Source organism: Pseudomonas sp. P867 (assembly GCF_019891455.1).
In the GTDB taxonomy this organism is placed as follows: Bacteria; Pseudomonadota; Gammaproteobacteria; order Pseudomonadales; family Pseudomonadaceae; genus Aquipseudomonas; species Aquipseudomonas synxantha_A.
Genome location: NZ_JAFLXB010000004.1, coordinates 173,015 through 230,685, shown reverse-complemented (window position 1 = coordinate 230,685; position 57,671 = coordinate 173,015). Strand labels below are relative to the sequence as shown.

At 60.0% G+C, this 57,671-nt stretch carries 50 protein-coding genes (2 of these 50 running past the window's edge); 37 read left to right on the top strand and 13 right to left on the bottom strand.

What is annotated here, in order from left to right:
- Positions 1–1,784: the 5' portion of an AsmA family protein gene (locus J1G33_RS09695; protein ID WP_223017986.1), read on the bottom strand. The gene continues 433 nt to the left of window position 1, outside the view; the window shows 1,784 of its 2,217 coding nt (coding positions 1–1,784); it begins with the start codon at positions 1,782–1,784; the stop codon falls past the left edge of the window.
- 325 nt (positions 1,785–2,109) lie between these two features.
- On the opposite strand from J1G33_RS09695, the gene J1G33_RS09690 reads away from it, so the two are divergent.
- The 7 genes from J1G33_RS09690 (at position 2,110) to J1G33_RS09660 (ending at position 7,875) form a co-directional block, all read left to right on the top strand.
- Positions 2,110–3,771, top strand: a complete 1,662-nt coding sequence (locus J1G33_RS09690; protein WP_014716512.1) for an OFA family MFS transporter — start codon at positions 2,110–2,112, stop codon at positions 3,769–3,771.
- A gap of 232 nt (positions 3,772–4,003) precedes the next feature.
- Positions 4,004–4,600: an imidazoleglycerol-phosphate dehydratase HisB gene (gene hisB, locus J1G33_RS09685; protein WP_003187781.1), complete on the top strand. Its 597-nt coding sequence runs from the start codon at positions 4,004–4,006 to the stop codon at positions 4,598–4,600.
- The gene (hisH, locus tag J1G33_RS09680) at positions 4,600–5,238 is read left to right on the top strand and encodes an imidazole glycerol phosphate synthase subunit HisH (RefSeq protein WP_005783914.1); all 639 of its coding nucleotides are present in this window, start codon (positions 4,600–4,602) and stop codon (positions 5,236–5,238) included. The genes hisB and hisH overlap by 1 nt, the downstream gene beginning before the upstream one ends.
- Positions 5,239–5,496: a DUF2164 domain-containing protein gene (locus J1G33_RS09675; RefSeq protein WP_032878360.1), complete on the top strand. Its 258-nt coding sequence runs from the start codon at positions 5,239–5,241 to the stop codon at positions 5,494–5,496. It abuts the gene before it with no gap.
- Between the two features lie 39 nt (positions 5,497–5,535).
- On the top strand, positions 5,536–6,273 hold the full coding sequence (hisA, locus tag J1G33_RS09670; RefSeq protein ID WP_003171106.1) for a 1-(5-phosphoribosyl)-5-[(5-phosphoribosylamino)methylideneamino]imidazole-4-carboxamide isomerase: 738 nt from the start codon (positions 5,536–5,538) through the stop codon (positions 6,271–6,273).
- A 9-nt stretch (positions 6,274–6,282) separates the two neighbouring features.
- Entirely contained in the window at positions 6,283–7,053 is a 771-nt protein-coding gene (gene hisF, locus J1G33_RS09665; RefSeq protein WP_003171107.1) for an imidazole glycerol phosphate synthase subunit HisF, read from the top strand.
- 66 nt (positions 7,054–7,119) lie between these two features.
- On the top strand, positions 7,120–7,875 hold the full coding sequence (locus J1G33_RS09660; RefSeq protein WP_223017985.1) for an ABC transporter substrate-binding protein: 756 nt from the start codon (positions 7,120–7,122) through the stop codon (positions 7,873–7,875).
- A 144-nt stretch (positions 7,876–8,019) separates the two neighbouring features.
- On the opposite strand, the gene J1G33_RS09655 is transcribed toward J1G33_RS09660, so the two are convergent.
- From J1G33_RS09655 to gpmI, 4 genes are all read right to left on the bottom strand, one after another.
- Positions 8,020–8,793, bottom strand: coding sequence for a divergent polysaccharide deacetylase family protein (locus tag J1G33_RS09655; protein ID WP_223017984.1), 774 nt, complete (start codon positions 8,791–8,793; stop codon positions 8,020–8,022).
- A 2-nt stretch (positions 8,794–8,795) separates the two neighbouring features.
- Entirely contained in the window at positions 8,796–10,103 is a 1,308-nt protein-coding gene (locus tag J1G33_RS09650; RefSeq protein WP_005783925.1) for a S41 family peptidase, read from the bottom strand.
- 30 nt (positions 10,104–10,133) lie between these two features.
- A complete protein-coding gene (locus tag J1G33_RS09645) occupies positions 10,134–11,429 on the bottom strand; it encodes a murein hydrolase activator EnvC (protein WP_005783927.1) in 1,296 nt (431 codons plus the stop codon).
- A gap of 258 nt (positions 11,430–11,687) precedes the next feature.
- A complete protein-coding gene (gene gpmI, locus J1G33_RS09640) occupies positions 11,688–13,214 on the bottom strand; it encodes a 2,3-bisphosphoglycerate-independent phosphoglycerate mutase (RefSeq protein ID WP_032878356.1) in 1,527 nt (508 codons plus the stop codon).
- Between the two features lie 151 nt (positions 13,215–13,365).
- Between gpmI and J1G33_RS09635 the strand changes: the two genes are divergently transcribed.
- From J1G33_RS09635 to secB, 3 genes are read left to right on the top strand one after another with little or no spacing between them, the layout of a single operon-like run.
- Positions 13,366–13,779: a rhodanese-like domain-containing protein gene (locus tag J1G33_RS09635; RefSeq protein ID WP_003187796.1), complete on the top strand. Its 414-nt coding sequence runs from the start codon at positions 13,366–13,368 to the stop codon at positions 13,777–13,779.
- Between the two features lies 1 nt (position 13,780).
- Positions 13,781–14,035 carry a glutaredoxin 3 gene (grxC, locus tag J1G33_RS09630; RefSeq protein WP_032878355.1) on the top strand — a complete coding sequence of 85 codons (255 nt, stop codon included), beginning with the start codon at positions 13,781–13,783 and terminating at the stop codon, positions 14,033–14,035.
- A gap of 42 nt (positions 14,036–14,077) precedes the next feature.
- On the top strand, positions 14,078–14,557 hold the full coding sequence (secB, locus tag J1G33_RS09625; RefSeq protein WP_005783933.1) for a protein-export chaperone SecB: 480 nt from the start codon (positions 14,078–14,080) through the stop codon (positions 14,555–14,557).
- Positions 14,558–14,681: 124 nt separating this feature from the next.
- On the opposite strand, the gene J1G33_RS09620 is transcribed toward secB, so the two are convergent.
- On the bottom strand, positions 14,682–15,137 hold the full coding sequence (locus J1G33_RS09620) for a tRNA (cytidine(34)-2'-O)-methyltransferase (protein WP_003171120.1): 456 nt from the start codon (positions 15,135–15,137) through the stop codon (positions 14,682–14,684).
- Between J1G33_RS09620 and J1G33_RS09615 the strand changes: the two genes are divergently transcribed.
- Positions 15,136–15,576 carry a hypothetical protein gene (locus J1G33_RS09615; RefSeq protein ID WP_032878354.1) on the top strand — a complete coding sequence of 147 codons (441 nt, stop codon included), beginning with the start codon at positions 15,136–15,138 and terminating at the stop codon, positions 15,574–15,576. The two genes, J1G33_RS09620 and J1G33_RS09615, sit on opposite strands and share 2 nt — an antisense overlap.
- A gap of 449 nt (positions 15,577–16,025) precedes the next feature.
- Here J1G33_RS09615 and ntrC read toward each other — a convergent pair whose 3' ends face one another.
- The 4 genes from ntrC to glnA form a co-directional block, all read right to left on the bottom strand.
- On the bottom strand, positions 16,026–17,462 hold the full coding sequence (gene ntrC, locus J1G33_RS09610) for a nitrogen regulation protein NR(I) (RefSeq protein WP_003187806.1): 1,437 nt from the start codon (positions 17,460–17,462) through the stop codon (positions 16,026–16,028).
- Positions 17,459–18,544 carry a nitrogen regulation protein NR(II) gene (gene glnL, locus J1G33_RS09605; protein ID WP_005783937.1) on the bottom strand — a complete coding sequence of 362 codons (1,086 nt, stop codon included), beginning with the start codon at positions 18,542–18,544 and terminating at the stop codon, positions 17,459–17,461. The genes ntrC and glnL overlap by 4 nt, the downstream gene beginning before the upstream one ends.
- Before the next feature lie 320 nt (positions 18,545–18,864).
- Complete coding sequence (locus J1G33_RS09600) at positions 18,865–19,401, bottom strand: chorismate mutase (RefSeq protein ID WP_032878353.1); 537 nt, start codon at positions 19,399–19,401, stop codon at positions 18,865–18,867.
- Positions 19,402–19,606: 205 nt separating this feature from the next.
- Positions 19,607–21,013 carry a type I glutamate--ammonia ligase gene (glnA, locus tag J1G33_RS09595; RefSeq protein ID WP_005783941.1) on the bottom strand — a complete coding sequence of 469 codons (1,407 nt, stop codon included), beginning with the start codon at positions 21,011–21,013 and terminating at the stop codon, positions 19,607–19,609.
- Positions 21,014–21,347: 334 nt separating this feature from the next.
- On the opposite strand from glnA, the gene thiI reads away from it, so the two are divergent.
- Complete coding sequence (thiI, locus tag J1G33_RS09590; RefSeq protein ID WP_005783943.1) at positions 21,348–22,802, top strand: tRNA uracil 4-sulfurtransferase ThiI; 1,455 nt, start codon at positions 21,348–21,350, stop codon at positions 22,800–22,802.
- Between the two features lie 139 nt (positions 22,803–22,941).
- A complete protein-coding gene (typA, locus tag J1G33_RS09585; protein ID WP_005783945.1) occupies positions 22,942–24,762 on the top strand; it encodes a translational GTPase TypA in 1,821 nt (606 codons plus the stop codon).
- A gap of 193 nt (positions 24,763–24,955) precedes the next feature.
- Here typA and J1G33_RS09580 read toward each other — a convergent pair whose 3' ends face one another.
- Positions 24,956–25,390, bottom strand: coding sequence for a YkgJ family cysteine cluster protein (locus J1G33_RS09580; RefSeq protein ID WP_003187815.1), 435 nt, complete (start codon positions 25,388–25,390; stop codon positions 24,956–24,958).
- A gap of 237 nt (positions 25,391–25,627) precedes the next feature.
- On the opposite strand from J1G33_RS09580, the gene J1G33_RS09575 reads away from it, so the two are divergent.
- The 4 genes from J1G33_RS09575 to J1G33_RS09560 all read left to right on the top strand — a co-directional run bounded on the left by J1G33_RS09575 (position 25,628) and on the right by J1G33_RS09560 (position 30,303).
- A complete protein-coding gene (locus J1G33_RS09575) occupies positions 25,628–28,078 on the top strand; it encodes a glycogen/starch/alpha-glucan phosphorylase (protein ID WP_032878352.1) in 2,451 nt (816 codons plus the stop codon).
- A gap of 183 nt (positions 28,079–28,261) precedes the next feature.
- Positions 28,262–29,272 carry a class 1 fructose-bisphosphatase gene (locus J1G33_RS09570; RefSeq protein ID WP_032878350.1) on the top strand — a complete coding sequence of 337 codons (1,011 nt, stop codon included), beginning with the start codon at positions 28,262–28,264 and terminating at the stop codon, positions 29,270–29,272.
- 176 nt (positions 29,273–29,448) lie between these two features.
- Entirely contained in the window at positions 29,449–29,703 is a 255-nt protein-coding gene (locus J1G33_RS09565; RefSeq protein WP_005783949.1) for a hypothetical protein, read from the top strand.
- Between the two features lie 30 nt (positions 29,704–29,733).
- Positions 29,734–30,303 (top strand): lipocalin family protein, encoded by a 570-nt coding sequence (locus J1G33_RS09560; protein WP_032878349.1) that lies wholly within the window; start codon positions 29,734–29,736, stop codon positions 30,301–30,303.
- 111 nt (positions 30,304–30,414) lie between these two features.
- On the opposite strand, the gene J1G33_RS09555 is transcribed toward J1G33_RS09560, so the two are convergent.
- A complete protein-coding gene (locus J1G33_RS09555) occupies positions 30,415–31,779 on the bottom strand; it encodes a formimidoylglutamate deiminase (protein ID WP_078820071.1) in 1,365 nt (454 codons plus the stop codon).
- A gap of 147 nt (positions 31,780–31,926) precedes the next feature.
- On the opposite strand from J1G33_RS09555, the gene hutC reads away from it, so the two are divergent.
- The 12 genes from hutC to hutG all read left to right on the top strand — a co-directional run bounded on the left by hutC (position 31,927) and on the right by hutG (position 46,370).
- Complete coding sequence (hutC, locus tag J1G33_RS09550; RefSeq protein WP_171905445.1) at positions 31,927–32,637, top strand: histidine utilization repressor; 711 nt, start codon at positions 31,927–31,929, stop codon at positions 32,635–32,637.
- Positions 32,634–33,194, top strand: a complete 561-nt coding sequence (locus J1G33_RS09545) for a HutD family protein (protein WP_148853049.1) — start codon at positions 32,634–32,636, stop codon at positions 33,192–33,194. The genes hutC and J1G33_RS09545 overlap by 4 nt, the downstream gene beginning before the upstream one ends.
- A 406-nt stretch (positions 33,195–33,600) precedes the next feature.
- Positions 33,601–35,271, top strand: a complete 1,671-nt coding sequence (hutU, locus tag J1G33_RS09540) for a urocanate hydratase (protein WP_032878345.1) — start codon at positions 33,601–33,603, stop codon at positions 35,269–35,271.
- 78 nt (positions 35,272–35,349) lie between these two features.
- Positions 35,350–36,795, top strand: coding sequence for a cytosine permease (locus J1G33_RS09535; RefSeq protein ID WP_103733952.1), 1,446 nt, complete (start codon positions 35,350–35,352; stop codon positions 36,793–36,795).
- A 69-nt stretch (positions 36,796–36,864) separates the two neighbouring features.
- Positions 36,865–37,830 (top strand): ABC transporter substrate-binding protein, encoded by a 966-nt coding sequence (locus J1G33_RS09530; protein WP_148853046.1) that lies wholly within the window; start codon positions 36,865–36,867, stop codon positions 37,828–37,830.
- A gap of 71 nt (positions 37,831–37,901) precedes the next feature.
- Positions 37,902–38,753 (top strand): proline/glycine betaine ABC transporter permease, encoded by an 852-nt coding sequence (locus J1G33_RS09525; protein WP_032878340.1) that lies wholly within the window; start codon positions 37,902–37,904, stop codon positions 38,751–38,753.
- Complete coding sequence (locus tag J1G33_RS09520; RefSeq protein ID WP_050549364.1) at positions 38,750–39,574, top strand: glycine betaine/L-proline ABC transporter ATP-binding protein; 825 nt, start codon at positions 38,750–38,752, stop codon at positions 39,572–39,574. Before J1G33_RS09525 ends, J1G33_RS09520 begins: the two co-directional genes overlap by 4 nt.
- 121 nt (positions 39,575–39,695) lie before the next feature.
- Positions 39,696–41,204: a histidine ammonia-lyase gene (gene hutH, locus J1G33_RS09515; RefSeq protein ID WP_032878339.1), complete on the top strand. Its 1,509-nt coding sequence runs from the start codon at positions 39,696–39,698 to the stop codon at positions 41,202–41,204.
- A 32-nt stretch (positions 41,205–41,236) separates the two neighbouring features.
- On the top strand, positions 41,237–42,769 hold the full coding sequence (gene hutH, locus J1G33_RS09510; RefSeq protein ID WP_223017983.1) for a histidine ammonia-lyase: 1,533 nt from the start codon (positions 41,237–41,239) through the stop codon (positions 42,767–42,769).
- A gap of 158 nt (positions 42,770–42,927) precedes the next feature.
- Positions 42,928–44,337, top strand: a complete 1,410-nt coding sequence (locus tag J1G33_RS09505) for an amino acid permease (protein ID WP_223017982.1) — start codon at positions 42,928–42,930, stop codon at positions 44,335–44,337.
- 15 nt (positions 44,338–44,352) lie between these two features.
- Complete coding sequence (gene hutI, locus J1G33_RS09500) at positions 44,353–45,558, top strand: imidazolonepropionase (RefSeq protein WP_223017981.1); 1,206 nt, start codon at positions 44,353–44,355, stop codon at positions 45,556–45,558.
- Positions 45,559–45,569: 11 nt separating this feature from the next.
- Positions 45,570–46,370 (top strand): N-formylglutamate deformylase, encoded by an 801-nt coding sequence (gene hutG, locus J1G33_RS09495; protein WP_032878333.1) that lies wholly within the window; start codon positions 45,570–45,572, stop codon positions 46,368–46,370.
- A gap of 140 nt (positions 46,371–46,510) precedes the next feature.
- On the opposite strand, the gene J1G33_RS09490 is transcribed toward hutG, so the two are convergent.
- Positions 46,511–47,896 (bottom strand): M10 family metallopeptidase C-terminal domain-containing protein, encoded by a 1,386-nt coding sequence (locus J1G33_RS09490; RefSeq protein ID WP_223017980.1) that lies wholly within the window; start codon positions 47,894–47,896, stop codon positions 46,511–46,513.
- A 290-nt stretch (positions 47,897–48,186) separates the two neighbouring features.
- Here J1G33_RS09490 and pip point away from each other — a divergent pair, with 290 nt between their 5' ends.
- From pip to J1G33_RS09450, 8 genes are all read left to right on the top strand, one after another.
- The gene (pip, locus tag J1G33_RS09485) at positions 48,187–49,158 is read left to right on the top strand and encodes a prolyl aminopeptidase (RefSeq protein WP_005783969.1); all 972 of its coding nucleotides are present in this window, start codon (positions 48,187–48,189) and stop codon (positions 49,156–49,158) included.
- Positions 49,155–49,592 (top strand): D-aminoacyl-tRNA deacylase, encoded by a 438-nt coding sequence (gene dtd / locus J1G33_RS09480; RefSeq protein ID WP_005783971.1) that lies wholly within the window; start codon positions 49,155–49,157, stop codon positions 49,590–49,592. Before pip ends, dtd begins: the two co-directional genes overlap by 4 nt.
- Positions 49,593–49,858: 266 nt before the next feature.
- On the top strand, positions 49,859–51,595 hold the full coding sequence (locus J1G33_RS09475; RefSeq protein WP_032881138.1) for a glucan biosynthesis protein G: 1,737 nt from the start codon (positions 49,859–49,861) through the stop codon (positions 51,593–51,595).
- Positions 51,588–54,158 (top strand): glucans biosynthesis glucosyltransferase MdoH, encoded by a 2,571-nt coding sequence (gene mdoH / locus J1G33_RS09470; protein WP_005783974.1) that lies wholly within the window; start codon positions 51,588–51,590, stop codon positions 54,156–54,158. Before J1G33_RS09475 ends, mdoH begins: the two co-directional genes overlap by 8 nt.
- Positions 54,159–54,345: 187 nt before the next feature.
- On the top strand, positions 54,346–55,146 hold the full coding sequence (locus tag J1G33_RS09465; RefSeq protein WP_032878330.1) for a transporter substrate-binding domain-containing protein: 801 nt from the start codon (positions 54,346–54,348) through the stop codon (positions 55,144–55,146).
- A 219-nt stretch (positions 55,147–55,365) separates the two neighbouring features.
- Positions 55,366–56,163, top strand: a complete 798-nt coding sequence (locus J1G33_RS09460) for a transporter substrate-binding domain-containing protein (protein ID WP_005783978.1) — start codon at positions 55,366–55,368, stop codon at positions 56,161–56,163.
- A gap of 129 nt (positions 56,164–56,292) precedes the next feature.
- Positions 56,293–57,252, top strand: coding sequence for an amino acid ABC transporter permease (locus J1G33_RS09455; RefSeq protein ID WP_005783980.1), 960 nt, complete (start codon positions 56,293–56,295; stop codon positions 57,250–57,252).
- On the top strand, positions 57,245–57,671 hold the 5' portion of the coding sequence (locus tag J1G33_RS09450) for an amino acid ABC transporter ATP-binding protein (protein ID WP_032878328.1). It continues 308 nt past the right edge of the window; the window shows 427 of its 735 coding nt (coding positions 1–427); its start codon is at positions 57,245–57,247; its stop codon lies beyond the right edge, outside the window. The genes J1G33_RS09455 and J1G33_RS09450 overlap by 8 nt, the downstream gene beginning before the upstream one ends.

Here is a 57,671-nt window from a genome sequence, read left to right as displayed (position 1 = left end):
GTCTTGCGGTTGAGCAGGGCGATACCGGTGCAGACCTGTTGCTCGATGTTGGCGTTGAGCAACACACCGTTATTGATCACAAAGCTGGCGGTGCCGTTGAGGCTGTCGATCAGTGCCTTCTGGCTGTTGCCACGCCCGGTCAGGTTGCTGTCCAGGGTGACCTGGCCTTTGACCGGCGGGTTTTTCCCTTGGGCCTGCAGGATTTTCTCAACCGGTACTTGCTTGATATGGGTTTGCATGGCCAGAAGCGGGAGATCCTGGCGCACATCGAGCGTGCCATTGGCCTGGAAGGTACCGTTGTAGAGACCACCGCTCAGGGTGTCGAGCTTGAGCTGGCCGTCGATGCCGGAGGCTTTCAGCGCCGCGTTCTGGATCGGCAGCTGGCTCAGGGTCAATTGTCCGAACGCAAGGTCGGCGTCGATATCCAGGCTGCGCAGGCGGGTCAGCGGCAGCAGCTTGTCGGTGCTCCAGGCGCCTTTGGTCGGGGCGTCCGGCAGTGGCGTGTTGCCGCCGGCTGCCATCGCACCGGCCTCGCTGTTCTGCACTTCGGCCTGGCGAGCGGCGGTTGCGCCTTTGGCGGCTTCTGATTTGGCCGGCAAGTAGTTGTCGGCATTGAAGGTATCGGCCTTGAGCTGTACGCGCAGGGACTGCTTGGCGAAATCATCGACAGCGACACGGCCGCTGAAGGTGCTTTCGTCGAGTTTCAGGTTCAGGTTTTCCAGGGCGACGCTGGTGGGCGTGCCCTTGAGGCGACTCACCAGCTCGACCTTGCTCAGGCTGCCAGGGGCCATGGCCGGCAGCGGGTGGCCGACGCTCTCAAGGAACTTGGCCAGATCGAACTGGGCCACAGACAACGCACCACTGACCTGCGGGGTCTTGTCCAGGTCGTTGACCTTCAGTTCGCCCAAGGCGCGCAACTGGTTGGCCGACAGTTTCAGGTTGGTCCATTCGGCGACGTTGGCCGCCAGATCCACCAACAATTGGCCCTGGGTGGAGAAACTCACGGTCTTGCCTTGCAGCGGCTCGCCGGTGGCTTCGCCGCTCAGGCGCATGTCTTCGAACTGGTAGCGCTTGAGGGCACGCTGGATGCGCAAGTTGCCGTTCAGCTCGGTCTTGACGCGCATCAGTGGCTGGTTGCTGCCCAGGAACGCGGTGAGTTTGAGCGGAATGCTGGCGCCCTCGTGGATGGCCCCGGCGCTCAACTGGATGCTCTCGGCACTCAATTGCTTGCCGGTCTGTTCATCGGTGTATTCAACGCGAGCGTTGTTGATGGTCAGGCTGTCGATGTCCAGGCGGATCGGCTGCGGGGGTTTTTCCGGTTTGGTTTCAGCCACCGGTTCGACGGGGGCCGGCGCAGGGGTATCCGTGGTTTCGTCGGGCAGGTTCTTGCCGATGTCTTCCCAGTTGCCATGGCCTTGCTTGTCGCGGTTCAGGCGCAGGTTCAGGCCCTCGACACGCACATCGCTCATCTGCACTTCGCGGCGCAGCAGTGGAAGTACGCGTACCGACAGGCCGAGCATCTGCAAATCGGCGAAAGGTTGAGTCGGTGCGGTCAGGGTCGCGACGCTGGCCTCGTGCAACTCCAGGCCCAGCCAGGGGAAAAGGCTCCAGCCGATATCGCCATTGAGCGTCAGCTCGATGTGGGCCTTGTCGCGGGCTATCTGGCGAATTTCTTCTTTGTAGTCGTTGGGATCGAAGAGGTGGGTCAGGGCAAAGCCGAGCGCCACAATGATCAGCAACAGCCCGAGAAGTACCAGACCCAGGATTTTGCCGAACGCTTTCATGGGCGAGTCCTTGTATGTCGATTTCAAAATTTAGCCGAAGAGTATAACGCCCGACGGCCTGCGTCAGTTCACGGATCGTTACATTGTATCCACGGGTGGCGAAATGAGATTTTGACGTCAAAAAAGTACAGATAATCCTAAAAAGGTAGTGGCAGTTTGATTTTTCTGTCATCCACTGGTGCTAATCTCTGCACGTTCGTCCGCCTTCTGCGACTTAACGTCGCGCCTAAATGGAGCTTCACTCAAAAAAACGGCCACGCTTTGCGTGCAAGGCCGAGGAGGAGAGCGCCTGACGGACGCATACCAATAACTGGGGGAAACACCAATGAGCACTAGCACTGTGGCCGGCACCGCCGCCGCACAGCCTGCGTTCCTGTCCAAGGAGCGCATTATCGCCAAGCCCGGGTTCAACCGCTGGCTGGTTCCACCGGCCGCCCTGGCCATCCATCTGTGCATCGGCATGGCCTACGGCTTCTCGGTGTTTTGGCTGCCGTTGTCCAAAGCGCTGGGTATCACCGCACCGGTCGCCTGCGCGCCAGACATGAGCTTTATCGCCCAGGTCTTCTCCTCCCAATGCGACTGGCCCATCTCCATGCTGGGCTGGATCTACACCCTGTTCTTCATCTTCCTGGGCTGTTCGGCCGCGATCTGGGGCGGCTGGCTGGAACATGCAGGGCCACGCAAGGCCGGTGTCGTCTCGGCGTTGTGCTGGTGCGGTGGCCTGCTGATCTCGGCGCTGGGCATCTATACCCACCAGATCTGGCTGATGTGGATCGGCTCCGGGGTCATTGGCGGTATCGGCCTGGGCCTGGGCTATATCTCGCCCGTTTCGACCTTGATCAAGTGGTTCCCGGACAAGCGCGGCATGGCGACCGGCATGGCGATCATGGGCTTTGGCGGCGGCGCGATGGTGGGTGCGCCCCTGGCTGCGGCACTGATGGGCCATTTCTCTTCGCCGACCAGCGTGGGTGTATGGCAGAGCTTTGTGGTCATGGCGGCGATTTACTTCGTGTTCATGATCGGTGGCGCACTGCTGTATCGCGTGCCGCCGACCGGCTGGAAGCCTGAGGGCTGGACCGCACCGGCGAAAAAAGCCAGCAATGCGATGATCACTCACCGTCACGTGCATGTGAATGTCGCGTGGAAAACCCCGCAATTCCGCCTGGTATGGCTGGTGTTGTGCCTGAACGTATCGGCCGGTATCGGCATCCTTGGCATGGCTTCGCCACTGCTGCAGGAAGTGTTTGGCGGCAAGTTGCTGGGTGTTGATGTGCCATTTGGCCAGTTGGATGCGGGTCAGCTTGCCTCCATTGCAGCCATTGCCGCTGGTTTTACCGGGTTGTTGAGCCTGTTCAACATTGGTGGCCGGTTCTTCTGGGCGTCGTTCTCCGACTACCTGGGGCGTAAGAATACCTACTTCGTGTTCTTCGCCCTGGGCTTTGCCCTGTACGCGCTGATCCCGAACCTGGGGCATCTGGGCAACGTGGCGCTGTTCGTGGCGGCGTTTTGCATCATCCTGTCGATGTACGGCGGTGGTTTTGCGACGGTCCCGGCTTACCTGGCCGACTTGTTCGGTACCCAAATGGTCGGTGCTATTCACGGTCGCCTGTTGACCGCCTGGGCTGCTGCGGGCGTGTTGGGGCCGGTACTGGTGAACTACCTGCGTGAATATCAGCTGAGCATCGGCGTTGAACGCGCCGCGGCGTATGACATCACCTTGTACATCCTTGCCGGTCTGCTGGTGCTGGGTTTCATCTGCAACCTGCTGGTACGTCCGGTCGCCGACAAGTACTTCATGACCGATGCCGAACTTGCTGCCGAGCAGGCGCTGGGGCATGACAAAGGTGCCGATGCGACCACCGTTCTGGAGTGGAAAGCATCCGCCGCCAGCAAGCCGTTGGCGATCGCCGCCTGGCTGGTGGTGGGTATTCCGTTGGCGTGGGGTGTGTGGGTGACCCTGCAGAAGACCGCAGTACTGTTCCACTAACACTGCAAAACCCTTGTGGCAGGGGGCTTGCTCCCGATGGCGGCGCATCAGTCAGTGCATTGTTGACTGATCTACCGCTATCGGGAGCAAGCCCCCTCCCACATTGGTTATGCATGTATGCACATGTCTAACCCCGACACGCCGTCAGTCTTATCCCCTTCGATGTTTCTGTTTGGCGCCCGCGCCCCTATAATGGCTGCCTTTTTCGCCCAATGATTTTGCGGAGCTGGTGATGGCCGAACGTAAGGCGTCTGTCGAGCGCGACACTCTGGAAACCCAGATCAAAGCCTCGATCAACCTGGATGGCACCGGAAAGGCCCGATTTGATATCGGTGTCCCTTTTCTTGAGCACATGCTGGACCAGATCGCCCGTCATGGGCTGATCGACCTGGATATCGTCGGCAAGGGCGACCTGCACATCGACGACCACCACATGGTGGAAGACGTGGGCATCACCCTCGGCCAGGCATTTGCCAAGGCCATCGGCGACAAGAAAGGCATCCGTCGCTACGGTCATGCCTATGTTCCGCTGGATGAAGCGCTGTCGCGTGTGGTGATCGACTTCTCCGGCCGCCCAGGCCTGCAGATGCACGTGCCCTACACCCGCGCCAACGTGGGCCGTGGCTTTGATGTGGACCTGTTCCAGGAATTCTTCCAGGGCTTCGTCAACCACGCACTGGTCAGCCTGCATATCGACAACCTGCGCGGCACCAACACCCACCACCAGATCGAAACCGTGTTCAAGGCTTTCGGCCGCGCGTTGCGCATGGCTGTGGAAGTCGATGAGCGCATGGGCGGGCAAATGCCGTCGACCAAGGGCGTCCTGTAATGCAGACGGTCGCGGTTATCGACTACGGCATGGGCAACCTGCACTCGGTGGCCAAGGCCCTCGAGCACGTAGGCGCCGGCAAGGTGCTGATCACCAGCGATGCCAACGTGATTCGCGAAGCCGACAGAGTGGTGTTCCCAGGCGTCGGTGCGATTCGTGATTGCATGGCCGAAATCCGCCGCCTGGGCTTTGACAGCCTGGTGCGCGAGGTCAGCCAGGATCGTCCATTCCTCGGTATCTGCGTCGGCATGCAAGCCTTGCTCGACAGCAGTGAGGAGAACGGCGGCGTCGATTGCATCGGTATGTTTCCCGGCCAGGTGAAGTTCTTCGGCAAAGACTTGCATGAAGACGGTGAGCATTTGAAGGTCCCGCACATGGGCTGGAACGAGGTGCGCCGCACCGTCGACCACCCGCTGTGGCACGAAATCCCGGACATGGCGCGTTTCTACTTCGTGCACAGCTACTACATCGCTGCCGGTAACCCGCGCCAGGTGGTGGGTGGCGGGCACTATGGTGTCGACTTCGCCGCAGCGCTGGCCGAAGGTTCGCGTTTTGCCGTGCAATTCCACCCGGAAAAGAGCCATACCCATGGCCTGCAATTGCTGCAGAACTTCGCCGCGTGGGATGGTCGCTGGTAAATGGCCAGGAAACCGAAGCCGCCGATCTTGAACCTCACGCCCGAGCAAGAGCGTGAGGCAACCGACAAGATCAAGCGTTTCATGGAAGACCGCTTCGAGCTCAAGCTGGGCTCGTTCGAGGTCGCTGAGATTCTTGAGCTGTTCACCACCGAAGTGGCACCGCACTATTACAACAGGGCGATTTTCGACACGCAGACGCTCCTTAAGGAAAGGTTCGAAAGCATCGAAAGCGACTTGTGGTCGCTTGAGAAGCCCTGATTTCCCAAGCATTGCTGAATATCGAATAAGGTTTGCCAGATGCTGATTATCCCCGCTATCGATCTCAAGGACGGCGCTTGTGTACGCCTGCGCCAGGGCCGCATGGAAGATTCCACGGTGTTCTCCGACGACCCGGTGAGCATGGCCGCCAAATGGGTGGAAGGTGGCTGCCGTCGTTTGCATCTGGTGGACTTGAACGGTGCCTTCGAAGGCCAGCCGGTCAATGGTGAGGTGGTCACCGCGATTGCCAAGCGCTACCCGAACCTGCCGATCCAGATCGGCGGCGGCATTCGCTCCCTGGAAACCATCGAGCATTACGTCAAAGCTGGCGTGAGCTACGTGATCATCGGCACCAAGGCCGTGAAAGACCCGGCCTTCGTCGCCGAAGCCTGCCGTGCGTTTCCTGGCAAGGTCATCGTTGGCCTGGATGCCAAAGACGGCTTCGTTGCTACCGACGGCTGGGCTGAGATCAGCACCGTGCAGGTGATCGACCTGGCCAGGCAGTTCGAAGCCGACGGCGTGTCCGCCATTGTTTATACCGATATCGCCAAAGACGGCATGATGCAGGGCTGCAATGTGCCGTTCACCGCAGCCTTGGCAGCGGCCACGAAGATTCCGGTGATCGCTTCCGGCGGCATTCACAACCTGGGTGACATCAAGTCGCTGCTGGACGCCAAGGCGCCTGGCATCATCGGCGCCATCACTGGCCGTGCGATTTACGAAGGCACCCTGGACGTTGCGCAAGCCCAGGCTTACTGCGATGCCTACAACGGCTGAGGACTGACCATGGCGCTGGCCAAACGCATCATCCCTTGCCTGGACGTCGACAACGGTCGCGTGGTCAAGGGCGTCAAGTTCGAGAATATCCGCGATGCCGGCGACCCGGTGGAAATCGCCCGTCGCTACGATGAGCAAGGTGCCGACGAGATTACCTTTCTCGACATTACCGCCAGCGTCGATGGCCGCGACACTACATTGCATACCGTCGAGCGCATGGCCAGCCAGGTGTTCATTCCGTTGACCGTGGGCGGTGGCGTGCGCACTGTGCAAGACATCCGCAACCTGCTCAATGCCGGCGCGGACAAGGTCTCGATCAATACTGCCGCGGTATTCAACCCCGAGTTCGTCGGTGAAGCCGCGCAACACTTTGGCTCGCAGTGCATCGTGGTCGCCATCGACGCCAAGAAGGTCTCCGGTCCGGGCGAAACCCCGCGCTGGGAGATCTTCACTCACGGCGGGCGCAAACCTACCGGGCTGGACGCGGTGGAGTGGGCGATGAAGATGGAAGGCTTGGGCGCCGGTGAAATCCTGCTGACCAGCATGGACCAGGACGGCATGAAAAACGGCTTCGACCTGGGCGTGACCCGCGCTATCAGCGATGCACTGGGTATCCCGGTGATCGCCTCCGGTGGCGTCGGTAACCTGCAGCATTTGGCCGACGGTGTTATCGAAGGCCATGCCAGCGCAGTGCTGGCGGCGAGTATTTTCCACTTTGGTGAATACACCGTACCCGAGGCCAAGGCCTACATGGCAGCGCGCGGTATCGTCGTTCGCTAAACGCTGCTGGACACCATGGCAGGCTCGCGGCACTCTCTGCGCTTGCCATGGATTCCGGTAGCCTTCATGTTCAAACACCTGCTGCTCGCCCTTGCCAGTACCTCGCTGCTCATGGCTGGTACGGCCCAAGCCGAAGAGCCGTCTGACGCCTCCCTGGTGCTGCTGACGGAAAATTTCCCGCCCTACAACATGGCGAAAAACGGCAAGAACTTCGCCAAGGACGAGAACATCGAAGGCATCGCCGTGGACATTGTGCGCGAAACCTTCCAGCGCGCCGGCATTTCCTACAACCTTACGTTGCGTTTTCCTTGGGAGCGAATCTACAAACTCGCCCTGGAAAAGCCTGGTTACGGTGTATTTGTGATGGCGCGGCTGCCGGACCGTGAAGCCTTGTTCAAATGGGTCGGCCCCATCGGGCCGGACGATTGGGTATTACTGGCCAAGGCCGACAGCACAATCCAGCTCAACGAGCTGGAGCAAGCCCGCCGCTACAAGATCGGCGCTTACAAGGGCGATGCGATTGCGGAAACCTTGGGGAAACAGGGGCTTAATCCGATTGTCGCTCTGCGCGATCAGGACAATGCGCAAAAGCTCATGGAAGGCCAGATCGACCTGTGGGCCACCGGCGATCCCGCCGGGCGTTACCTGGCGCGCCAGGTTGGTGTGAACGGGCTCAAGACGGTGTTGCGGTTCAACAGTGCGCAGCTTTATTTGGCGTTGAACAGGGAAGTGCCTGATGAGGTGGTCGCCAAGCTCCAGGCTGCGCTGGATGAGTTACGCAAGAGCGGTCGTGTAGACGAAATCATGGCGCGTTACCTCTGAAGTTGGCAGTTGCGCAGAATAAACGCGGTCAAAATGTGGGAGGGGGCTTGCCCTCGATAGCAGTAGATCAGCCAATACATTTTCAGCTGACACACCGCCATCGGGGGCAAGCCCCCTCCCACATTGGATCTTCGCTGCCTTCATTTAGCGGTAAATGCCGTTTTTGCCGTGGGCACTCATGGCCCGATTACTGCGCACGCTGATCATCAGCTTGATATCGATCCAGTCGATACCCTGGGCCTTGAGCTTGGGCAGCTCGCGCTCCAGCACCGCCAGGGTCTGTGGGTAAGGGTGCCCGATCATCACCGCCGAACCCTGCTTATGCGCCAGCTTGATTGCGGTTTGCAGTTGGGTGGTAATTGCTGCCTCGGTGCGTTCGTCATCGAGGAACACATCCCGCGAAACATGCGCCAAGCCGATCTTCTGAGCCTCGGCGGCTGCGACGGTCTGCGCGCTGGTGCGGCTGTCCACGAAGAACTTGTGGCGTCGTTGCAGCTCGGCCATCAACCACGCCATCGCCTGCGGCTGCGCGGTCATGCGGCTGCCCATGTGGTTGTTGATGCCGGCGGTATAGGGCACAGCCTGGAACGCGGCGTCCAGGCGCTTGCCGAGTTCTTCCACCGGTAGCTCGGGGTGCCAGGCGAAGGGGCCGGTGGCCGGGTCCATGGGCATGTGCAGGATCACGATCTTGCCGGCCTTGTGCGCCTCGCGGGCGAATTCGGCGGCATGGGGCGTGTCGGGCATGATCGCGGCGGTCACCGGGCCGGGCAGCGCAAGTACACGGCGATCGCGCGGCAGGTTTTGCCCCAGGTCGTCGATGATGAGGGTCAGGTAGGCTTTGTGGGGTTCGCCGGCAGGGGCCGCGTGAGCGAACCCTGCCAGGCTGCACAGCACAGCGATGATCAGGGCAAAACGCATGATCAACGGCTGCGCGTGATGCTCAGGCCCTTGAGCAGGCTCAGTGCCTGGGCCAGTTGGTAGTCATCGTCCTGCGGCATCGGCTTGGCCTTGGCGCCACTGCCGGTAGGCTGGTCGGCGCCGCCGTTGCCATTGCCCAGGTGACCCTGCAGGTCGGCCTCCTTGTAGTACTCGCCGTCGATCTCGTTGGTGATCTTGGCCCTGCGCACTTCGATGTCCGGCACGATGCCTTGGGCCTGGATCGAGCGGCCGTTCGGTGTGTAATACAGCGCTGTGGTGATTTTCAATGCGCGTTCGTTGTTCAACGGCAACACCGTCTGCACCGAACCTTTGCCAAAACTGGTGGTGCCCATCAGCACGCCGCGCTTGAGGTCTTGCAGCGCGCCGGCGACGATTTCCGACGCCGAGGCACTGCCGCCGTTGATCAGCACCGCCAGTGGCACGTTTTCGCTCAGGTCGTTGCCGGTGGCCGAGAAGCGCAGTTCGGAATTGGCGATACGGCCTTTGGTATAAACGATCAGGCCCTTGGTGACAAAGTGGTCGACCACCTCAACTGCCGACTGCAATACGCCGCCGGGGTTGTTGCGCAGGTCGAGCACGATGCCGTTGAGTTTCTTGCCATTGTCTTTGCGCAGCTTGGCCAGGGCCTTGGCCACTTCGTCGCCGGTCTTGACCTGGAACTGGGTGATACGGATGTAGCCGTAGCCCGACTCCAGCAACTGGCTCTTCACGCTCTTGACCGTGATGGTCGCGCGGGCCAGGGTCACGTCAAACGGGTTGCCGCCGTCGCGTACCAGGGTCAGGGTGATTTTCTGGCCGAGCTTGCCGCGCATCTTGTCGACGGCCTCGGTCATGCTCTGGCCACGGGTCGGCTGGCCGTTGATCTTCACGATCAGGTCGCCGGCCTGGATACCGGCCTTGGACGCAGGGGTGTCGTCGATGGGCGAGACCACTTTGATCTGGCCGTCTTCGGAGCCCACTTCGATGCCCAGGCCACCGAACTCGCCGCTGGTGCTTTCCTGCAGCTCGGCGAAATCTTCAGGGCCCAGATAGGCGGAGTGCGGGTCGAGGTTGCTGAGCATGCCCTTGATGGCATTTTCCAGCAGGGCCTTGTCGTCTACGGGTTCGACATACGCTGCCTTGATCCGGTCCATGACCTCGGCAAAGGTGCGCAGCTCATCCAGCGGCAACGGCGCCTTGGTGGTCGCGGCCATTGCAGCGGGTGCAGCCTGGTCGGCAAAAGCCAGAGGCGCGCCGATCACCAGGGCGATCGTCAGGGCCAGCGAAGTGAGGCGGGACAAATGCAGCATGTCGAACGAACTCCTAATGTAGATGCGGCCCTATCCTTGGGAACGGCACCATTGTGCGGGATCGCTCGGGCGACCCTGCTGACGAATAGCGAAGTACAGCGCCGGGGTGTCCTGGCCGCCACTGTTACCGACAGTGGAGATGGATTCACCGGCTTTTACAACATCACCTGCCGACTTGAGTAATGTCTGATTGTGGCCGTAAAGGCTCAAATAGCCATTTCCATGGTCGAGAATCACCAGTAAACCGGCGCCCCGCAGCCAATCGGCAAACACCACGCGCCCACCGTGAACGGCATGGACCTGGCTGCCGGCTGAGGCGCTGATCATCACCCCATCCCACTTGGCGCGGGTGTCATCGCCACGGGTTTCCCCAAAGCGTGCCAATAGTCGACCATCAACCGGCCATGGAAGTTTGCCCCGCGCTGAAGCAAAAGGGCCGCCGAATGACTCGCCGCTGCTGGAAACCAGCGGGCCGGGGCTGGCGCGCGCGGGTTTGCGCGGTGCTGGCGCGTCGCTGGTGGCAGCCAGTTCGGCCTCACGCTGGCGCTTTTTTTCCGCTTCCTGCTGGGCGATCAGCGCTTTTTGCCGCGCCTCTTCGGCCTCGCGTGCCTGGCGGGCCAGGGTTTCTTCGATGGTCTTGAGCACTTTGGCCAGGTCGGCCTGGTCCTGCTCGCGGGCCTGGAGCTTGGCGTCGCGGGCTTTTACATCGCTGTTGAGCTTGGCCAGGGCCTGCTGGCGCTCCTTGCGCACCTTGTCCAACTGGTCGCGCTGAACGTCGAGGGCGCTTTTCTGGTCGAGCAGTTGCGATTGCTGGTCGGCAATTTCCTGCTCGACATTGGCCAATTGGCGCAGGGTTTCATTGAAACCCTTCAATTGCGCCAGGCGCGCCTGGCTCAGGTAATCGTAATAGGTGAGGGTGCGGGCGAATTTTTCCGGGTTCTGCTGGTTGAGCAGCAGCTTGAGGTATTCCTGGCGGCCGCTCTGGTAGGCGGCACGGGCCTGGATCGCGATCAGGCGTTGCTGTTCAACGCGTGCGCTCTGGAGTTTTTTTTTCTCAGCGTCGAGTCGCTCCAGTTCCGACTCGCTCTTCTTTAGTTCTTTTTGCAGCTCCTGGACCTGCTTCTCAAGCTTGCCCATTTCGGTTTCCGTGCCGCGCAGGTCTTTTTGCACCCCGGATTTTTCTTCCTGGAGCTTGCCGAGCAGCTTTTTCAGCTCGGTAATGTCCTGACGCGTAGCGTCCAACTGTTGTTGGGTTTGTGCGCGCTCATCGGCAAACGCCGGTTGGAGCAGGCAGACAAGAGCAAGGGTTATCAAGGCGCGAAGCATAGAGGCGGGCGACACCAGGGGAAAAGGACGGCCTAGTATGCCCGCCAAGCGCTGCAAAAAAAACGCCCAATTGGGGCTTGCGGGCAAGATAGGTGCCGAGTGGCGGTGGTATGGCAAAAAGACATCTATCAAACACCACAAAACCAATGTGGGAGCGGGCTTGCCCGCGATTGCGGTGGGTCAGCGACATAGATGTCGACTGATTAGCCGCTATCGCGGGCAAGCCCGCTCCCACACTGTTTTGTGGCGTACTTTGGATCAGACCAGGATCGAGGTCCCAGTCATCTCTTCAGGCTTCTCCAGCCCCATCAGCATCAGCATGGTCGGCGCCACATCCGCCAGCACGCCACCTTCACGCACTTTCAGGTCACGTTTGCCGACATAGATGAACGGCACCGGCTCGGTGGTGTGGGCGGTGTGTGCCTGGCCGGTGGATTCGTCGGACATCTGCTCGCAGTTGCCATGGTCTGCGGTGATCAGCGCTTCGCCGCCGACTTTTTCCAAGGCGTCGACAATGCGGCCAACGCACAGGTCCAGGCATTCAACAGCCTTTACCGCCGCTTCCAGGTTGCCACTATGGCCGACCATGTCGCCGTTGGCGTAGTTGACGACGATCACGTCATAACGCTGATGCTCAATGGCATCGACGATCTTGTCGGTCACTTCCGGCGCGCTCATTTCCGGCTGCAGGTCGTAGGTGGCGACTTTTGGTGACGGGATCAGGATGCGCTCTTCGCCCGGGAACGGTTCTTCACGGCCACCGGAGAAGAAGAACGTCACGTGGGCGTACTTCTCGGTCTCGGCGATGCGCAGCTGGGTCTTGCCGTTTTTCGCCAGGTAATCACCCAGCACGTTTTCCAGGCTGCCCGGGGCGAACGCCGACGGGGCTGGGATGTTGGCGGCGTACTGGGTGAGCATGACGAACTCGACTTTCGGCTGGCGTGCGCGCTCGAAGTCCTTGAAACCTTCATCGACGAACACATGGCTCAGCTCGCGGGCACGGTCGGCGCGGAAGTTCATGAATACTACGGCGTCGCCGTCTTCGACCTTCACCGGCTCGCCGATGGTGGTGGCCTTGACGAACTCATCGCTCTCGCCACGGGCGTAGGCCGCTTCCAGGCCTTCCTGGGCCGTGGCGGCATTGAATTCGGCCTGGCCGTCGACGATCAGGTTGTAGGCCTGGGACACGCGGTCCCAGCGGTTGTCGCGGTCCATGGCGAAGTAACGGCCCACCAGGCTGGCGATGCGGCCCTTGCCGAGGGCGGCGAAGGTGGTGTCGAGCAGTTCGATGGACGATTGCGCGCTTTTCGGCGGGGTGTCGCGACCGTCGAGGAAGGCGTGCAGGTAGATCTTGTCGGCGCCGCGCTTGAAGGCCAGTTCGGCCATTGCCACCAGATGGTCCTGATGGCTGTGTACGCCGCCGTCCGACAGCAGGCCCATGAAATGCACGGCCTTGCCGGCGGCCACGGCTTTATCGACTGCGGCGCAGATGGTCGGGTTCTCGAAAAACTCGCCATCGCGGATCGCTTTGGTGACGCGGGTGAAGTCCTGGTATACCACTCGTCCGGCGCCGAGGTTCATGTGGCCGACTTCCGAGTTGCCCATCTGGCCGTCCGGCAGGCCCACGTCCATGCCGGAACCGGAGATCAATCCGTTGGGGACGGTAGCGCTCAGGCGGTCCAGCACGGGCTTGTTGGCCGAGTACACGGCGTTGTCGTGGTGGCTTTCACTGTGTCCGAAGCCATCGAGAATTATCAGGACCAAAGGTTTAGGCGTGGTAGTCATAGATCCTCTCGCGGCGGTAATAAAGGAAGACAATGGAAAAGGGAGTGGCAGTTTAAAGCGAAGTTCCGAGCGCGTCACCGCTTTACGGGGGTTGGCCCTCCTTGGCGGCTGTGTATACTTACCGCCATTTTAACGCCCTGGAACCTCCTTGATGGTTGATCACCTGATTGCATTTGCCACTGCCCACTACCTGCTCGTGGGTGCCTTCGTCATCCTGCTGGCGTTGCTGATCGCACATGAACTGAGCCGCGGTGGTCGCAGCCTGAGCACGTCGGAGCTGACCGCGCTGGTCAACAAGGATGAGGCCGTTGTCGTCGATATTCGCCCGGCCAAGGATTATGCCGCCGGCCATATCGTTGGCGCCCTGAACATTCCCCAGGACAAGCTGATCGCACGCTTGGCCGAGCTGGAAAAATACAAGGCCAAGACCATCATTCTGGTCGACGCCCAAGGCCAGCACTCCGGCACCCACGCCCGCGAGATGCTCAAGACCGGCTTCACCGCCGCCAAGCTGTCAGGTGGTATCAGCAGCTGGCGTGGCGATAACCTGCCGTTGGTGAAGTGATATGAGCCAGGTTGTCGTGTATTCCAGCGATTATTGCCCTTATTGCATCCGAGCCAAGCAGTTGCTCCAAAGCAAGAAGGTGGCCTTCGAAGAGATCAAGGTCGATGGCAAGCCCCAGGTGCGCGCCGAAATGGCCCAGAAGGCCGGCCGCACGTCGGTCCCGCAGATCTGGATCGGCACCCGGCATATCGGTGGTTGCGATGACCTGTTCGCTCTGGAGCGCGCCGGTAAACTTGATGCGCTGCTGTCCGTCTGACTGCTAACCCCTTAAGAACCCCAAGATAAAGAAGGATCTGCGATGACTGATCAACAGAACACCGAAGCAGCGCAAGACCAAGGCCCACAGTTTTCGCTGCAGCGCATCTACGTGCGTGACCTGTCGTTCGAAGCGCCGAAAAGCCCGGCGATCTTCCGTCAGGAATGGACCCCAAGCGTTGCCTTGGACTTGAACACCCGTCAGAAAGCCCTGGAAGGCGACTTCCACGAAGTGGTGCTGACTCTGTCGGTCACCGTCAAGAACGGCGAAGAAGTGGCCTTCATCGCTGAAGTGCAACAGGCCGGTATCTTCCTGATCCAGGGCCTGGACGAAGCGTCCATGAGCCACACCCTGGGCGCGTTCTGCCCGAACATCCTGTTCCCGTACGCCCGTGAGACCCTGGACAGCCTGGTCACCCGTGGCTCGTTCCCGGCACTGATGCTGGCTCCGGTGAACTTCGATGCCCTGTACGCCCAAGAGCTGCAGCGCATGCAACAGGAAGGCGCGCCGACAGTTCAGTAATCTCGAACCCGACGCAGCACTCAATGTGGGAGGGGGCTTGCTCCCGATAGCGGTGGAACAGTCACTTAGATGTCGACTGACACTCCGCCATCGGGAGCAAGCCCCCTCCCACATTTTTTGTGTACTACTTGAAACCGAGTTGACGCCAGCCTTCATAGACGGCCACTGCGACGGTGTTGGACAGGTTCAGGCTGCGGCAGCCCTCACGCATCGGCAAGCGCAGGCGATGGCCATCGGGCAGGGCGTCGAGCACCTCTGCCGGCAGGCCACGGCTTTCCGGGCCGAACAGGAAGGCATCGCCCTCGGCAAAGCTGGCATCGTGAAATGGTCGCGAACCCTTGGTGGTGAACGCGAACAGGCGCGGATGGCCCAGGCTTTCCAGGCAACTGGCCAGGTCGGCGTGACGCTTGAGGGTGGCGTATTCGTGGTAGTCCAGCCCGGCGCGGCGCAGGCGCTTGTCGTCCATGTCGAAGCCCAGCGGCTCGATCAAATGCAGGTGGCAGCCACTGTTGGCGCACAGCCTGATAACGTTGCCGGTATTCGGCGGAATTTCTGGTTGAAAAAGGATGACGTGAAACATGCACGGCTCCGAAGGCAAAGATGCGCTGCATTCTACCCCTGAAGAAGACCCGAGGCCGAAGCTATTGCCGAGGGTTTTGGGCTCGTTGGCGATTGTCGGCTTGATGGTGGGTTTGATGATCGGTCGCCTGACCACGCCAGACCCAGTCCAGTTACTGGAGGTGGTGCCTGCTGTCGACGGTGTAGCGGTGTGGTTCAACCGTGAGCCCAAGCTGCACGTTGAGCATATCGACGGCACCGTGGCGCTGCTGTTTGACGCCCAGGGCAAGGCGGCCAGCGGGCAGCTCAAGGTCAATGACAAGGACGTGAACTGGCGTGTGCGCAAGACCGATGGCGGTTTGCTGCTGAACCTGGTGGCGGCGCGACCGTTGCGTGGGGAGTGGAAAGGCGAGCAGGTCGATGACCGCTGGCGGCTGGAGGTCCATCTCCAGGAGCAATAAAAGAGGGAGTTCCCGGCCTGCCTGTACCAGGGCTCCCAAAACGGGGTGAAGCCTAAGGCTTCGGTGTTAAAGAGGGGATTCTCGGCCTGCCTGTACCAAGGTCCCCGAAACTGGGTTGTACGAGGGTTATTGCAGGGCGCGTGCCAGAGTTTGCAATTTCACCCATAAAATTTTTCCAAAAAGCGCAAAGCCCCGTAATCCGGGGCTTTGGTGGTTTCAGCTTGCGAGGGTTGTTCTGCGATAACGGTCTTCCACGTATCCAGCCCGTGCCCGATGCCGGTTCATGGTGCATTGAAGCGGTGCACAGTCGTGGAATTGCAGAGATCCAAATGTGGGAGGGGGCTTGCTCCCGATAGCGGTGTGTCAGACACAGATGTGGTGACTGAACTACTGCTATCGGGAGCAAGCCCCCTCCCACATTAGACTTTCAGTGGAACTGGGAGGTGTGATCAGGCCTCATCACCCTCATCATCATCCCCACCATCTACCTTCATCCCCAATTCCTTGATCTTGCGCGTCAGGGTATTGCGCCCCCAACCCAGTAGCACGGCCGCATCGCGACGACGGCCGGCAGTGTGCTTCAACGCGGTCTCAATCATGATCCGCTCGAATGCCGGCACGGCGCTGTCCAGCAGGTTCGACTGGCCGCGCGCCAACGCCTGGTCGGCCCATTGGCGCAGCGCTTGTTCCCAGTTGGTTACCGGTGCCGAATCCTGCGGCAGGCTCAGCAGCTCAGGCGGCAGGTCGCTGATATGCACTTCACGCCCGGAGGCCATTACGGTGATCCAGCGGCACGTGTTCTCCAGCTGGCGCACGTTGCCGGGCCACGGCAGGTTCTTGAGGTATTCCTCGGTCTCGCTTTTCAGCAGCTTCGGCTCTACGGCCAGCTCCAGGGCGGCGCGGCTGAGGAAGTGGCGGGCGAGGGTGGGGATGTCTTCGCGGCGGTCCGACATGCGCGGGATATGGATACGGATCACATTGAGGCGGTGGAACAAGTCCTCACGGAACTTGCCCGCGTGTACCAGGGTTTCGAGGTTCTGGTGGGTGGCCGCAATGATGCGCACATCAACCTTGACCGGTGTGTGCCCGCCGACACGATAGAACTCACCGTCCGCCAACACCCGTAGCAAGCGGGTCTGGGTATCGGCCGGCATGTCGCCGATCTCATCGAGAAACAGCGTGCCGCCGTCGGCCTGTTCAAAGCGCCCGCGACGCAGGTTGGCCGCACCGGTGAACGCGCCTTTCTCATGGCCGAACAGCTCGGACTCCATCAGGTCCTTGGGGATCGCCGCCATGTTCAGCGCGATAAACGGAGAGGCCGCACGCGGGCTGTGGCGGTGCAGGGCATGGGCCACCAGCTCTTTACCGGTGCCCGACTCGCCATTGATCAGCACAGTGATGTTGGAGTGGCTCAAGCGCCCGATGGCGCGAAACACTTCCTGCATCGCTGGCGCTTCACCGATGATTTCCGGGGTGCGGGTCAGGGTTGGCGGGGCTTCCTGGTTCTGTTGTTCCTGGGCGTGCTGGTTGGCGCGCTTGACCAGCGCCACCGCCTCATCCACGTCGAATGGCTTGGGCAGGTATTCAAAGGCGCCGCCCTGGTAGGACGCGACAGCGCTGTCCAGGTCCGAGTGCGCAGTCATGATGATCACCGGCAAGCGCGGGTGCTGCTCGCGGATGCGCGCCAGCAAGTCCAGGCCGCTTGCGCCGGGCATACGAATGTCGGAGATGATCACGTCCGGCTGCTGGCGTGCCAGGCGGCTCATCACTCCGTCGGCGCTGTCGAAGCTCTGGGTGGTCATGCCTTCCTGTTGCAAGGCTTTTTCCAGGACCCAACGGATAGAACGGTCGTCATCGACGATCCAGACAGTTTCACTACGGCTCATGTCGTGGGGGCTCCTTGTTCCAATGGCAGGAAGATCGAGAACGTGGTGTGGCCGGGATGGCTCTCACATTCGATCAGGCCCTGGTGCTGGCTGATGATGTTCTGGGTAATGGCCAGGCCCAGCCCGGTACCGTCCGGGCGGCCACTGACCATGGGGAAGAAGATGGTTTCCTGCAGTTCGGCGGGAATGCCGGGGCCGTTGTCGATGATCTCGACCTTGGTCACCAGGCGATGGCGCACATGGCCGATGGTGAACTGGCGCAGGGCGCGGGTGCGCAAACTGATGCGGCCCAGGCGCAGCTCGTTTTGGCTGCTGATGGCCTGCATGGCGTTGCGCACGATATTGAGCACCGCCTGGATCATCTGCTCGCGGTCGATCAATACATCGGGAATGCTTGGGTCATAGTCGCGTACCAGGGTGATACAGCCCTGGCTTTCGGCCTCGACCAGTTGGCAGACGCGCTCCAGCACCTCATGCACGTTGGTCATCGCCAATGACGGCAACTTGTTGGAGCCGAGCATCCGGTCCACCAGGTTACGCAGGCGGTCGGCTTCTTCGATGATGACGTTGGTGTAGTCCTTGAGATGCTCCTCGGGCAGCTCGCGGGCCAGCAGCTGCGCGGCGCCGCGAATCCCGCCGAGCGGGTTCTTGATCTCGTGAGCCAGGCCGCGCACCAGCATCTTGCTGGTTTCCTGCTTGGACAGCTGCGCCTCTTCCTTGGTGATGCGCAGCAGGCGGTCGCGGGGGTGTACTTCGAGCAATAGCAGCGTGGCGCCATTGCTCAGAATGGGGGTTACGGCGTAATCGACCGTCAGGGTCTGGCCGGTGAGGGCGGTGAGCATCGCTTCGCGCTTGGTGAACGGATGTGCCTGCTCCACGGCCTGGCGCAACGAGCTCAAGGCTTCGGCCGACTCGGTGAACAGCTCGCTGATGAACTGCCCATGGCTGCGCTGGCCGCTGATGGCCAGGAGCATCTCCGCCGCCGGGTTCATGTACTCAAGGCGCAGGTCGGCATTGAGCAGGATGGTCGCGGTGGTCAGGTTGTCGAGTAACAAACGGTGCAGTGCATCGCTGATGGTCATCGGGACCTCTTTTGGAGCAAGGCGCAGGCTTGAGGCACACGCTGATACAAGGAAAATGCAAAAACCAAACCAAGGCTCCGAAAAGAAGCGTTAAAGCCCTGAAATAGGGGTTTGTGGCGCGAAACTGTGGCGTTCTGCCAGCTTTGTCGGGAAGATTCGAACCAAAATGGGCTGTGGCTGGAGTAAGGGTGCAACCTATCGCACCAATATAGTGCGGTTTTGTGAAGGTTGTTCAGGAAGCTGCCAGAGATGGCCCTGAATGCATACAGTCCAAATGTGGGAGGGGGCTTGCTCCCACATTTTTACCTTGTTTGCAGTCATTAACCTTTGTAGATGCAGAGTTCGGCGGTGGCGCGGATCATTGCCAGTTGGCGCAGCGGATCATTCAGCGGCTCATGCACGGCGGTGGCCAGCCATTGGGGGCACTGTGGATCGGCACGGTGCGGGGTGAAGTCGGCCAGTTGTTGCAGCAGGCGTTTTTGCAGCTCATCCAGCTGCGGGCGAATCTGCTTGATCAGGTCCGGGCGCGGCTCGTCTGGGGCTTTGCCCTGGAACTGCCAGTCGGACAGGTGGGTGTATTGCACCAGTTTGTTCGCTTCGATCTGTGCCGAGAAAAACTGCTCGGCAGCGGCCGGGTCAAGCTTGTAGCTCGGGGCTTGGGCGACGACGCTGGCGATCACTTCCTGCTCGCGGTTTTTGTCTTCGACGGGTTTGTGGCTGTCCCATTTGCTCAAGGCCACCTGATCGGCAATCTCCAGGCGTTCGGCGATGCTGTTGAGCAGTGGCTCCAAGGTAGGTGGGGCGGCGTAAACACCGGCGCTGACGAACAGCAGGGCGAACACGAATTTATGTTTCAACGCAGATCTCCTTGTGGGAGGGGGCTTGCTCCCTATGGCGGTGTGTCAGTAACACACATATTGCCTGACACTCTGCCATCGGGAGCAAGCCCCCTCCCACCTTTTTGATTGGGTTTGCAGATTTGAAGCTGCATAACGCCCAGGCAAAAAAAAGACCTCCCGAAGGAGGTCTTTTTCATCACGCTACCTTAGCAACGCTACCGGATCAGCAGCTGTAGTACAGCTCGTATTCCAGTGGGTGTACGAAGGTGCGCACCTTGATTTCTTCTTCGCTTTTCAGGGCGATGTAAGCGTCGATGAAGTCGTCGCTGAACACGCCGCCTTTGGTCAGGAACGCACGGCCCTTGTCCAGCTCTTCCAGGGCTTCTTTCAGGCTGCCGCACACTTGTGGGATCTCTTTGGCCTCTTCAGGCGGCAGGTCGTACAAGTTCTTGTCGGCGGCGTCGCCAGGGTGGATCTTGTTCTGGATACCGTCCAGGCCGGCCATGACCAGTGCAGCGAAGGCCAGGTATGGGTTGGCAGCCGGGTCCGGGAAGCGAGCTTCGATACGGCGAGCGCGCGGGCTGGACACGTAAGGAATACGGATCGAGGCAGAGCGGTTACGCGCAGAGTAGGCCAGCATTACCGGAGCTTCGAAACCTGGGACCAGACGCTTGTAGGAGTTGGTCGACGGGTTGGTGAAGCCGTTCAGGGCCTTACCGTGCTTGATGATGCCGCCGATGAAGTACAGGGCGGTGTCGGACAGGCCGGCATAACCTTCACCTGCGAAGGTGTTCTTGCCTTCTTTGGCGATGGACAGGTGAACGTGCATACCCGAACCGTTATCGCCGTACAGAGGCTTGGGCATGAAGGTAGCGGTACGGCCGTAAGCGACGGCAGTGTTGTGTACGCAGTACTTCAGCGTCTGAACTTCGTCAGCCTTGGCCACCAGGGTGTTGAACTTCACGCCGATTTCGTTCTGGCCGGCAGTCGCCACTTCGTGGTGATGCACTTCGATGACCAGGCCCATGTCTTCCATGGCGTTGCACATGGAGGTACGGATTTCGTGGTCGTGGTCGAACGGTGGAACCGGGAAGTAGCCGCCTTTGATGCCTGGACGGTGGCCATGGTTGCCGCCTTCTACGTCCTGGTCGGACATCCACGAACCTTGTTCGGAGTAGATCTTGAACATGGAGCCGGAGATGTCGGACTTGAACTTCACCTGGTCGAAGATGAAGAACTCTGGCTCCGGGCCCACGAATACAGTGTCACCAATACCGGTGGACTTCAGGTATTCCTCGGCACGCTTGGCGATCGCACGTGGGTCGCGGTCGTAGCCTTGCATGGTCGACGGCTCGATCACGTCGCAGACCAGGATCAGGGTCGGCTCTTCGGTGAACGGGTCCAGCACGGCAGTGCTGTCGTCCGGCATCAGGATCATGTCGGAAGCTTCAATGCCTTTCCAGCCGGCGATGGAGGAACCGTCGAACATTTTGCCTTCTTCGAAGAAAGCATCATCCAGCGCGTCGCGAGCCGGCATGGTCACGTGGTGCTGAGTGCCTTTTGTGTCCGTGAAGCGCAGATCAATCCATTTAACGTCATGATCTTTGATGAGTTGAACCGACTTCGACATGGTGTCCTCCGGGTGGCTTCGGGCTTGGGTAGTGGAGTTAGCCCTTAGAATGTGGGTGATGCCGGCGCGGATACTCCGCCAAGGCAACCTGCCTCACAAGAGAGCAAATTACATGCCAGTGCGCCAACATGGTCTTTTTGCCTCAAAATGGCCCCTATAGCGGTGCAATAGGCCAAAGCGCGAGAAATAGCGCACTGCAATGTAGCGTTTATTTGTGTAAATGACCCGTTTTGGTGCGTTGCACGTTCGATGCATATTAACTGGTTAAACCTTGAGCGATTTCCGCTATAATCCGCGCCCCCCTTTTTCAGCAGGCCCGGCGCGCGCTGTTTCCATGAAATTAATCGTTAAAGTCTTCCCCGAGATCACCATCAAAAGCCGACCGGTACGGACGCGTTTCATCCGTCAGTTGGCCAAGAACATCCGTGCCGTGCTCCGTGACCTGGACCCGGCTGTGGTGGTGAACGGTGTGTGGGACAACCTCGAGCTGGAAACCCGCATTACCGACGCCAAAGCCTTGAAGGACATGACCGAGCGCCTGAGCTGCATGCCGGGCATCGCGCATTTCCTGCAGGTGGATGAGTACCCGCTGGGCGACTTCGACGACATCACCGAAAAGTGCAAGCAGCACTACGGCAGTGCACTTGAAGGGAAGATTTTTTCGGTGCGCTGCAAGCGTGCCGGCAAGCACACCTTCAGCTCCATGGATGTCGAGAAATACGTCGGCAGCAAGCTGCGTCGCGAGTGCGGCGCAGCTGGAATTTCCCTTAAAGCGCCGCAAATTGAAGTGCGCATGGAAATTCGCGACCAACGGTTGTTTGTGATCCACAGCCAGCACAACAGCATCGGCGGCTACCCGCTGGGCGCCCTGGAACAGACCCTGGTATTGATGTCCGGCGGTTTCGATTCCACGGTGGCGGCCTACCAGATCATGCGCCGCGGCCTGATGAGCCACTTCTGCTTCTTTAACCTGGGCGGGCGTGCCCATGAATTGGGCGTGATGGAAGTTGCGCACTTTATCTGGAAGAAGTACGGCAGCTCCCAGCGCGTGCTATTTGTAAGCGTGCCGTTCGAGGAAGTGCTGGGCGAAATTCTCGGCAAAGTCGATAACAGTCATATGGGCGTGGTATTGAAGCGTATGATGTTGCGCGCCGCGTCCCGAATCGCCGATCAATTGCAGATCGACGCGCTGGTGACCGGCGAGGCGATTTCCCAGGTGTCCAGCCAGACGCTGCCAAACCTGTCGATCATCGACTGCGTCACCGAGAAGCTGGTGTTGCGCCCGCTGATCGCCAGCCACAAGCAGGACATCATCGACCTGGCAGAGCAAATCGGCACCGCCGACTTTGCCAAGCACATGCCCGAGTACTGTGGGGTCATCTCGGTGAACCCCAAGACCCACGCCAAGCGTCACCGCGTGGAGCATGAAGAGAAAGAATTCGACATGGCGATTCTGGAGCGTGCGCTCGAGAACGCCAAGCTGGTCCCAATCGATCGGGTGATCGACGAGTTGGGCCAGGATGTAAAAATCGAAGAAGTCAGCGAAGCCCTGGCCGGCCAGATCGTCATCGACATCCGTCACCCGGATGCCGCTGAGGATGAGCCGCTGGAAATCGCCGGCATCGACGTGCAAACGCTGCCGTTCTACGCACTGAACGCGCGTTTCAAGGAACTGGATAACAGCCGTCAGTACCTGTTGTATTGCGACAAAGGCGTGATGAGTCGCCTGCATGCCCACCATTTGCTCAGTGAGGGGCATGCCAATGTGCGCGTTTATCGACCGAGCTAAGAGCCCGGGGCTGTTTGCCTGTGGCCTGCGTCACCGGCCCCCCGACTCTGCCGTCAAGCTGTAACGGCAAGGCCTGACTCTACTGTTAATCGCTGCCACGACCTGTCAGCACACCGAATCCTCTGATCGAGATACACAAGTGATCGAAAATCTACGTAACATCGCCATCATTGCTCACGTTGACCATGGTAAAACCACCCTGGTAGACAAACTCCTGCGTCAATCCGGCACCCTGGAGCGCAACGAGCTCAACGACGAGCGCGTGATGGACTCCAACGACCAGGAAAAAGAGCGCGGTATTACCATCCTGGCAAAAAACACCGCCATCAACTGGAACGGCTACCACATCAACATCGTGGATACCCCGGGCCACGCCGACTTCGGCGGCGAAGTAGAACGCGTAATGTCGATGGTTGACTCCGTTCTGCTGCTGGTTGACGCTCAAGACGGCCCTATGCCGCAAACCCGTTTCGTGACCAAGAAGGCTTTCGAAGCCGGCCTGCGTCCGATCGTGTGCATCAACAAGGTTGACCGTCCAGGCGCGCGTCCGGACTGGGTTCTGGACCAGATCTTCGACCTGTTTGACAACCTGGGTGCCACCGAAGAACAGCTGGACTTCCAGGTCATCTACGCCTCGGCCCTGAACGGTATTGCTGGTCTTGACCACACCGACATGGCTGAAGACATGACCCCGCTGTACCAGTCGATCGTCGACAACGTACCCGCGCCGAAAGTTGACCGTGACGGCCCGTTCCAGATGCAAATCTCGGCACTGGACTACAACAGCTTCCTGGGTGTTATCGGCGTTGGCCGTATCGCTCGTGGTAGCGTCAAGCCGAACACCCCGGTTGTCGCTATCGGCGCCGACGGCAAGAAGCGTAACGGTCGTATCCTGAAGCTGATGGGTCACCACGGTCTGCACCGTATCGACGTTGAAGAAGCTTTCGCTGGCGACATCGTATGCGTAAGCGGCATGGACTCGCTGTTCATCTCCGACACCCTGTGCCAGCCGGACAACGTTGAGGCGATGAAGCCTCTGACCGTTGACGAGCCAACCGTTTCCATGACCTTCCAGGTAAACGACTCGCCGTTCTGCGGTAAAGAAGGCAAGTTCGTGACCTCCCGTAACATCAAGGAGCGTCTGGACAAGGAGCTGCTGTACAACGTTGCCCTGCGCGTTGAAGAAGGCGACTCGGCTGACAAGTTCAAGGTCTCCGGCCGTGGTGAGCTGCACCTCTCGGTACTGATCGAAACCATGCGTCGCGAAGGCTTCGAAATGGGTGTTGGTCGTCCGGAAGTGATCATCCGTACTGTTGACGGCGTGAAGCAGGAACCGTTCGAAAACGTCACCATCGACACCCCTGAAGAATCCCAGGGCAAGGTCATGGAAGAGATGGGCCTGCGTAAGGGCGACCTGACCAACATGGTGCCGGATGGCAAAGGCCGTGTACGTCTGGAATACAACATCCCTGCTCGCGGTCTGATCGGTTTCCGTAACCAGTTCCTGACCCTGACCAACGGTGCTGGCATCCTGACCTCGATCTTCGATCGCTACGACACCATGAAGTCCGGCGACATGTCCGGCCGTCAGAACGGTGTTCTGGTATCGGTAGAAACCGGCAAGGCGCTGACCTACTCCCTGGAAACCCTCCAGGCGCGTGGCAAGCTGTTCGTTGAACACGGTCAAGAGATCTACAACGGCCAGATCGTTGGTCTGAACAGCCGTGACAACGACATGGGCGTCAACCCAACCAAAGGCAAGAAGCTCGACAACATGCGTGCTTCGGGCAAAGACGAAACCATCGCTCTGGTTCCACCTGTTCGCTTCACCCTGGAACAGGCCCTGGAATTCATCCAGGACGACGAGCTGTGCGAAGTCACGCCTAAGTCGATCCGCCTGCGTAAGAAGATCCTGGACGAAGGCGAGCGTACCCGCGCTGCCAAGAAAGCCAAGAACTGAGTTAACTCAGGCTGAATGAAAAACGCCCCCGGTCGAAAGGCCGGGGGCGTTTTTTTGTGCCCGCAGTTTGTGTGTCGTCTTTACTGGCTCCATCGCAGGCAAGCCAGCTCCCACAGTTGAATGTGTTCCCAAATCAAAATGTGGGAGGGGGCTTGCCCCCGATGAGGCCCTTCAGAACACTACAAAACCCGAGTCAGAATTTATCGAGAGTCTTGAAGTTGGTCTCGCGTACCACTTCCTTGGGCTTGTAAGCGCAATACCCCGGCCGCGGCCCGATTTTCGGGTGGTTGCGGCAAGTATCCGGGCGCTTGTCATAAATAGTGCAGAAGCGCGTCTTACGATCCAGATACAGGCAGTCGTTGTTGCTCATGCGCTGTAGGGTAAAAATCTCGGATTTGTTGTTGTAGCGCTCGACGATGCCTTCCTTCTGCAAGCGCTTGGCGATGTTCTTTGGCGGGTCGCCGCGCTCGAACTCGTCGACGATGCCAATGCGGATCAGGTCCTTGATCTTCACCTCAACCGGCAGGGTGCAACAGCTGGACACGCAGCCGCCGCACATGTGGGCGGAATATTTCTGCCACGTTTCGAGACGGTCGAGTTCCGCGGCGGCGATCAGTTGAGGCTTCATCAGGGTTCCAGGGTGGGGCGGTATACGGGCGCGGGATCATACCGGGATTGGTGGTTTTTTGAACAATATTTTGCAGGTTTCAGCTCAAAGGCTTTGCCGCGGCCTGATCGGGCACGACCCCTGCATCAAATTCAGCCAATGGTGAATGAGTTAAAAAACTGCCGAACCAGCACGTCTACCGTCTGTCAGACCGACTAGGCTCTAGCAACTCCTTCAATCTCGCCCGAGGTCGCACCGATGTCTCAGGAACCGCTTGCACGAGAAGCAGAGGTAGCCGCATTCCGCGATGCTGTCTTGATCAAACTCACCTACGCGGTGGGCAAAGACCCGGATCACGCCTTTGACCATGACTGGTTCGAAGCCATTGCCCTGGCCGCCCGCGACCAGATGGTCGATCACTGGATGGACCACACGCGGCGTATTTATCGCAAAGGCCAGAAGCGCGTTTATTACCTCTCGCTGGAATTTCTCATTGGCCGTCTGTTGTACGACAGCCTGAGCAATCTGGGCGTGTTGGAGATCGCCCGTGAAGCGCTGTCGGAGTTGGGCGTCGATCTGGAGCGCATCCGCCTGCTTGAGCCCGACGCGGCGCTCGGCAATGGTGGCCTGGGCCGTCTGGCGGCGTGCTTTATGGAAAGCATGTCGACCTTGGGGATTGCCGGGCATGGCTATGGCATTCGCTATGAGCACGGCTTGTTCCGCCAGGCCATCGTTGATGGCTGGCAGCAGGAGCAGACCGAACGCTGGCTGGATTTTGGTAACCCTTGGGAGTTCGAACGCGCCGAAGTGATTTACCCGATCGGCTTTGGCGGCAGCGTCGAAACCCTGGCGGACGCCTCCGGCAAGATGATCCAGGTGTGGTCGCCCAACGAAACTGTCAGGGCTGTTGCCTATGACACCCCGGTAGTCGGCTGGCGTGGCGCCAGCGTCAACACCCTGCGCCTTTGGCGTGCACGGGCAGTGGAAGACTTGCACCTGGAGCGCTTCAATGCCGGTGACCACTTGGGCGCCGTCGCCGAGGTGGCCCGTGCCGAAAGCATCTCTCGCGTGCTTTACCCGGCCGACAGCACTGAAGCGGGGCAGGAACTGCGCCTGCGCCAGGAGTACTTCTTCGTTTCGGCGTCCTTGCAGGATTTGCTGCGCCGCCACAAGAACATGCACGGTTCGGTGCTGAGCCTGGGCGAACACGCCGCGATCCAGCTCAACGACACCCATCCGTCCATCGCCGTGGCCGAGCTGATGCGCCAACTGGTCGACCTGCATGACGTGCCGTGGGAAGCCGCGTGGGATGTCACCGTCGAAACCCTGTCGTACACCAACCACACCTTGCTGCCCGAAGCACTGGAAACCTGGCCCGTAGGTCTGATGGAGCGCATGTTGCCCCGGCACATGCAGATCATCTACCTGATCAACGCCCAACACATCGACTCGCTGCGCGCCAAGGGCATCCACGACTTCGACGTACTGCGCGCCGTCTCGCTGATCGAAGAGGACAACGGCCGCCGCGTGCGCATGGGCAACCTGGCATTCCTCGGCTCCCATAGCGTCAACGGTGTATCGGGCCTGCATACCCAGTTGATGCGCAGCACGGTGTTCTCCGAGCTGCACAAGCTGTATCCCGAGCGCATCAACAACAAAACCAACGGCATCACCTTCCGCCGCTGGTTGTACCAGGCCAACCCCAAGCTGACCGATATGCTGGTGGAAGCCCTGGGGCCGGATATTCTCGACCAGCCCGAGCAGCGTTTGATCGAATTGGAGCCGTTCGCCGAGAAGCAGGCTTTCCGCAAGTCCTTCGCTGAACAGCGCCTGCACAGCAAGCGTGCACTGGCCCAGATCATCCATGAGCGCCTGGGTATCGCGATCAACCCGGCGGCGATGTTCGATGTGCAGGTCAAGCGCATTCATGAGTACAAGCGCCAACTGCTCAACCTGCTGCACACCGTGGCGCTGTACCAGGCGATCCGCGCCGAGCCGGGCACCGACTGGGTGCCACGGGTGAAAATCTTCGCCGGCAAGGCTGCAGCCAGCTACCACCAGGCCAAGCTGATCATCAAGCTGACCAACGACATCGCCCGTACCGTCAACAACGACCCGACCGTGCGCGGTCTGCTCAAAGTGGTGTTCCTGCCCAACTACAACGTCAGCCTGGCGGAGAGCATTATTCCGGCGGCGGACTTGTCGGAGCAGATTTCCACTGCCGGCTTCGAGGCCTCGGGTACCAGCAACATGAAGTTCGGCCTCAACGGCGCGCTGACCATCGGCACCATGGACGGCGCCAACGTGGAGATGCACGAGCGGGTCGGCGCCGAGCACATGTTTATCTTCGGCCTCAGTGCCCAGCAGGTGGAAGCCCGCAAGCACGCCGGTGAGTTCAACGCCGGGCCGGACATCGCCGCGTCCCATCGCTTGAACGACGTGTTGCAAGCGATCCGTGGCGGGGTGTTCTCGCCGGATGATCCGGGGCGCTATGTGGGCCTGATCGATGGGCTGATCGACTACGACCGTTTCCTGGTGTGTGCCGACTTTGATTCCTACTGGGACGCCCAGGCGCGGGTCGAAGCCCACTGGCACGATTCCAAGGAATGGTGGCGTTCGGCGGTGCTCAATACCGCGCGCATGGGCTGGTTCAGCTCGGACCGGACCATCCGCGAGTACGCCACCGAGATCTGGAAAGCCCTCGACTGACCACTGCGGTTAAAAAATGTGGGAGGTGGCAAGCCCCTTCCCACATGGGTTCTGCGATGTTGGAGAGGGTCGTGGAGCCAGGTCGTGAACTCTATTGGCGTTAAATCCTCTGATTAGAGGAAATAACCCTCGACTCGCGTTAAACTGCGCGGGTTTTCAGCCCCCCATTCTCCGGAGCCTTCCATGTCCCGCGTTACCCTGAGTCGCTATTTGATCGAGCAGACCCGCAGCAACAACACGCCTGCCGATCTGCGCTTCCTTATCGAAGTGGTGGCGCGTGCTTGCAAGGAAATCAGCCACGCCGTTTCCAAAGGCGCACTGGGCGGCGTCCTGGGCAGCATGGGCACTGAAAACGTCCAAGGTGAAGTGCAGAAGAAGCTCGACGTACTCTCCAATGAAATCCTGCTCGAAGCCAACGAATGGGGCGGTCACCTGGCCGGCATGGCGTCCGAAGAAATGGACAATGCCTACCAGATCCCTGGCAAGTACCCGAAAGGCGCTTACCTGCTGGTATTCGACCCACTGGACGGTTCTTCCAACATCGACATCAATGCACCGGTCGGCACCATCTTCTCGGTACTGCGTTGCCCGAATGAATACCTGAGCCAGAACGAAGCCCTGAACGAAAAGGCCTTCCTGCAGCCGGGCACCGAGCAGGTCGCTGCCGGTTATGCCATCTACGGCCCGCAGACAATGCTGGTGCTGACCCTGGGTGATGGCGTCAAAGGCTTCACGCTGGACCGCGAAATGGGCAGCTTCGTGCTGACCCACGAAGACATTTCGATTCCTGCTTCTACCCAGGAATTCGCCATCAACATGTCTAACCAGCGTCACTGGGAAGAACCGGTGAAACGCTACGTCAACGAGTTGATGGAAGGCGAAGAAGGCCCGTTGAAGAAGAACTTCAATATGCGCTGGGTCGCTGCGATGGTTGCCGATGTGCACCGCATCCTGACCCGTGGTGGCCTGTTCATGTACCCACGCGACAGCCGCGAGCCGTCCAAGCCGGGCAAACTGCGCCTGATGTACGAAGCCAACCCGATGTCGTTCCTGGTTGAGCAGGCAGGCGGTGCGTCCACCGATGGCCACCAGCGCATCCTCGACATCCAGCCTGAAGGTTTGCACCAGCGTGTGGCGGTGTTCCTGGGTTCCAAGGAAGAAGTTGAGCGTGTGACCAGCTACCACAAGAAGTAATACACGGCGATAAGTTATCCACTGTGTTGTGAGGCCGTTCACCCTTGAAGAAGCCCCGAAACGTTTCAGCGTTTTCGGGGCTTTTTTGTTTTCGCTCGTCGGGAACCAGACACCCCTTTTCCCTTCTAAGCTTCTGGCAGATACCCCAGCTGCTTTGTCTCTCCAGGAGCTTTTCCATGTCTTTACGCCGTCTCGCCCTGCTGACTTTTTGCGTGCTGTTAGCCGCTTGCAGCAAGGTCACTCAAGAAAACTACCAGAAACTGTCGGCTGGCATGGCCAAGGCCGAGGTGGAGTCGTTGCTGGGTAAGCCGACCGATTGTTCCGGTGCGCTGGGCATGTCCAGCTGCACCTGGGGCGATAAAAACAGCTTTATCAGCGTGCAGTACGCCGGTGACAAAGTTCTGATGTTTTCCGGGCAAGGCCTGAAGTAAACCGGGGCGCGAGCCTGCGGGAGAAGAAGAATGATGCGTTTTGTTTTGTTCCTTTGCGCCAGCCTGTTTTTGGCGGGCTGCGCCAGCCATTCTGGCGATGATCTGCAACCCAAGACGGCAACCAACGTCAACCTCAAGCGTTACCAGGGCACCTGGTATGAGTTGGCCCGATTGCCGATGTACTTCCAGCGCAACTGCGCGCAGTCCGAGGCGCGTTACACCTTGCTGCCGGATGGCGACATGTCGGTGTTCAACCGCTGCCTGACGCCTGAATGGAAGTGGCAAGAAGCCAAAGGCACGGCCACGCCACAGGTGCCCGGCAAAACCGACAAGCTCTGGGTGGAATTCAATAACTGGTTTACGTCACTGTTGCCGGGCGTTGCCAAGGGCGATTACTGGGTGCTGTATGTCAGCGATGACTACAAGACCGCCATCGTCGGCAGCCCGAGCCGGCGCTATATGTGGATCCTGTCGCGCACGCCGACGGTGAGTGCCGAGACGCGTGAAGACCTGTTGAGCAGGGCGCGACAGCAGGGGTATGACACTACGCGGTTGATCTGGCGTACTTCAGATAAACAAATGGCCAAGAGTTCGCAGTAATCAAATGTGGGAGGGGGCTTGCTCCCGATGCAGTGTGTCAACCAGTACATCTGATACTGACACACCGCTATCGGGAGCAAGCCCCCTCCCACATTTGTTAGGTGTTGGCCGTTAGCCCAACAAAGCCTTCAAGACCTGGGTGAATGCCAGGCTGCTGTCTTCTTCGCCGGCATGATGCCCATCCCGCACCACCCATTTGCCATTGACCAGCACGTCGCGCACTTGGCGATCGCCACCTGCAAACAGCCAGCGATTGAGAATCCCATCCTCACTGGCGGTCGCCAGGTACGGGTCGCTACCGTCCAGCACAATCCAATCCGCCCGCTTGCCGACTTCCAGCCGCCCGATCGGCTGGCCAAGCGCCTGTGCGCCACCATCCAGCGCAGCATCGAACAGCGTGCGGCCAACCATTGGCTGATCACTGCGATACAGGCGATTACGCCGTTGATCGCGAAGACGCTGGCCGTATTCCAGCCAACGTAATTCCTCCACCACGCTCAGTGAAACATGGCTGTCGGAGCCGATACCCATGCGTCCGCCCTGGGCAAGGAAATCCACCGCCGGGAAAATCCCATCGCCCAGGTTGGCTTCGGTGGTCAGGCACAAACCGGCAATCGCTCGGCTGTTGGCCATGCGCGTCACTTCGTCAGCATCGGCATGAGTGGCGTGCACCAGGCACCAGCGCTCGTCCACTTCAACGTTGTCATACAGCCATTGCAGCGGGCGCTTGCCGCTCCAGGCCAGGCAATCGTCGACTTCTTTTTGCTGCTCGGCGATATGGATATGCACCGGGCAGGTCTTGTCACTGGCCGCCAGCACTTGCTGGATCTGTTCGGGGGTGACCGCACGCAGGGAGTGGAAACACAGGCCCAGTTGCTGCGCAGGTTGTGCCGCCAGGATCGGCTGCAAACGCGCTTGCAGGTCCAGGTAGTGCTCGGTGCTATTGATAAACCGGCGCTGCCCCTCATTCGGCGCCTGGCCACCGAAACCTGCGTGGGTATAGAGCACCGGCAGCAAGGTCAGGCCGATCCCGCTGCTGGCGGCTGCCAGGCTGATCTGGCGTGACAGTTCCGTACGGTCGGCATATGGCTGGCCGTTGGTATCGTGATGCACATAATGAAACTCGGCCACCGAGGTGTACCCAGCCTTGAGCATTTCGATATACAGCTGGCGGGCGATGACCTGTAACTGCTCGGGGTTGATCTTGCCGACCATGCGGTACATCAGGTCGCGCCAAGTCCAGAAACTGTCATTGGGGTTGCCGGCCACTTCGGCCAGACCTGCCATTGCGCGCTGGAAGGCATGGGAATGCAGGTTTGGCATGCCCGCCAATACTGGGCCCCTGAGCCGTTCGGCAGCGTCTGCACTGGCATTGGGCTCAACATGGGTCAGCAGGCCATCGGCGCTGACTTCAAGACGTACATCGTTGGCCCATCCATTAGGCAGCAGCGCGCGTTCGGCAAAGAAGGCGGACATGATCAAGGCACCCCGGTCGTGTGTTTATTTGTATATACATATACAGACGTTTGCCTGCTCGGTAAACTCCGGCAATCTATGCATCTTTTTCCCCTGCAAGGATTCCTCGTGCCGACTCCGCCTGCCAAGTCTTCGCTGGCTGCCCACATGGACGAAAGTCCGGCGCCCTTGTATGCCCGCGTCAAACAGATGATCAGTCAGCAGATCCTCAACGGCAACTGGCCGCCCCATTACCGCGTGCCGTCGGAAAGCGAACTGGTCAGCCAGCTGGGTTTCAGCCGCATGACCATTAACCGCGCCCTGCGTGAGCTTACCGCCGAAGGGCTGCTGGTGCGCATGCAAGGCGTGGGTACGTTCGTGGCCGAGCCGAAGAGCCAGTCGGCGCTGTTTGAAGTGCACAACATTGCCGATGAAATCGCTTCCCGCGGGCATCGGCACACGTGCCAGGTCATCACCCTGGGCGAAGAGGCCGCGGGTTCCGAACGCGCCGTCGCCCTGGAAATGCGTGAAGGTGGGCGAGTGTTCCACTCGTTGATCGTGCATTACGAGAACGATATTCCCGTGCAAATCGAAGATCGTTTCGTCAACGCCCTGGTTGCGCCGCAATATTTGCAGCAGGACTTCACCCAGCAAACCCCCTATGCCTATCTGAACCAGGTCGCGCCGTTGACCGAGGGTGAGCATGTGGTCGAAGCGATCCTTGCCGACGCAGCCGAGTGCAAGCTGTTGCAGATCGAGCCGAGCGAGCCGTGCCTGTTGATTCGCCGTCGCACCTGGTCGGGTCGCCAGCCGGTAACCGCTGCGCGATTGATCCACCCCGGTTCCCGTCACAGCCTGGAAGGACGTTTCAGCAAATGAGTACAGTGAAGGTCTGGCGCGCCGCCGACTACGTGCGCATGCCGTGGAAAAACGGTGGCGGCAGCACCGAAGAAATCAGCCGCGACGCCGGCATCGGCCTGGATGGATTTGGCTGGCGTGTGTCGATTGCCGATATCGCCGAGTCGGGTGGTTTTTCCACCTTCGCCGGTTACCAGCGCGTGATCACGGTGATCAAGGGCGCGGGTATGGTGTTGACCGTGGACGGCGAGGAGCAGCGCGGCTTGTTACCGTTGCAGCCGTTCGCGTTCCAGGGTGAAAGCCAGGTTTCCTGCCGCTTGATCACTGGGCCGATCCGCGACTTCAACCTGATCTACTCGCCCGAGCGTTACCATGCACGGTTGCAGTGGGTGGATGGTGTGCAGCAGTTTTTCAGCACGGCGCAGACGGTGTTGGTGTTCAGCGTGGCGGATGAGGTGAAGGTGTTGGGCGAGAAGCTCGGCCATCACGATTGCCTGCAAGTGGACGGTAACACTGGCTTGCTGGATATCTCGGTCAGCGGCCGCAGCTGCGTAATCGAATTGACCGCACTCGGTTAAAAACTGTGGGAGCTGGCTTGCCTGCGATAGCGGTGTATCAGCCTAGGATGTGCTGACTGACACACTGTTATCGCAGGCAAGCCAGCTCCCACATTTGTTTTTGCATTGTTCACAAAATCTGTTTCCAACCCGCGCACCAATTTGTTACCGAATGCCCCAGCGTGATGCAAAGCTTCGCTGCCGTGACAAATTTCCCTTGCTGCAAAAAACCTCCGTAAGAAATTTCATCAAGCGTTGAAGCCTTGATTTACAAGGCTCGCACGCCCCGTGCAAAAAAATCCCAACCACTCCCGGCTAAAGTTGGCCGCTCGATTGCATATGCTTGTACATACAAGTAAAGATGTGTGCGTAAGAGCTTCCTTCGCACCATCCATGTTCGCGCATCGATCGCCGAGGAGTCCTAGCAGTGACCAAGTCTACAAAATACCGTGACGTCGAAATCCGCGCCGCCCGCGGTAACAAGCTCACCGCCAAAAGCTGGCTGACTGAAGCGCCGCTGCGCATGTTGATGAACAACCTCGACCCACAAGTGGCCGAGAACCCCAAGGAACTCGTGGTTTACGGCGGTATTGGCCGTGCGGCGCGCAACTGGGAATGTTACGACCAGATTGTCGAGAGCCTCACCCATTTGAACGATGACGAAACCCTGCTGGTGCAGTCCGGCAAGCCGGTCGGCGTGTTCAAGACCCACAGCAACGCCCCGCGCGTACTGATCGCCAACTCCAACCTGGTACCACACTGGGCCAGTTGGGAGCACTTCAACGAACTGGATGCCAAGGGCCTGGCCATGTACGGCCAGATGACCGCCGGCAGCTGGATCTACATCGGTAGCCAAGGCATCGTCCAGGGCACCTATGAAACCTTCGTCGAAGCTGGCCGTCAGCACTACGATTCAAACCTTCAGGGCCGTTGGGTCCTCACCGCTGGCCTCGGCGGCATGGGCGGCGCGCAACCGTTGGCCGCGACCCTGGCCGGCGCCTGCTCGCTGAATATCGAGTGCCAACAGGTCAGCATCGACTTCCGCCTGGCCAGCCGCTATGTCGACGAACAAGCCACCGACCTCGATGACGCCCTGGCGCGCATCGCCAAGTACACCAAGGAAGGCAAGGCCATTTCCATCGCCCTGCTGGGCAACGCCGCCGAAATTCTGCCAGAGCTGGTCAAGCGTGGCGTGCGCCCGGACATGGTCACCGACCAGACCAGCGCCCACGACCCGCTCAACGGCTACCTGCCGGCCGGCTGGACCTGGGACGAATACCGCGCCCGCGCCAAAACCGAGCCGGCTGCCGTGATCAAGGCCGCCAAGCAGTCCATGGCCGTGCACGTCAAGGCCATGCTGGAATTCCAGAAGCAAGGCATCCCAACCTTCGACTACGGCAATAACATCCGCCAGATGGCCCAGGAAGAGGGCGTGGAAAATGCCTTCGACTTCCCGGGTTTCGTACCGGCTTACATCCGCCCGCTGTTCTGCCGTGGCATTGGCCCGTTCCGCTGGGCGGCGCTGTCTGGCGACCCGCAAGACATCTACAAGACCGACGCCAAAGTCAAAGAGTTGATCCCGGACGACGCCCACCTGCACAACTGGCTGGACATGGCCCGCGAGCGCATCAGCTTCCAGGGCCTGCCGGCACGTATCTGCTGGGTCGGCCTGGGCCAGCGCGCCAAGCTCGGCCTGGCCTTCAACGAAATGGTACGCAGCGGTGAGCTGTCCGCCCCTGTGGTGATCGGTCGTGACCACCTGGACTCCGGTTCCGTATCCAGCCCGAACCGCGAAACCGAGGCCATGCAGGACGGTTCCGATGCCGTGTCCGACTGGCCACTGCTCAACGCCTTGCTCAACACCGCCAGCGGCGCGACCTGGGTCTCGCTGCACCACGGTGGTGGCGTGGGCATGGGCTTCTCTCAGCACTCAGGCATGGTGATCGTCTGCGACGGTACCGATGAAGCGGCCGAGCGGATTGCGCGGGTGCTGCATAACGACCCGGCGACCGGGGTGATGCGTCATGCCGATGCCGGTTATCAGATTGCTATCGATTGCGCCAAAGAGCAGGGCCTCAACCTGCCGATGATCAAGTGACCCATGTGGGAGGGGGCAAGCCCCCTCCCACATTGGATCGGCGGCAACCCCAAGACAATCCATCAGAGGTTGAACAACATGGCTGCAAACGACACCACCCCGTTGATCGAAAGGCGTTCGATCGACTACATCCCGGAAGCGGAAAGACACGGTCGTCTATTGAGCCAGTTCACCCTATGGATGGGTGCCAACCTGCAGATCACCGCGATTGTCACCGGGGCCCTGGCCGTGGTGCTGGGTGGTGATGTGTTCTGGTCGTTGATCGGCCTGCTGGTCGGTCAACTGATCGGTGGCGGGGTCATGGCGCTGCATGCGGCGCAAGGCCCCAAGCTTGGTTTGCCGCAGATGATCTCCAGCCGGGTGCAGTTCGGTGTGTATGGTGCGGCTATCCCGATCGTACTGGTGTGCTTGATGTACCTGGGTTTTACCGCCACCGGCACCGTGTTGTCGGGGCAGGCGCTGGGCCAGTTGTTCGGGGTCAGCGACAGCGTCGGTATCCTGATTTTCGCCAGTGTCATTGTGCTGGTCACCGTGCTGGGTTATCGGGTGATCCATTTCATTGGCCGTGTCGCCAGCGTCATTGGCGTGATTGCCTTTGTGTATCTGTTCAGCCGCCTGATGAGCCAGACCGACGTGGGCGCGCTCCTGCAAATCCGACATTTCAGCTGGAGCAGTTTTCTTTTGGCCGTGTCGCTTGCGGCCTCCTGGCAGATCGCTTTCGGCCCCTATGTGGCGGACTATTCTCGTTACCTGCCGAGCAACACGTCGTCGGTGAAAACCTTTCTCGCCGCTGGCGCGGGTTCGGTCATCGGCGCGCAGGTGGCAATGGTACTCGGCGTGTTCGCTGCGGCCATGTCCAATGGCCAATTTGCCGGGCATGAAGTGGCCTACATCGTTGGCTTGAGCGGCACGGGGGCCACCGCTGCATTGCTGTACTTCAGCATCGCGTTCGGCAAGGTCACCATCTCCACGCTCAACTCCTACGGCAGCTTCATGTGCATTGCGACCATCATCAGCGGCTTTCGTGGTCGCCTGGAGGTCACGCGTGTGCAACGCCTGGTGTTCGTGCTCGCCATCGTCGGTACGGCAACCCTGATCGCCTTGCTTGGCCAGCACTCGTTCCTCGGTGCGTTCAAGTCGTTCATCCTGTTCCTGCTGGCGTTTTTCACGCCCTGGAGCGCGATCAACCTGGTGGATTACTACTGCATCACCCGCGAGCGCTATGACGTGCCGGCACTGGCCGACCCGAACGGTCGCTATGGCCGCTGGAACCTCTTGGGTATCAGTGTCTATGTCTTCGGCGTGCTGGTGCAGTTGCCGTTCATCTCGACCAAGTTCTACACCGGCCCTTTGGTGGCCGCGCTGGGTAACGTGGACATATCCTGGATCATCGGCCTGGTACTGCCGGCGGCCCTGTATTACGTGTGTGCGAAAAAATGGCACGGCACGGTACCCGATCACCTGATCCTGCCGACAGAGCAGGGCGCTTTACCCACAACAAACGGGCTGGCTGCACAAGCCTGATGGGACGTGGACAGGGCAGGACGCCTACTGACTGCCGTAATCCATTTCATGATTGGGAGCGTCACAACAATGACTATGAATAAGACCTTGCTGGCTACCTTGTTCTCAGCGGGCTTGCTGGCAAGCGCCGGCGCCCAGGCGGCCGGCTGGTGCGAATCCGGCAAGCCGGTGAAATTCGCCGGCCTGAATTGGGAAAGTGGCATGTTGCTCACCGACATCCTGCAAACCGTGCTGGAAAAAGGCTACGACTGCAAAACCGACAGCCTGCCAGGCAACTCCATCACCATGGAAAACGCCTTGGGTAGCAACGACATCCAGGTCTTCGCCGAAGAGTGGGTAGGCCGCAGCGAAGTCTGGAACAAGGCCGAGAAGGCCGGCAAAGTCGTCGGCGTAGGTGCCCCGGTGGTCGGCGCGGTGGAAGGCTGGTACGTGCCGCGTTATGTGATCGAGGGCGACGCCAAGCGCAAGCTGGAAGCCAAGGCCCCGGACCTGAAAAACATCGCCGACCTGGCCAAATACGCCTCGGTGTTCAAGGACCAGGAAGAGCCCTCCAAGGGCCGTTTCTACAACTGCCCGGCCGGCTGGACCTGTGAGCTGGACAACAGCGAAATGCTCAAGAGCTACGGCCTGGAAAGCACCTACACCAACTTCCGCCCAGGCACCGGCCCGGCGCTGGATGCGGCGGTGCTGTCGAGCTACAAGCGCGGCGAACCGATCCTGTTCTACTACTGGTCACCGACACCGCTGATGGGCCAGGTCGACCTGGTCAAGCTGGAAGAAAAGCCCGGCGTGGATAAGAGCGTAAGCATCAAGGTCGGCCTGTCCAAGACCTTCCACGAACAAGCGCCAGAACTGGTGGCCGTGCTGGAAAAGGTCAACCTGCCCATCGACCTGCTCAACCAGAACCTCGGCCGCATGGCCAAGGAGCGAATCGAGTCGCCGAAACTGGCGAAAATTTTCCTCAAGGAACATCCTGAAGTTTGGCACGCCTGGGTGAGCGACGACGCAGCCAAGAAAATCGAAGCGGCCTTGTAGGTCAAGTGTGCACGGCTACCCTCAGGGGTGGCCGAGCGGCTGGCCACAACCCACTGGATCGAGAGCACGATATGTTTCCTGAGAGTTTTACGTTTTCCATCGCCGACTGGGTCAACGGTTGGGTGGACTCGCTGGTCACCAACTACGGCGATGTGTTCCGGCACATCTCCGACACCCTGCTATGGGCCATCGTCAACCTGGAAGGCCTGCTCCGCATGGCGCCCTGGTGGCTGATGCTGGCCATTGTCGGGGGCATCGCCTGGCACGCCACGCGCAAGCTGGTGACCACAGCGGTGATCGTCGGTTTGCTGTTCCTGGTGGGCGCGGTTGGCCTGTGGGACAAGCTGATGCAAACCCTGGCACTGATGATGGTCGCCACGGTGATCTCGGTGCTGATCGGCATTCCCCTGGGCATCCTGTCGGCGCGCAGCAATCGCCTGCGTTCGGTGCTGATGCCGCTGCTGGACATCATGCAGACCATGCCCAGCTTCGTGTACCTGATCCCGGTGCTGATGTTGTTCGGCCTGGGCAAGGTGCCGGCGATTTTCGCCACGGTGATCTACGCCGCGCCGCCGCTGATTCGCCTGACGGACCTGGGCATTCGCCAGGTCGATGGCGAGGTCATGGAAGCCATCAACGCCTTTGGCGCCAACCGCTGGCAGCAACTGTTCGGCGTGCAACTGCCGCTGGCGCTGCCGAGCATCATGGCCGGGATCAACCAGACCACCATGATGGCGCTGTCGATGGTGGTAATCGCCTCGATGATCGGCGCCCGCGGCTTGGGTGAAGACGTGCTCGTCGGCATCCAGACCCTCAACGTCGGCCGTGGCCTGGAAGCCGGGCTGGCGATCGTGATTCTCGCAGTGGTCATCGACCGCATTACCCAGGCTTATGGCCGCCCACGGCATGAGGCGAGCAAATGACGACTGTCAGCAAAATCGAAGTAAAGAACGTCTTCAAGATCTTCGGCGCCCGTTCCAAGGACGCCCTGGCGATGGTCGGCCAGGGCAAGACCAAGGATCAGGTACTGGCCGAGACCGGTTGCGTGGTCGGCGTGAACGATCTGTCCCTGAGCATCGGCACGGGTGAGATCTTCGTGATCATGGGCCTGTCAGGTTCCGGCAAGTCCACCCTGGTGCGCCACTTCAACCGCCTGATCGATCCCACCAGCGGCGCGATCCTGGTGGACGGTGAAGACATCCTGCAACTGGACATGGAAGCCCTGCGCCAATTCCGTCGCCACAAGATCAGCATGGTGTTCCAGAGCTTCGGCCTGTTGCCCCACAAGAGCGTGCTCGACAACGTCGCCTACGGCCTCAAAGTGCGCGGTGAAACCAAGCAGGTATGCGCTGAGCGCGCCCTGCACTGGATCGAAACCGTGGGGCTCAAGGGCTACGAAAGCAAATACCCACACCAGCTTTCCGGCGGTATGCGCCAGCGAGTGGGCCTGGCCCGCGCCTTGGCCGCAGACACCGACATCATCCTGATGGACGAAGCCTTCAGCGCCCTCGACCCGCTGATCCGCGCCGAAATGCAGGACCAGTTGCTCGAGCTGCAAAAGACCCTGCACAAGACCATCGTGTTTATCACCCATGACCTCGACGAAGCCGTGCGCATTGGTAATCGCATTGCGATCCTCAAGGACGGCAAGTTGATCCAGGTCGGCACGCCGCGGGAGATTTTGCATTCGCCGGCGGATGAGTATGTGGACCGGTTTGTTCAGCGGCGGGCGGCGGTGGTCTGACGGACGCCATCGCAGGCAAGCCAGCTCCCACATTTGATTGGGTTCACACAGTTCAAATGTGGGAGCCGGGCTTGCCCGCGATGAGGCCGCCAAAGGTTTAGAGAATATGAAGAGGTCAACGATGTCCCAGGCAACCAAAATCATCATCGCCGACGCCCCGATGCGCTGGCAGGACGTCGCCGCCGTTGCTCGCCACGGCGCAGTGCTCGAACTCTCGGGCCACGCCTGGGCGCGCATCGACAATGCCCAGGCCATCGTGCAGCGCATCGTCGCCAGCGGCGAGCGCGCCTATGGCGTGAACACCGGCCTGGGCGCGTTGTGCAATGTGTCGCTTGAGGGCGGGCAACTGAGCCAACTGTCGCGCAATACGCTGCTCAGCCATGCCTGCGGCGTCGGCCCGGTGCTCAGCGACGAGCAGACCCGCGCGATCATGTGCGCGGCAATCATCAACTACAGCCACGGTAAATCCGGCCTGCACCCGCAGGTGGTGCACGCGTTGCTGGCGCTGCTCAATCACGGCATCACGCCGCAAGTGCCATCCCAGGGTTCGGTGGGGTATTTGACCCACATGGCCCATGTCGGTGTGGCCTTGCTCGGCATCGGCAATGTGAGTTACCGCGGCCGGATCGTCACGGCGCAATACGCGTTGCAGGCTGAAGGCTTGCAGCCCGTGGTACTCGGTGCCAAGGATGGCCTGTGCCTGGTCAACGGCACGCCGTGCATGACCGGCCTGAGTTGCCTGGCCCTGGCCGACGCGCACCACCTGTTGCAATGGGCCGACGTGATCGGCGCCATGAGTTTCGAAGCCCAGCGCGGCCAGATCGATGCCTTCGACGAAGAAATCATCGCCCTCAAGCCGCACCCGGGTATGCAGCAAGTGGGCAGCAACCTGCGTGCGTTGCTCGACGGCAGTGAGGTGATCGCCAGCAGCAAAGGTATCCGCACCCAGGACGCCTTGAGCATTCGCTCGATCCCGCAGATCCACGGCGCGGCCCGCGATCAGGTGGAGCACGCCACGCGCCAGATCGAGACCGAACTCAACAGCGCCACCGACAACCCTTTGGTGCTCGGCACGCCGGTCAGCTACCGCGTGGTGTCCCAGGCCAACCCCCACGGCCAGTCCGTGGCGCTGGCGGCCGACATGCTCGCCATCGCCATGGCCGAAATCGGCTCGGTGGCCGAGCGCCGCCTGGATCGCCTGATCAATCCGCACGTCAGCGGCTTGCCGGCCTTTCTGGTCAGCAACCCCGGGGTCAACTCCGGGATGATGATCGTGCAGTACGTCGCCGCGTCCTTGTGCGGGCAAAACCGCCAGTTGGCGCAACCGGCGGTGCTCGACAACTTCGTCACCTCGGGCCTGCAGGAAGACCACCTGAGCATGGGCACCAACGCCGCGCTCAAGCTGCACCAGGTATTGGCCAACGTCACCCAGATTCTTGCCATCGAATACTTGCTGGCGGCCCAGGCGTTCGAGTTCCTCAAGGACCAGCGCTTGGGCGCCGGTACCGACCACGCCTGGCGCTTGCTGCGCGAAGTGGTCCCCGCTTACGAGCAGGACCGCTGGCTGGCGCCGGATATTGCCGCCGCTGCCCAGTTGCTTAAAGACACTGCGTTACCGAATTTGCACTGAACACTTAAGAATAATTCACAAGGAGAACGAATGTGACTGCGCTAAACCTGATTCCAGGCCAACTGAGCCTCGCCCAACTGCGTGCCATCTACCAGCAGCCGGTAACCCTCAGCCTGGATGACAGCGCCTCGGCCCAGATCGAAGCCAGCGTTGCCTGCGTGGAGCAGATCCTCGCCGAGAACCGCACCGCCTATGGCATCAACACCGGTTTTGGCCTGTTGGCCTCGACCCGTATCGCCAGTGAAGACCTGGAAAACCTCCAGCGTTCACTGGTGCTGTCTCATGCTGCCGGCGTCGGTGAGCCGATCAGCGATGCGCTGGTGCGGCTGGTCATGGTGCTCAAGGTCAACAGCCTGAGCCGTGGTTTCTCCGGGATCCGCCGCCAGGTGATCGACGCGCTGATCGCGCTGATCAACGCCCAGGTGTACCCGCACATTCCGCTCAAGGGTTCGGTCGGTGCATCCGGTGACCTGGCGCCATTGGCGCATATGTCCCTGGTGCTGCTCGGCGAAGGCAAGGCGCGCTACAAAGGCGAATGGCTGGACGCGACCGCAGCGCTGAAAGTGGCTGGCCTCACGCCGCTGACCCTCGCTGCCAAAGAGGGCCTGGCGCTGCTCAACGGCACTCAGGTGTCCACCGCTTATGCGTTGCGCGGCCTGTTCGAAGGTGAAGACCTGTTCGCCGGCGCCCTTGCCTGCGGCGGCCTCACCGTAGAAGCTGTACTGGGTTCGCGCTCGCCGTTCGATGCGCGTATTCATGCGGCGCGTGGCCAGCGTGGGCAGGTCGATGCGGCTGCGGCCTATCGTGACCTGCTGGGCGAAAGCAGCCAGGTCTCGCAGTCGCACCAGAACTGCGACAAAGTGCAAGACCCTTACTCCCTGCGTTGCCAGCCACAGGTCATGGGCGCCTGCCTGACCCAGTTCCGCCAGGCTGCCGAAGTGCTGGTGGTGGAAGCCAACGCGGTGTCGGATAACCCACTGGTATTTGCCGCCGAAGGCGATGTGATTTCCGGTGGCAACTTCCACGCCGAACCGGTGGCCATGGCCGCCGATAACATGGCCCTGGCGATTGCCGAAATCGGCTCCCTGAGCGAGCGACGCATCTCGTTGATGATGGACAAGCACATGTCGCAACTGCCACCGTTTTTGGTGGGCAATGGCGGGGTGAACTCCGGCTTCATGATTGCCCAGGTGACGGCTGCTGCGCTCGCCAGCGAGAACAAGGCGCTGGCCCATCCCCATAGCGTCGACAGCCTGCCGACCTCGGCGAACCAGGAAGACCACGTGTCCATGGCCCCGGCTGCGGGCAAGCGTCTGTGGGAAATGGCCGAGAACACCCGTGGCATCCTCGCGGTGGAATGGCTGGCAGCGTGCCAGGGCCTGGATTTGCGCGACGGCCTGAAGACCTCGCCGAAACTTGAAAAAGCCCGCGGCATCCTGCGCGATAAGGTGACGTTCTATGACAAGGATCGCTTCTTCGCCCCAGACATCAACGCCGCCAGCGAACTGCTCGCCACCCGCTGCCTGAATGAGCTGGTACCGGCCAAGTTGCTGCCGAGCCTTTAAGCACCCCGGTACCCAATGTGGGAGCTGGCTTGCCTGCGATAGCGGTGTGTCTGCGCCAGATGGGCTGGCTGGAAGTCCGCCATCGCAGGCAAGCCAGCTCCCACATTGATTTTCGCCAGATTCAGATTTTCTCGGGATAAGAATAATAGGGAAGAGAAATGCACCAGCCAGAAAAAGGTTTGAAACGCGGGCTCAACGCCCGACATATTCGCTTCATGGCACTCGGTTCCGCGATCGGCACCGGGCTGTTCTATGGTTCTGCCTCCGCTATCCAGATGGCCGGCCCCGCCGTACTGCTGGCTTACCTCATCGGCGGCGCCGCCGTGTTCATGGTGATGCGCGCCCTCGGTGAAATGGCCGTGCACAACCCGGTGTCCGGCTCGTTCGGCCACTACGCCAGCACTTACCTGGGGCCCATGGCGGGGTTTATCCTCGGCTGGACCTACGCCTTTGAAATGATCATCGTCTGCCTGGCCGACGTCACCGCGTTCGGTATCTACATGGGCTTCTGGTTTCCCGAGGTGGCCCGTTGGGTCTGGGTGCTGGGCATCGTGTTTTTGATCGGCGGCCTGAACCTGTGCAACGTCAAGGTCTTTGGCGAAATGGAGTTCTGGCTGTCGTTGCTCAAGGTCGGTGCCATCGTGGCGATGATCCTCGGCGGTTTCGGCATCATGCTGTTCGGCATTCACTCGGCGGGTGAAACGCAGGCTAGCGGCCTGAGCAACCTGTGGGCGCACGGCGGCTTCATGCCCAACGGCATTGGTGGCTTGATCGCCTCGTTTGCGGTGGTGATGTTTGCGTTCGGCGGTATCGAAATCATCGGCATCACTGCCGGTGAAGCCAAGGACCCGCAGCGAGTGATCCCCAAGGCGATCAACGCGGTACCGCTGCGTATCCTGTTGTTCTACGTGCTGACCCTGTTCGTGCTGATGGCGATCTACCCGTGGCAGCAAATTGGCAGCCAGGGCAGCCCGTTCGTGCAGATCTTCAGTAACCTGGGGATAGGCTCGGCGGCGACCATTCTCAATATCGTGGTGATCTCGGCGGCGGTCTCGGCCATCAACAGCGACATCTTCGGCGCCGGTCGCATGATGTACGGCCTGGCCCAGCAAGGTCAGGCGCCCAAGGGCTTTGCGCAGTTGTCCAAACAAGGCGTGCCGTGGATGACCGTGGTGGTGATGGGCGCCGCGTTGCTCGGCGGCGTGGTGCTCAACTACCTGATCCCGGAAAACGTCTTCCTGCTGATCGCTTCGATCGCCACCTTTGCCACCGTGTGGGTCTGGCTGATGATCCTGTTTACCCAGGTCGCCATGCGTCGCTCGATGACCAGGGAGCAGGTCGCCGAACTGAAATTCCCGGTGCCGTTCTGGCCCTATGCGCCGGCAGCGGCCATTGTGTTCATGCTGTTTGTGTTTGGTGTGCTCGGTTACTTCCCGGACACCCAGGCGGCCTTGATGGTCGGCGCTGTGTGGATCGTGCTGCTGATCGTCGCGTACCTGCTGTGGGTCAAGCCCGCTGCCGGGCAAGCGGCCAAGGTCCATTACGAACAGGCTTTGTCTCATCGATAACTTAGGGAGGCGTTGATGAAAACCCTTTGGCAACACTGCCACGTCGCAACCATGGCCCAAGGCAAATACTCGATTATCGAGGATGCCGCCATGGTGACAGCGGGCTCGCTGATCGAGTGGATCGGCCCGCGCAGCCAGGCACCTACGGCCGATTACGCCCAGGTGCATGACCTGCAAGGCGCGTGGGTCACCCCCGGGCTGATCGACTGCCACACCCATACCGTGTTTGGTGGCAATCGCAGCGGCGAATTCGAGCAGCGCCTCGAAGGCGTCAGCTACGCCGAGATCGCGGCCAAGGGCGGCGGGATTGCCAGTACCGTGCGTGCCACGCGTGCAGCCACGGAAGATCAATTGTTCCTGAGCGCTGAAAAACGTCTGCGCAGCCTTTTGCGTGACGGCGTGACTACCGTGGAGATCAAGTCCGGCTACGGCCTGGATCTGCCCAACGAGCGCAAGATGCTGCGCGTGGCCCGGCGCCTGGGTGAAGCGCTGCCGGTCAGCGTGCGCGCCACGTGCCTGGCCGCTCACGCGCTGCCGCCGGAGTACAAGGACCGCGCCGATGACTACATTGAGCACATCTGCAATGAGATGCTGCCGGCGCTGGCCGCAGAGGGCCTGGTGGATGCGGTGGATGCCTTCTGTGAATACCTGGCGTTTTCCCCCGAACAGGTCCAGCGCGTGTTCAAGGTTGCCCACCAGCTTGGCTTGCCGGTAAAGCTGCACGCCGAGCAACTCTCATCGCTGCACGGTTCCAGCCTGGCGGCGCGCTATCACGCGTTGTCGGCCGACCATCTTGAGTTCATGACTGAAGAAGATGCCATCGCCATGGCCGCTGCCGGCACGGTCGCCGTGTTGCTGCCGGGCGCTTTTTACTTCCTGCGCGAAACCCAGTTGCCGCCCATGGAGGCCCTGCGCAAGCACGGCGTGAAGATCGCCATCGCCAGCGACCTCAACCCCGGCACTTCCCCTGCGTTGTCGGTGCGTCTGATGCTGAACATGGCCTGCACCCTGTTCCGCATGACTCCCGAAGAAGCCTTGGCCGGTGCCACGCAACACGCCGCCACCGCGTTGGGCATGGGCGACACCCATGGCTCCCTGGAAGCGGGCAAGGTCGCTGACTTTGTCGCCTGGCAGATTGATCGCCCCGCTGACCTGGCCTACTGGCTGGGCGGCGAGCTGGATAAACGCGTTGTGCGCCACGGCGCCGACGTCACTGTGTAAGGAGTGGTGTTGTGGATAAGGTTCTGACATTCAAACAAGGCCGCGTACCGCTGCTGATCAGCATGCCCCACGCCGGCGTGCGCCTGACGCCTGCGGTCGAGGCCGGGTTGATTCCCCAAGCGCAAAGCCTGCCGGACACCGACTGGCATATTCCGCTGCTGTATGACTTTGCCGAAGAACTGGGCGCCAGCACCCTGGCGGCGGAGTACTCGCGGTTTGTCATCGACTTGAACCGGCCTTCCGACAACAAGCCGCTCTATGCCGGCGCTACCACTGGCCTGTACCCGGAGACGCTGTTCGATGGTGTGCCCTTGTTCCGCGAGGGGCTGGAGCCGAACGAGACCGAGCGCGCCAGTTACTTGCAGAAGATTTGGGGCCCGTATCACCGCACGCTGCAGGAGGAACTGGCACGGCTCAAGGCCGAATTCGGCTACGCGTTGCTGTTCGATGCGCACTCGATCCGCTCGGTGATCCCGCACCTGTTCGACGGCAAGCTGCCGGACTTCAACCTCGGCACCTTCAACGGCGCTGCCTGTGATCCCGAGTTGGCCAGCCAACTGGAAGCCATCTGCGCCGGGCATCCGCAGTACAGCCATGTGTTGAACGGGCGCTTCAAGGGCGGGCATATCACCCGTCACTACGGCAACCCCGCGCAGGATATTCATGCGGTGCAGTTGGAGTTGGGGCAATGCACGTATATGGAAGAGGTTGAGCCGTTTCAGTATCGGGCGGATTTGGCTGAGCCGACGCGGGAGGTATTGAAGCAGTTGTTGCAAGGTTGTTTGGCCTGGGGGAAAAAGCAGTACGGCTGAAATCGCCACCGCAAGCCAGTCGCGCCTGCTGATCGTTGCCGGCCTGTGGATGACCGCTGTGATCGGTGGCTCGGCCAGGAATCGACAGCAGCGCTGAGGAGGCGGGCGGTGTTGCTAAGAGTTGCACGCGCGTTTGACCGTCACTGGACAATATCGCTTTGTTTCAGGTCGCCGTGCACCTTCACCTCCAGTGGCTGACCTTGGCCATCGAAGACCCGCAGTGTGCTGATGTTCTTGTGTGGGTCGTAGGATATGGAGGCGTCGCCTTTTTGCATCTGCGCCGATTTGCCATCGACAAATCGCAACGGGGCGTCTCCGATTTTACTGCGTATGCCCGACACATCGACCTTGTCCTTGCCGCTTTCAAAATCCATGATTTCGTCGGTTCCATCCACGCTGTTCGATTCAGTCCAACTACCATAAACATAGGTGTCGGCACCTTTTCCGCCCCACAGCTTATCCGCGCCTCTGCCACCATCAATAATGTCGTCGCCATCACCACCCTTGAGTATGTTGTCGGCGTCGTTACCGATTATCAGGTCATTGCCTTTGCCACCAATCGCGTTTTCGATGATGACGCCCCGGGCAATAGAGAGGTTTCGATCGCGGCCATTGGCATTGGTGAAGGTGCCAGGCGTCAGGTTGATCTTTTGGTTTTTCTGATAGCCGGATAAATCCAGTGTGTCGTTGCCGCCGCTATCCCAAAGGGTACCTCTGAGCTCATCCTTGTCGGACTTGAGCTTGAGGAAGTTTCGGTTGGCGTTGGAGTTGAAGCCGTAGACGGTGTCCTCTTTGCGAGTATTGTGGTTCACACCGTACCGGGTCTGTATGGCGGTGATGTCATCCTGTAGGGGGGACTTCGCAACCGAGCCATGCTGGTATTTGCTCATAATGGTGTGGGAACGGGAATCTTCCACATAACCGAGTTTTTGCTGTTCATATTTTGTTCCGTAGTTGCCTCCTGGATGCTTCAAGCCAAGCGTGTGGCCGACTTCATGGATCAGAGTCGTCATACCGCTCGGGCCTGCACTTTCTTTTTCTGTGGTCCAGACATGCGCCGTTAGCCTGTCTTTCGTCGGCGGCAAGGCGTGGGGGTTGAAAGGGGTGTACTGACCTTTGTCATTCAGTCTGGTTTTGAAGTTGCCGAAGTTGATATGACCTTCGCTTTGTTCATTTCTCGGCCCTTCTACAAATTTCACGTTTGTCACATCTTCCCAGAGCTTGAGTGCCTCGCGGGTTTTGGCTTTGTTTGCTTCGGACACATCAGTCACGCCTTGGTAACTGTCATGTTGCCCTTCAGGTTTATCGGAGCCGGGGGTAAATGAATAGGTGATGGTGATGACGCCATCGCCGTTCTTATCCTTCCAGATCGGATTCGGGCTTATCAGTCGCGCAGTGGCTTCCTCTGCGGTCTTGGACTTCAGGCCGTTGATTTCGATGTGCCCGCCACGATCATCACGACGCTTGAACTGTTCAACTTGTTGATATGTGGCACTTCCTTGCGGGGGAAGTCTGCTGATCGACATGGGATTCTCTATTCAAAGTTGGCGAGCTCTGAGCTTGGCGATGTCGAATCCAGTCGCAATTAAGAGTTTTCCGCAGTAGTGAGATGTCTTGCTCGCTGATTTGTAGGAAAGGGCAGTGACGCAATTGCAGCAACTCGACGATAACGTGCTGCATTACCTGAGCAGCGAAGGGCTGACACAGGTCTAAGCGCTCAATGACATGCTCATTGCACAATTCGGGTTTATGATGCGAGACGGCAAAATAATAGACGTCCCCCCAGGGATGAACCCGACACCCTACGGAGCGCGCAATGCAGACTTGGTACCCGCAGATCAAACCCTACGCCCGGCATGATCTGGCAGTCGATGACACCCACACGCTGTATGTCGATGAAAGTGGCTCTCCCGAGGGCTTGCCCGTCGTGTTCATCCACGGGGGGCCAGGTGCCGGTTGCGACGCCCAGAGCCGCTGCTATTTCGATCCGAACCTCTACCACATCGTCACCTTCGACCAGCGTGGCTGCGGGCGCTCCACCCCCCGCGCCAACCTTGAGAACAACACCACCTGGGATCTGGTCGCCGACCTTGAGCGCATCCGCGAGCACCTGGGCATCGACAAATGGGTGCTGTTCGGCGGCTCCTGGGGTTCAACCCTGGCCCTGGCCTACGCACAAACCCATCCAGAGCGTGTGCTTGGCCTGATTGTGCGCGGCATCTTCCTGGCCCGCCCGCAGGATATTCACTGGTTCTACCAAGAGGGCGCGAGCCGTCTTTTCCCGGACTACTGGCAGGACTACCTGGCGCCAATCCCGGTGGAAGAACGCCACGACATGATTGCCGCCTACCACAAGCGCCTCACCGGCAACGACCAGATCGCCCAGATGCATGCGGCCAAAGCCTGGTCGGGTTGGGAAGGGCGCATGCTCGGCCTGTGCCCGAGCCCGCAGCATGTAGAGCGTTTTTCCGAACCGCAACGCGCGCTGTCCATTGCGCGTATCGAGTGCCATTACTTCACCAACAACTCCTTCCTGGAGCCCAACCAGCTGATTCGCGATATGCACAAGATCGCCCATCTGCCGGGCATCATCATCCATGGTCGCTACGACATGATCTGCCCGCTGGATAACGCCTGGGAGCTGCATCAGGCCTGGCCCAACAGTGAGTTGCAGGTGATTCGCGAGGCTGGCCATGCCGCGTCTGAGCCGGGCATCACCGACGCGCTGGTGCGCGCCACCGGCGAGATGGCACGGCGCCTGCTTGATCTGCCGCCTGAAGAAGCATGAAGGGCCTGTTGCAGCGGGTGCGTGGCGCCCGCGTTGAAGTAGCCGGTGAGGTCGTGGGGGCGATTGACCAAGGTTTGCTGGTGCTGGTCGCCGTCGAACCTACAGATACGCCCGAGAGCGCCGACAAACTGCTGCACAAGCTGCTTAACTACCGGGTGTTCAGTGACGCCGAGGGCAAGATGAACCTCTCGCTCAAGGATATCGGCGGCGGGTTGCTGCTGGTGTCGCAGTTCACCCTGGCGGCGGACACGAAGAGCGGGCTGCGGCCAAGCTTCTCCACCGCTGCCCCTCCGGCCTTGGGAGCGGCGCTTTTTGAGCACTTGTTGTTACAAGCGCAACAATTGCATGGCAAGGTGGCGTCAGGGCGTTTTGGCGCTGATATGCAGGTGCATTTGGTCAATGATGGCCCTGTGACCTTTCTCTTACAGACATGAATGTATGAAAAACGACTTTAATGCCTAAAAACGCAGGTTTTCGCTACAAATACTTTGCTGTCCCTGATGCGTTGTCTCGCGGGCTACTAGATAATCGCGCGCTACGGGGATCAGCGTTGTTTGGTCCATTTTTGACTTAGGTAGAGCCTTGTCCGATAGCCTTTGGGGAATCATTTTGCCTTGGGGGAGTCGGAACATTGCTCGCCAACCTGGCATATAGATAGCTGGCCGTTGGTTTTTTGATCTGTTTTCGGCGAGGGTTGCTCGTGATTGTTAGTCCCTGTAATGCACCAAAATTGTCTGCCAAACGGTTACGAAACGCACTGGTAACGGGCTCTGCCCTGTTTTGCCTGTTCGGCGCGGGTCAACTGTGGGCATTCAGTCTGGATGATGTGTCGGCCAAGGCAAAAGAGCTGGCCGGGCAGAAATACGAAGCTCCGCGCAGCAATCTGCCGAACGAATTCCGCGAAATGAAATTCGCTGACTACCAGAAGATTCGTTTCCGCAACGAAAAAGCCGAGTGGGCCGATCAGAACACCCCGTTCAAGCTGTCCTTCTATCACCAGGGTATGCATTTCGATACGCCGGTGAAAATCAATGAAGTCACCGCCGACAGCGTGCATGAAATCAAGTACGACCCGACTCGCTTCGATTTCGGTGACGTGAAATTTGATCCCAAAGCCACCGAACAGCTGGGCTATGCCGGTTTCCGTGTGCTTTTCCCGATCAACAAGGCCGACAAGCAAGACGAAATCATGACCATGCTCGGCGCGAGCTATTTCCGCGTCGTCGGCAAGGACCAGGTGTATGGCCTGTCTGCCCGTGGCATGGCGATCGATACCGCGCTGCCGTCCGGTGAAGAGTTCCCGCGGTTTACCGAGTTCTGGATCGAGCGTCCAAAGCCGGGCGACAAGCACCTGGTGATCTTCGCCCTGCTGGACTCGCCGCGCGCTACCGGTGCCTATCGCCTGATCCTGCGCCCCGGCACTGACACCGTGGTCGATGTGAAATCCCAGATGTTCCTGCGCGACAAGGTCAGCAAGCTGGGGGTTGCCCCGTTGACCTCGATGTTCCTGTTCGGCGCCAACCAGCCTTCCAAGGTGCTTAACTACCGTCGCGAGCTCCACGATTCCAGCGGCCTGTCGATCCACGCCGGCAATGGCGAGTGGATCTGGCGCCCGTTGAACAACCCTAAACACCTGTCGGTCAGCAACTTCAGCGTCGAGAACCCGCGTGGCTTCGGCCTGCTGCAACGTGGCCGCAACTTCAGCCACTACGAAGACCTGGACGACAACTACGACAAGCGCCCAAGCGCCTGGATCGAACCTGAAGGCGATTGGGGCAAGGGCTCCGTTGACCTGGTAGAGATCCCGACAGCCGATGAAACCAACGACAACATCGTGGCGTTCTGGAGTCCGGCCGAACTGCCGGAAGTCGGCAAGCCGCTGGACATCGCCTACCGTCTGCACTGGACCCTGGACGACGCTGCATTCCATTCGCCGGACAGCGCTTGGGTCAAGCAGACCCTGCGTTCTACCGGTGACGTGAAGCAATCCAACCTGATCCGTCAGCCCGATGGCAGCGTGGCCTACCTGGTGGACTTCGAGGGCCCAGCCCTGAAGAAACTGCTGCCGGACGCCCCGGTGCGCAGCCAGGTGAGCGTGGGCGACAACGCCGAACTGGTTGAAAACAGTGTGCGCTACAACGAACACACCAAAGGCTGGCGCTTGACTCTGCGTATGAAGATCAAGGACGCAGGCAAACCGACCGAAATGCGTGCGGCACTGGTGCAGGATGTGGTGCAACCAGCGCCTGAGCCGGTTTCCAATCACGTGTTGAAGGCTGACAAAGTCCTGGCCAAGCAGCACGAGAAACAGGCCAAGAAAGACGCAAAAGACAAGCAAGACCCGCAGCCAGAAGCTGCCCCAGCCACACCGGAGCCGGCCAAGACCGAACAAGTCCTGACCGAAACCTGGAGCTATCAGTTGCCTGCCGATGAGTAATTCAAATGTCCGGCCAGAGACTCTGAGCGAGTATCTGGCGCACCTCCCGTTGACCGCTGAGCAGCGCGCCGAGCTGGCGGGCTGCAACTCGTTCAGCGAATTGCACGAACGCTTGTCGTCGTCGACTTTCGACGCACCGACTGAGGCCGCCCAGGCTTCGGTCGGCCGTCGCTTGACCCTCAACAGCGCCGAAGAGCTGCAAGACGCCGAGATGCTGGCGCTCGACGCCAGCGGTCGCGTGTGTCTTAAAGCCACGCCGCCGATCCGCCGGACCAAAGTGGTGCCCGAGCCCTGGCGCACCAACATCCTGGTGCGCGGCTGGCGCCGGATGACGGGTCGCACCAATCCGCCCAAGCCACCCAAGGATGAGCGCGTACTGCCCGCTGCCCGCTGGCGTACCGTGGGCTCGATCCGTCGCTATATCCTGCTGGTGTTGATGCTGGGCCAGACCATTGTCGCCGGCTGGTACATGAAAGGCATCATGCCGTACCAGGGCTGGTCGCTGGTCGACTTCGATGAAATCCGCAACCAGACCCTGCTGCAAACCGCCACTCAGGTAATGCCTTACGCGCTGCAAACCAGCATCCTGATCATGTTCGGGATTCTGTTCTGCTGGGTCTCGGCCGGTTTCTGGACCGCACTCATGGGCTTCCTGGAGCTGCTGACCGGTCACGATAAATACCGCATCTCCGGTAAAAGTGCCGGTAACGAGCCAATTCCGAAGGATGCGCGCACCGCACTGGTAATGCCGATCTGCAACGAAGACGTGCCGCGGGTATTCGCAGGTTTGCGTGCCACGTTCGAATCGGTAGCCGCCACCGGTGACCTGGATCGCTTCGATTTCTTTGTGCTCAGCGACAGTAACGACGCCGACATCTGCATCGCCGAACAGCAAGCCTGGCTCGACGTGTGCCGCGAAGCTGGCGGCTTTGGCAAGATCTTCTATCGCCGCCGCCGCCGTCGTGTAAAGCGCAAGAGCGGCAACCTCGACGACTTCTGCCGTCGCTGGGGTGGCGACTACAAATACATGGTCGTTCTCGACGCTGACTCCGTGATGAGCGGCGAATGCCTGACCAGCCTGGTACGCCTGATGGAAGCCACGCCGGATGCGGGGATTATCCAGACCGCGCCGCGGGCGTCGGGCATGGACACCCTGTATGCGCGTATGCAGCAGTTCGCTACCCGCGTATACGGCCCATTGTTTACCGCCGGCCTGCACTTCTGGCAGTTGGGTGAATCCCACTACTGGGGTCACAACGCCATTATCCGCATGAAGCCGTTTATCGAGCACTGCGCCCTGGCGCCGTTGCCAGGTAAGGGCGCATTCGCCGGTGCAATCCTTTCCCACGACTTCGTTGAAGCCGCGCTGATGCGCCGTGCCGGCTGGGGCGTGTGGATTGCCTACGACTTGCCGGGCAGTTACGAAGAACTGCCGCCGAACCTGCTGGACGAACTCAAGCGTGACCGTCGCTGGTGCCACGGTAACCTGATGAACTTCCGCCTGTTCCTGGTTAAAGGCATGCACCCGGTGCACCGTGCGGTGTTCCTGACCGGCGTGATGTCCTACCTGTCGGCGCCGTTGTGGTTCTTCTTCCTGGTGTTGTCCACGGCGTTGCTGGCGGTGAACACCCTGATGGAGCCGCAGTACTTCATGGCGCCGCGCCAGTTGTACCCACTATGGCCACAATGGCACCCGGACAAGGCGGTGGCGCTGTTCTCCACCACCATCGTGCTGTTGTTCCTGCCCAAGCTGCTCAGCATCATCCTGATCTGGGCCAAGGGTGCCAAGGAGTTCGGCGGCAAGTTCAAGGTGACCTTGTCGATGCTGCTGGAGATGCTGTTCTCCATGCTGCTGGCGCCGGTGCGGATGATTTTCCACACCCGTTTCGTCCTCGCCGCTTTCCTCGGTTGGGCTGCCACCTGGAACTCGCCGCAGCGTGACGACGACTCCACGCCTTGGAGTGAAGCGGTCAAGCGTCACGGCCCGCAAACTATCCTCGGCTTCCTGTGGGCACTGTTGGTGGTGTGGTTGAACCCAAGTTTCCTGTGGTGGCTGGTGCCGATTGTCGGCTCGCTGATGCTGTCGATTCCGGTGTCGGTGATTTCCAGCCGGGTCAAGCTGGGCCTCAAGTCCCGTGACGAGAGCCTGTTCCTGATCCCCGAGGAATACAATCCGCCGCAAGCGCTGCTGTCGACCGAGAAGTACACCCACGAAAACCGTTGGCACGCCCTCAATGACGGTTTCGTGCGTTCGGTGGTCGACCCGCAGCAGAACGCCCTGGCCTGTGCCTTGGCGACCTCGCGTCACCGTGAGGCCGAGCCGATCGAGTACCTGCGCATGGAGCGCGTTCGCCATGCGTTGAAAGTCGGCCCTGCCGGCCTCAACAACAGCGAACGCCTGGCCCTGCTCAGCGACCCGGTAGCCCTGGCTCGCCTGCATGAGCAGGTCTGGAACGAAGGTCATGCCGAGTGGCTCGGTGCCTGGCGTGCTTCGATCAAGGCAGATCCGCACGCGCCATTGCTGCCTCTGCAACCGCAGTCGCCGCAGGCCCAACCGGCCTGATTCAGACGCCCCCGAGGGCTCGCCTCGGGGGCGCTGCAGACGCTGGTCCTACAGCGTTTACAGTCGCTTCCTTTTATCCCTAACTCCTTGTTATTTCGAAACAAAAGACCTTTGATCGAGGCGTATTGTCGTGCCTGTCGCTGGGTTAGCATCGCCCCCCAAAATTTGACTCGCCACGGGGGCATTCATGATCAAAAGGTATTGTTCGGTATTGCTGGTTAGCGTTTTCCTATGGGCTTACGCGGGTCTGCTGAGTGCGGGCGCCCTGGACGATGCTGTTCGTCGCGGCGTGTTGAAGGTGGGGACCACGCCCAATTACGTGCCCTTCGAGATGCTCGATAAGCAGGGGCGCATCGTCGGTTTTGAAATTGACTTGCTCCGCGCCATGAGCCGTGCACTGGGCGTGGAACTTGAGCTGATTGCGGTGCCCTATACGGATTTGGTACCGGGGTTGATGGCGAAGAAATTCGACCTGATTGGCAGTGGCATGACCGTCACCCAAGAGCGCAACCTGAAGCTCAACTTCAGCGACTCTTTCATTGTGGTGGGTCAGACCGTGCTGCTGCACCCCCGCCTGGCCGGCATCGTTTCCAGCATCGAAGAGCTGGACGACGCCAGCTACCGGGTGGTGACTATCCAGGGCACGACCGGAGAGGCAGCAGCCCAGCGTTTTCTGGGGGCTGCTCAACTGAGCACGGTGACGACCCCGGAAGACGGTGTGCGGCAGGTCGTGGAAGGCAAGTTCGATGCGTTTATCCATGATGCGCCCTACAACCTGATCGCGATGAGCCGGCCGCAGAACAGCGCCTTGTTGACACTGGAACAACCCTTCACCTTTGAGCCCCTGGCGTTTGGTTTGAAAAAGGGTGATTACGACAGCCTCAACTGGATCAATCACTTTCTCAACCAGATCGCTCAGGATGGCTCCTACGATCACCTGCATGACAAGTGGTTCAGGGACACGGCCTGGATGGCAGAGATTGAGTGATGGTCATAACTACTTACACATCAATCAATTGTCGAGGGGCTGCGTAGACGCGTCTACCCCTGCGCTTGACTGCGCCGCCGTAGGACTTTTACGACATACGCCGATAACATTTACCGCTGAAACCTTTGTGACGGACAACGAGTGGGTTAGGATCGCATCCCGAAATGGCGCAGCCCTTTTGTGCGCCGACCTTATAAGAATCGTTCAGGGGTCTTGAAGATGAAAAAGTATCTTTCGATGCTGATGCTCGGCGTCACCGCGATGGTCGCTGCCACTGCGGCCCAGGCCGGTGCCATCGACGATGCGGTCAAGCGCGGCACGTTGAAAGTCGGCATGGACCCGACCTACATGCCGTTCGAAATGACTGACAAGCGCGGTGAAATCATCGGCTTCGAAGTCGACATCCTCAAGGCCATGGCCAAGTCCATGGGGGTCAAGCTGGAGCTGGTGTCCACCGGTTATGACGGCATCATCCCGGCCTTCCTGACCGGCAAGTTCGACATGATCGGCAGCGGCATGACCCTGACCCAGGAGCGCAACCTGCGCCTGAACTTCAGCGAACCCTTCATCGTGGTCGGCCAGACCCTGCTGATCCGCAAGGACCTGGAAGGCACCATCAAGTCCTACAAAGACCTGAACGATGAGAAATACCGTCTGACCTCCAAGCTCGGCACCACCGGTGAGATGGTCGCCAAAAAGCTGATTTCCAAGGCCAAGTACCACGGCTACGACAACGAGCAGGAAGGCGTGCTGGATGTGGTCAACGGCAAGGCTGACGCCTTCGTCTATGACGCACCGTATAACGTAGTAGCCGAGAAGAAAGTCGGCAACGGCAAGCTGGTGTTCCTGGAAGAACCCTTCACCTTTGAACCCCTGGCGTTCGGTTTGAAGAAAGGCGATTACGACAGCATCAACTTCATCAATAACTTCCTGCACCAGATCCGTAACGACGGCACCTACGATCGTATCCATGACAAGTGGTTCAAGAGCTCCGAGTGGCTCAAGGACATGGAATAAGGCCTGACACCGAGTTGCCTGCATCGCAGGCAAGCCAGCTCCCACATTTGACTGTATTTACACATCAAATGTGGGAGGGGGCTTGCCCTCGATGGCGGCCTATCAGGCAACACATATCCGGAAAGTGAAATGAAACAGAAAAAAGCCCAATGGCCCTGGCACCTGCTGACGGTGGTCGTGCTGGTCGGCCTGGCTGGCGCCTTGTACTACGCCACCTCGTTGATGTCCTACGAGTGGCGCTGGAACCGCGTGCCGCAATACTTCGCCTATCAAGCCGAAACCTCCCAGCGCGCCGCGGATATTTCCACCGTGGTCGAGTTGGTGCGCAAAGGCGATGTGGCCGAAGTCACCCTGCGCAACGACGCGGGGGCCGAGCAAAAGCTCACGGTTGCCGACAACAGCCTGCAAGTGGCGCGCGGTGATGATGTGGCTGAGGGCGATGTGGTCGGCGTGACCCGCCAGTGGGCGTTGGGGCCGCTGATGTGGGGCTTGTGGACCACGCTGTGGCTGTCGGTGGTGTCCGGCATCCTGGGCTTGGCGATAGGTTTGGCGACCGGTTTGTGCCGGCTCTCCAAAAACCCGACCCTGCGGGATTTGTCGACGATCTACGTCGAACTGGTGCGCGGTACGCCGCTGCTGGTGCAGATTTTCATTTTCTATTTCTTCATCGGCACGGTGCTCAACCTCTCCCGGGAGTTTGCCGGGATCGCCGCGCTGTCGTTGTTCACCGGCGCCTACGTGGCCGAAATCGTCCGCGCCGGCGTGCAGTCCATCACTCGTGGCCAGGATGAAGCGGCGCGTTCCTTGGGCTTGAGCGCCAGCCAGTCGATGCGCCATGTGGTGTTACCGCAAGCCTTCAAGCGCGTGCTGCCACCCCTGGCCGGGCAATTTATCAGCCTGGTCAAGGACACGTCCCTGGTGTCGGTGATCGCGATTACCGAATTGCTCAAGAGTGGCCGCGAAGTGATCACCACCTCGTTTTCGCCATTCGAGATCCTGTTCTGTGTGGCAGGCCTGTACCTGCTGATCAACCTGCCGCTGTCGAAAATGGCCAGCCGGCTTGAGCGGAGGCTCGCCCAAAGTGATTGAAGTGCGCGATCTGGTAAAAGTCTTCGACACCCGTGGGCATGTGGTACGCGCGGTTGATCACGTCACCACCCAGGTGGCCAAGGGCGAAGTGCTGGTGGTCATTGGCCCGTCCGGTTCCGGCAAGTCCACCTTCCTGCGCTGCCTCAATGGGTTGGAGGAGTTCGACTCGGGCTCGGTGAGCATTGATGGCCTGCAATTGGCCGATCCTAAAACCGATGTGAACGCCTATCGCCGTGAAGTCGGCATGGTGTTTCAGCATTTCAACCTGTTCCCCCACATGACCGTGCTGGAAAACCTGTGCCTGGCGCAAAAGGTCGTGCGCAAGCGCGGCAAGCAAGAGCGCGAGGCCAAGGCCCTGGCTCTGTTGGAAAAGGTGGGTATCGCGCAGAAGGCCCATGAGTTTCCATCGCGCCTGTCTG

Excerpts from the sequence above, each read along its gene's own strand:
- J1G33_RS09690 (WP_014716512.1), top strand. The coding sequence starts at position 2,110 with ATGAGCACTAGCACTGTGGCCGGCACCGCCGCCGCACAGCCTGCGTTC.
- hisB (WP_003187781.1), top strand. The coding sequence starts at position 4,004 with ATGGCCGAACGTAAGGCGTCTGTCGAGCGCGACACTCTGGAAACCCAG.
- hisH (WP_005783914.1), top strand. The coding sequence starts at position 4,600 with ATGCAGACGGTCGCGGTTATCGACTACGGCATGGGCAACCTGCACTCG.
- J1G33_RS09675 (WP_032878360.1), top strand. The coding sequence starts at position 5,239 with ATGGCCAGGAAACCGAAGCCGCCGATCTTGAACCTCACGCCCGAGCAA.
- hisA (WP_003171106.1), top strand. The coding sequence starts at position 5,536 with ATGCTGATTATCCCCGCTATCGATCTCAAGGACGGCGCTTGTGTACGC.
- hisF (WP_003171107.1), top strand. The coding sequence starts at position 6,283 with ATGGCGCTGGCCAAACGCATCATCCCTTGCCTGGACGTCGACAACGGT.
- J1G33_RS09660 (WP_223017985.1), top strand. The coding sequence starts at position 7,120 with ATGTTCAAACACCTGCTGCTCGCCCTTGCCAGTACCTCGCTGCTCATG.
- J1G33_RS09655 (WP_223017984.1), bottom strand. The coding sequence starts at position 8,793 with ATGCGTTTTGCCCTGATCATCGCTGTGCTGTGCAGCCTGGCAGGGTTC.
- J1G33_RS09650 (WP_005783925.1), bottom strand. The coding sequence starts at position 10,103 with ATGCTGCATTTGTCCCGCCTCACTTCGCTGGCCCTGACGATCGCCCTG.
- J1G33_RS09645 (WP_005783927.1), bottom strand. The coding sequence starts at position 11,429 with ATGCTTCGCGCCTTGATAACCCTTGCTCTTGTCTGCCTGCTCCAACCG.
- gpmI (WP_032878356.1), bottom strand. The coding sequence starts at position 13,214 with ATGACTACCACGCCTAAACCTTTGGTCCTGATAATTCTCGATGGCTTC.
- J1G33_RS09635 (WP_003187796.1), top strand. The coding sequence starts at position 13,366 with ATGGTTGATCACCTGATTGCATTTGCCACTGCCCACTACCTGCTCGTG.
- grxC (WP_032878355.1), top strand. The coding sequence starts at position 13,781 with ATGAGCCAGGTTGTCGTGTATTCCAGCGATTATTGCCCTTATTGCATC.
- secB (WP_005783933.1), top strand. The coding sequence starts at position 14,078 with ATGACTGATCAACAGAACACCGAAGCAGCGCAAGACCAAGGCCCACAG.
- J1G33_RS09615 (WP_032878354.1), top strand. The coding sequence starts at position 15,136 with ATGCACGGCTCCGAAGGCAAAGATGCGCTGCATTCTACCCCTGAAGAA.
- J1G33_RS09620 (WP_003171120.1), bottom strand. The coding sequence starts at position 15,137 with ATGTTTCACGTCATCCTTTTTCAACCAGAAATTCCGCCGAATACCGGC.
- ntrC (WP_003187806.1), bottom strand. The coding sequence starts at position 17,462 with ATGAGCCGTAGTGAAACTGTCTGGATCGTCGATGACGACCGTTCTATC.
- glnL (WP_005783937.1), bottom strand. The coding sequence starts at position 18,544 with ATGACCATCAGCGATGCACTGCACCGTTTGTTACTCGACAACCTGACC.
- glnA (WP_005783941.1), bottom strand. The coding sequence starts at position 21,013 with ATGTCGAAGTCGGTTCAACTCATCAAAGATCATGACGTTAAATGGATT.
- thiI (WP_005783943.1), top strand. The coding sequence starts at position 21,348 with ATGAAATTAATCGTTAAAGTCTTCCCCGAGATCACCATCAAAAGCCGA.
- J1G33_RS09580 (WP_003187815.1), bottom strand. The coding sequence starts at position 25,390 with ATGAAGCCTCAACTGATCGCCGCCGCGGAACTCGACCGTCTCGAAACG.
- J1G33_RS09575 (WP_032878352.1), top strand. The coding sequence starts at position 25,628 with ATGTCTCAGGAACCGCTTGCACGAGAAGCAGAGGTAGCCGCATTCCGC.
- J1G33_RS09570 (WP_032878350.1), top strand. The coding sequence starts at position 28,262 with ATGTCCCGCGTTACCCTGAGTCGCTATTTGATCGAGCAGACCCGCAGC.
- J1G33_RS09565 (WP_005783949.1), top strand. The coding sequence starts at position 29,449 with ATGTCTTTACGCCGTCTCGCCCTGCTGACTTTTTGCGTGCTGTTAGCC.
- J1G33_RS09560 (WP_032878349.1), top strand. The coding sequence starts at position 29,734 with ATGATGCGTTTTGTTTTGTTCCTTTGCGCCAGCCTGTTTTTGGCGGGC.
- J1G33_RS09555 (WP_078820071.1), bottom strand. The coding sequence starts at position 31,779 with ATGTCCGCCTTCTTTGCCGAACGCGCGCTGCTGCCTAATGGATGGGCC.
- hutC (WP_171905445.1), top strand. The coding sequence starts at position 31,927 with ATGGACGAAAGTCCGGCGCCCTTGTATGCCCGCGTCAAACAGATGATC.
- J1G33_RS09545 (WP_148853049.1), top strand. The coding sequence starts at position 32,634 with ATGAGTACAGTGAAGGTCTGGCGCGCCGCCGACTACGTGCGCATGCCG.
- J1G33_RS09535 (WP_103733952.1), top strand. The coding sequence starts at position 35,350 with ATGGCTGCAAACGACACCACCCCGTTGATCGAAAGGCGTTCGATCGAC.
- J1G33_RS09530 (WP_148853046.1), top strand. The coding sequence starts at position 36,865 with ATGACTATGAATAAGACCTTGCTGGCTACCTTGTTCTCAGCGGGCTTG.
- J1G33_RS09525 (WP_032878340.1), top strand. The coding sequence starts at position 37,902 with ATGTTTCCTGAGAGTTTTACGTTTTCCATCGCCGACTGGGTCAACGGT.
- J1G33_RS09520 (WP_050549364.1), top strand. The coding sequence starts at position 38,750 with ATGACGACTGTCAGCAAAATCGAAGTAAAGAACGTCTTCAAGATCTTC.
- hutH (WP_032878339.1), top strand. The coding sequence starts at position 39,696 with ATGTCCCAGGCAACCAAAATCATCATCGCCGACGCCCCGATGCGCTGG.
- J1G33_RS09505 (WP_223017982.1), top strand. The coding sequence starts at position 42,928 with ATGCACCAGCCAGAAAAAGGTTTGAAACGCGGGCTCAACGCCCGACAT.
- hutI (WP_223017981.1), top strand. The coding sequence starts at position 44,353 with ATGAAAACCCTTTGGCAACACTGCCACGTCGCAACCATGGCCCAAGGC.
- J1G33_RS09490 (WP_223017980.1), bottom strand. The coding sequence starts at position 47,896 with ATGTCGATCAGCAGACTTCCCCCGCAAGGAAGTGCCACATATCAACAA.
- pip (WP_005783969.1), top strand. The coding sequence starts at position 48,187 with ATGCAGACTTGGTACCCGCAGATCAAACCCTACGCCCGGCATGATCTG.
- dtd (WP_005783971.1), top strand. The coding sequence starts at position 49,155 with ATGAAGGGCCTGTTGCAGCGGGTGCGTGGCGCCCGCGTTGAAGTAGCC.
- mdoH (WP_005783974.1), top strand. The coding sequence starts at position 51,588 with ATGAGTAATTCAAATGTCCGGCCAGAGACTCTGAGCGAGTATCTGGCG.
- J1G33_RS09465 (WP_032878330.1), top strand. The coding sequence starts at position 54,346 with ATGATCAAAAGGTATTGTTCGGTATTGCTGGTTAGCGTTTTCCTATGG.
- J1G33_RS09460 (WP_005783978.1), top strand. The coding sequence starts at position 55,366 with ATGAAAAAGTATCTTTCGATGCTGATGCTCGGCGTCACCGCGATGGTC.
- J1G33_RS09455 (WP_005783980.1), top strand. The coding sequence starts at position 56,293 with ATGAAACAGAAAAAAGCCCAATGGCCCTGGCACCTGCTGACGGTGGTC.